Below are 55,129 nucleotides of genomic sequence, written 5' to 3' on the forward strand. Positions count from 1 at the left end.
ACGCCGCGCACGCGCATCGGCGCCTTCAGCGGCAGGTACTGCGCAGCCGCGCGCTCGAACGGCGGCAGCCCGCAACCGGCGCCGCGCGCATGCTCGTAGGCCCAGCGCGCGATCGGCGCTTCGACGAACGCGGCGTGCGGCGCCGGCATCAGACGGTCGTCCGCGTCGGGCAGCACGAGCGCGACGCGCACGCCGAGCAGCGGCGCGATCGTGCCGGTGCAGATCGACGCGATCTGTTCGGTTCCGATCGCCGCCGACAGGTCGTGCGCGACACGCGCGAGCGCGGCCGAGCGCTTCTCGTTCGCGCGCGCGGCCCGCGCCTCCGCGCGCAGGCGTGCCGCGAGCTGGCCGATCGCGAGCGCGACGGCGAGCATCAGTGCGAACGTGAACACGTACTGCGTATCGGACACCGCGAACGACAGCCTCGGCTCGACGAAGAAGAAGTCGAAGCAGCCGACGCAGACGAACGCGGCCCACGCACCGGCCAGCCGGCCGAGCCGCAGCGCGATCAGCACGACGGTCATCAGGAACAGCATCACGACGTTCGACAGGTCGAACACGCGCAGCAGCGCGCTCGCCGCCAGCGTCGCGAGCGCGCACACGAGCGTGGCGAGCAGCAGCGGCACCGCGTACTGCGACACCCACACGTGCGTGCGCGGGTGCGCCTCGCGCACGGCCAGCGCCGGCCGCGTATCGGGCCCCGCGCCCGCGATGCGGTCGGCCAGCGCCGCACACGCGCGCAGCACGGCCCGCCAGCGGTCGCGGCGCGCGCCGGCCCCGCTGCGGCGGGCAGCAGTGTCCCGCCGCCCCGTTGCCCGTCGATTCGCATCCTTCACGTTCACATTCACATCCATGATCGCTTCCGGCAATTGAAACGCCGAACGGCCCCGCGCACGCCGCGAAGGCGTGAACGGGGCCGCGACGGCGCGTTCGGTCAGATAAACGGCGTCAACAGCATGTCGATCAGCTTGATGCCGATGAACGGCGCGACGATTCCGCCCACGCCGTAGATCAGCAGGTTGCGCCCCAGCAGCTTCCCGGCCGGTTCCGCGCGATACTTCACGCCCTTCAGCGCGAGCGGGATCAGCGCGACGATGATCAGCGCATTGAAGATCACCGCCGACAGGATCGCCGACGTCGGGCTGTGCAGGCCCATCACGTTCAGCGCGCCGAGCGCCGGATAGGTCGCGACGAACGCGGCCGGGATGATCGCGAAATACTTCGCGAGATCGTTGGCGACGCTGAACGTGGTCAGCGCGCCGCGCGTCATGATCATCTGCTTGCCGACCTCGACCACCTGCATCAGCTTCGTCGGGTTGCTGTCGAGGTCGACCATGTTGGCCGCCTCCTTCGCCGCCTGCGTGCCGCTGTGCATCGCGACGGCCACGTCGGCCTGCGCGAGTGCCGGCGCGTCGTTGGTGCCGTCGCCCGTCATCGCGACGAGATGGCCCTTCGCCTGGTGCTCGCGGATCAGCCGCAGCTTGTCCTCGGGCGTCGCTTCGGCCAGGTAGTCGTCGACGCCGGCTTCCGCCGCGATCGCCGCCGCGGTGAGGCGGTTGTCGCCGGTGATCATCACGGTCTTCACGCCGACCTTGCGCAGTTCGGCGAAGCGCGCGGCGATCCCGTGCTTGACGATGTCCTTCAGCTCGATCGCGCCGAGCACGCGGGCGCCGTCGGCGACGACGAGCGGCGTGCCGCCGCGCCGCGCGATTTCGTTGACGGCCGTCTCGACCGCCTGCGGAAACGCGCCGCCGAGCGCATCGACGTGCGCGCGGATCGCCGACGCCGCGCCCTTGCGCACCTGCCGCCCGCCGATATCGAGGCCGCTCATCCGCGTGCGCGCGCTGAACGGCACGGCAAAACCGCCGTCGATCGTCTTGCCTTCCAGCGAGAACCGCTGTTTCGCGAGCGCGACGATCGAACGCCCCTCGGGCGTCTCGTCGGCAAGCGACGACAGCTGCGCGGCCTCGGCCAGCGCACGCTCGTCCACGCCCGGCGCCGGCCGGAACTGCACGGCCTCGCGGTTGCCGAGCGTGATCGTGCCGGTCTTGTCGAGCAGCAGCACGTCGACGTCACCAGCCGCCTCGATCGCGCGGCCCGACGTCGCGAGCACGTTCGCGCGCATCATGCGGCTCATCCCCGCGATGCCGATCGCCGACAGCAGCGCGCCGATCGTCGTCGGGATCAGGCAGACGAGCAGCGCGATCAGCACGGTCAGGCTCACCGCCGAACCCGACGCGTTCAGCAGCACGCTGAACTGCGAGAACGGCAGCAGCGTCGCGCACACGAGCAGGAAGATGATCGTCAGCGCGACGAGCAGGATCGTCAGCGCGACTTCGTTCGGCGTCTTGCCGCGCTTCGCGCCCTCGACCATCGCGATCATCCGGTCGAGAAAGGCCTCGCCCGGCTGCGCGGTGATCTTCACGACGATCCAGTCGGACAGCACGCGGGTGCCGCCCGTCACCGACGAGAAATCGCCGCCCGACTCGCGGATCACGGGCGCGGATTCGCCGGTGATTGCCGATTCGTCGACCGACGCGACGCCGTCGATCACTTCGCCGTCGGCGGGAATCGTGTCGCCGGCCTCGACGAGCACGATGCTGCCGGCCGCGAGTTCGTCGCTCGGCACGCGATGGCTGGTGCTGCCGTACCGCTTCGGCTCGTCGAGCACCTTCGCGTACACGCGCTTGCGCGCCGCGCGCAGCGCGTCGGCCTGCGCCTTGCCGCGCCCTTCGGCCAGCGCCTCGGCCGCGTTCGCGAACAGCACGGTGAACCACAGCCAGCACGCGACCGCGAAGATGAAGCCGGCCGGCGCATCGCCGGTGCCGGTCAGCGCCTGCAGCCACAGCACGGTCGTGACGATGCTGCCGAGATAGACGACGAACATCACGGGATTCTTCAACTGCACGCGCGGCGCGAGCTTGCGGAAGGCCTCGCGCAGCACGGCCGTCCGGCGCATCGGCGGCACGGCGCCGACCGGGATCGCCGCCGGATTGATCGGGGTTTCGATATGGGACATGAGTGACTCCGTGGTTCCTGCCATTACTTCGCGCCGGCCGCCTGGCCGAATGCGCGATCCAGCGCGAGGTTCAGGTCGAGCACGCGCACGCGCGGTTCGCCGAGCACGCCGAGCTGGCGCGGCGATGCGATGCGTTCGACCAGTGCCGCGACCTGCCCGGCGTCGACGCCGCGTGCCTGCGCGACGCGTGCCGCCTGCAGCCGCGCGTTCGCCACCGAGATCTCGGGATCGAGCCCCGATGCCGACGCGGTCACGGCGTCCGCCGGTACCGGCGTGCCGGCGGCGAGCGCGTTCTCCTGCCGGTATGCGCGTACCCGCTGCGCGATATCCGCGAGCAGCTTCCTGCTGGTTGCCCCCTGGTTGCTGGCGCCGCTGCCGGCCGCGTTGTACGGCTGGTCGACCGTCTTCGACGGATCGGCCGGATCGGCGCCGGTCGTCGCGCTCGGCCGCCCGTGGAAGTAGCCGGCGCGCGTGAAGTACTGCCCGATCACCGTCGAACCGATCGTCGTGCCGTTGCGCTCCACGAGACTGCCGCGCGCCTGCGACGGGAACAGCACGTTCGCGACGCCCGTGGTGAGCAGCGGATACGCGATGCCCGTGACGAGCATGAACAGCACCGACGATGCGATCACGGGCCGCACGAGGCCGCGCGTCGCCGCGCCGAACGAAGAACCGGGTGCCGGCGCGGCCGCGGCCGCTGCCTGGCGATTGCCTTGCATCATGATGTTTTCCTCAGAACAGTTGGCCGCCCGACATCAGCAGGTGCTCGACGACCGGGCCGAGCGCGAGCGCGGGCAGGAACGTGAGGCCGCCGACGACCAGGATCACGAAGACCAGCAGGCCGGCGAACAGGCCCGTCGACGTCGACAGCGTGCCCGCGCTTTCCGGCACGCTCTTCTTCGCGGCGAGGCTGCCCGCGACCGCGAGCATCGGCAGCAGCGTCAGGTAGCGGCCGATCAGCATCGCGAAGCCGATCGTCGTGTTGAAGAACGGCGTGTTCGCGTTCAGGCCCGCGAACGCGGAACCGTTGTTGGCGGTGCCCGACGTGTACGCGTACAGCACCTCGCTGAAGCCGTGCGGGCCGAGGTTCGCAAGGCTGTCCATCGTCGAGTGCAGCATCGCGGCCAGCGCGGTGAAGCCGAGGATGCTGAACGGATGCGCGAGCACCGCGAGCATCACGAGCTTCATCTCGCGCGCCTCGATCTTCTTGCCGAGGAACTCCGGCGTGCGGCCGATCATCATCCCGACCAGGAACACCGTGAGGATCGCGAACGTGAACAGGTTGATCAGCCCGACGCCGTCGCCGCCGAACACGTTGTTCAGCATCATCTGCGCGATCGGCACGAGGCCGCCGAGCGGCGTCAGCGAGTCGTGCATCGCGTCGACCGAGCCGGTGGTCGCGGCGGTCGTGACGGTGGCGAACAGGCTCGTCTGCGCGATGCCGAAGCGCATCTCCTTGCCTTCCATGTTGCCGCCCGGCTGCGCGGCGCTCATCTGCTGGTCGACGCCGAGCCCGGCCACGAGCGGATTGCCGTGCTGCTCGGCCGAATAGATCACGGCCAGGAAGCCGACGAACATCACGACGAACGCACCGAGGATCACCCAGCCCTGGCGGCGCCGGCCGATCATCGTGCCGAGCGTGTATGTCAGCGCGGACGGAATCAGCAGCATCGACAGCATGTGCAGCGTGTTGGTGAGCGGCGTCGGGTTCTCGAACGGATGCGCGGCGTTCATGCTGAAGAAGCCGCCGCCGTTCGTGCCGATGTGCTTGATCGATTCGAGGCTGGCAACGGGCCCCGTCACGATCTGCTGGCGCGCGCCTTCGAGCGTGGTCGCCCACGCATCGGACGCGAGCGTCTGCGGCATGCCCTGCCACACGTACACGAGCGCCATCGCGAAGCTGAGCGGCAGCAGCACGCGATAGGTCACGCGCGTGAAGTCGACCCAGTAGTTGCCGATGTCCGCCGCGCTCTTGCGGCTCAGGCCGCGGATGAAGCCGCCCGCGGCCGCGACGCCGGTCGCCGCGCTGGCCACCATCAGGAACGTGATGACGGCCATCTGCGAGAAGTTCGACAGGCTGCTCTCGCCCGCATACGCCTGCCAGTTCGTGTTCGTGATGAACGACGCGGCGGTGTTGAACGCGAGGTCGGGGCTTTGCGCGGCGCGCTGCAGCGCATCGAACGGCAGCGTGTCCTGGATGCGCAGCAGCAGATAACCGAGCAGCATCATCCCGGCATTGCTGAGCAGCAGCACCATGCCGTAGCGCTGCCACGACATCGCTTCGTCGGGATTCACGCCGAGCAGCGCATAGGTACGGCGTTCGACCCACGCGTGGCGCGGGCTCGTAAAGGCGTGCGCGAGCCATTTCCCGACGACGGGCACCAGCGCCAGCATGATCGCGAGAACGATCGCGAATTGAATGAGATTGTTGAACATGTCGACGCTCGCTCAGATCCGGTCAAGGCCGGTGATGAAACCGGCCGTCAAGGCAAAGAACGCGAGCGTGAACAGAATGAAAAGCAGATCGCTCATGACATTCACCGATATTTTTCGAATTCCTGTTGAATCGCGCCGATCAATACCGCTCGGGTTTGATCAAGGCATGAAACAGATAGATAAAGAGCGCGAGCGACAGCGCGCCGGTGATCCACAACATGGCTTTCCCCTTTTTTCGTATGCGCGGCGACACCGCGCGATCGTCGGCGTGGCGGGCCTTGCCTTGCCGGCACAGGCCCGTGTGACGCCCCCATGCTCGTCTGGCGAATGGGATGCGACAGTGTAGAAATCCGCGTATCAAAGCGGTGTTCAATTTCTTTACAAGGAATAAAAAAGCTGTAAAGACGAAAGCCGGCCGACCGGGCATTTTTATGCGTTCTTTTCAGGGCCCGCGCGAGTCTATACACCGTATCGTCACCGCGATTCCTAGAATGGGCGGCATGTCCAAGACGAGATCTCCGCGGTGCGGAGCACGATGCGACCGGGGTGCCAGCATGAAACCGACCAGAACCGAAACCGCCGCTTCACGCGATCTGCCGCCCGTTCGTTCGCGGCGCCGGTACCCCGCCGACGAACGCGTGCTGCTGTCGATCCGCGTCGAATCCGACAACCTCGCCGTCGTGCGGCGCCTGCTGCACCAGGCGGTCGGCGCCGCGCTCAATTTCTACACGGCCGCGATCGACAAGCGCACCGGGCGCGCCTGCATCGAGCTCGAGGTCGCACGGTCGCAGGCATCGCCGGCCATCCTGTCGATCCTCCGCCTGCTGCCGGCCGCCGAGTTCGGCACGATCCGCCTGTTGCAGCACTAGCGGCGTTCGCCGCGGCGGCGCGTGACACGCGTCACGCGCCGCCTCCCCTTTTCAACGATTCAACGATTCAACGATTCATCGATTCGAACGCGTGTTCCGGCGCGAACGCGCGACGAATCGTCGTTCCCGTCGCGACGGGCCTTTCCAGGAAGCACTCACAATGAAAAAAGCAGTCGTCGGTACCCTTTCCCTCGTGTTCTTCGGCGCCGCCGCGCACGCGCAAAGCAGCGTCACGCTCTACGGGATGCTGGATGCGGGCATCGCCTATACGAACAACCAGTCGGGCAAAAGCGCGTGGCAGCAAGGCAGCGGCCTGCTGTCGAATACGGTCTTCGGCCTGAGCGGCAACGAGGATCTCGGCGGCGGCCTGCATGCGCTGTTCCGCCTCGAGAACGGCTTCAACCTGAACAACGGCACGCAGTCCTACCGGAACACGATGTTCGGCCGCCGCGCGTACGTCGGCCTGCAGAGCGACCGGTACGGCGCGCTGACGCTCGGCCGCCAATACGATGCCGTGGTCGACTACCTCGGCCCGCTCGCGATGGCGAACAACGGCGACGGCAACAATCTCGCGTCGCATCCGTTCGACAACGACAACATCGACGATTCGTTCTACATCGACAACGCGGTGAAATACACGAGCCCGACGCTCGCCGGCTGGCAGTTCGGCGGCCTGTACGGGTTCAGCAACGCGGCCGGCGGCTTCGCGAACAACCGCGCGTACAGCGCGGGCGTGTCGTATGCGAACGGGCCGGTCAGCCTCGGCGCCGCGTACCTGCAGCTCAACCGCGGCGGGCTGACGGCCGGCGGCGCGCTGTCGACGAACGACGGCCCGAACTTCCCGGCCGTGCGCCAGCGCGTGATGGGCGCGGGCGGCAGCTACGCCTTCGACCGGCTGACGGTCGGCGCGCTGTGGACGCACTCGATGTTCGACGAAACGGCCGCGTCGTCGCTGCCCGGCGCGCTGAACGCGCTGCGCTTCGACAACTTCGAGGTCAACGCGCGCTACACGCTGACGCCGGCCGTCTCGTTCGCGGGCGCCTATACGTTCACCGACGGCCGCTACGACGACGCCACCGGCAGCCACCGGCCGAAATGGCACCAGGTGACGCTGATGGCCGACTACGCGCTGAGCAAACGCACCGACGTGTATGCGGAGACGGTCTACCAGCACCAGTTCGGCGTGCCGTCGGGCGCGACGCTCGGCTTCGCGAACGTGACGGGGCTCGCGGCTTCGTCGACCAACACGCAGGTGGTCGCGACGGCCGGCATCCGGCATCGGTTCTGACCGCGCGCGGACTGCCGCGGGCCGGCCGCTCTGTGCAATCCCGCATGGACGCGCGCCGGCCGAACAGGGATCATTCGGGAAATCCGGGCCCGCACGCCCGCGAAACCGGTACACTCGGCGCCGGGCGCGCGCCGGATCGGCATTCGGCGGCGGGCCGCCGCCGACTCTGGAACCGTGATCCCATGACCACACCGATCTATCAGGAAATCAAGGACTTCATCCTCGCGCGCATTCATGCCGGCGAATGGGCGGAAGGCGACCAGGTGCCGTCGGAAAACGAACTCGCGCGCGAATTCAACGTCGCGCGGATGACCGTGAACCGCGCACTCCGCGAACTGACCGCCGAGCAGGTGCTCACGCGCACGCGCGGCTCCGGCACGTACGTCGCGTCGCCGAAGTACGAATCGACGCTCGTCGCGATCCGCAGCATCTCGGACGAAGTCGCCGCGCGCGGCCACGGCTATCGCGCACAGGTGCTGCTGGTCGGCGCGGCCGTTGCCGACGCGAAGCTCGCCGACGAACTGCAAATCGACACGGGCAGCGCGATCTTCCATTCGCGCGTGCTGCACTTCGAGAACGACACGCCCGTGCAGCTCGAGGAACGCTGGGTCAATCCGGCCTGCGCGCCCGAATACGCGTTGCAGGACTTCACGACGACGACGCCGAACCAGTACCTGACGCGCGTCGCGCCGCTGCAGCGCGTCGAATACCGGATCGAGGCCGCGATGCCCGACGCCGAAACACGCCGCCACCTGACGATGGACGACCGCGAGCCGTGCCTGCTGCTGCATCGGCGCACGTGGTCGCAAGGGATGGTCGCGTCGGTCGCCAACCTGTGGCACCCGGGCAGCCGCTATCGCTTCACCGGGCATTTCTGACGTCGACGCGCGGGCTCACCGCGCGCCCGGCCGTCCCCAGCGCTCGATCGCACTGACGGCCAGCGTCAGGCCTTCGTCCTGCGCGATGCGCGCGCCGAGTTCCGTTGCGCGCGCCTTCGTATCGCCGCGCTCCGCGAACGCAATAGCCTGCACAAGCGCGGCGGCGTCCACGCGCCGCCCCGCGACCGGCGCATCCGCGACGCCGAGCCGCTGCAGCCGGTCCGCCCAGAAGAACTGATCGCCCGCGAACGGCACGACGACGGACGGAATGCCGGCCCGCGCAGCCGAATGCGTGGTGCCCGACCCGCCATGATGGATCGCCATCGACACACGCGGGAACAGCCGGTCATGCGGCGTATCGCCGATCACATGAACGTGCGCGGGCAGCATCGACGCGTCGATGCCGCTCCAGCCAGGATGGAACAGCGCACGCCGGCCGCCGAGCGCGCGCACGAGCGCATCGGCCATTCCGGCGCGATCGAAACCGGCCATGCTGCCGAAACCGATGTACACGGGGGGATCGCCCGCGTCGAGAAACGCCGCGAGATCAGGCGGCGGTTCCCATTCACGTGCATCGATTCGCCACTGGCCGCAAGCCAGCGCCTGCGACGGCCAGTCGGCCGGGCCCGACAGCAGTGCAGGCGACACGCCGTACAGCATCGGGTGATCGGTCCACACCCGCCTGCGCGGCGGCAACGCGCACACGCTCGCGCGCGCCGCGTTCGTCGACTGCCTGAACGCCTGCCACAACAGCGCGTTCACGAACCGGTGGCTCGCGCGGTTCAGCCAGCGCGGCACCTTCTGCGGCGGCAGGAACGGCGATGCGAATGCCACGGTGGGCGTAATCGGGATCATGCCGGCGCCGATCGCCGGCACGCCGCGATACTCGGCAACCGACAAGCCGACGAACGATACGAGCCCCGACACGAGGATCGCATCGCACCCGGCCGACGCATCCGCGACCTGCCGCATCCACGCGGCCGTGTTCGCGTTGGCGATCGCCGCGAGCGCCTTCGACGTGTCGTTGAAGCCGCCGCGCCCGCGCACTGCATCGGCCAATGCGCCCTCAGGCGCAATCGCGCGGCGGATATCGCCGGACAACGCCGCCGACGGCACGCCGAGCATGGCGGCCGAGCCGAGCGTTGCCGCGTCGGCCAGCAGCCGGACGTCATGGCCGGCATCGATCAGCGCACGACCGAGCGCCGCGAGCGGGCGCGTGTCGCCTTCGGTGCCGTAGGTGGCGATGACGAGTTTCATGCGTGACTCCTTGCGCCTGACGGAGGCAGGTGGATTCATAAAAGTGCACGTCGTATACTAATGCAATTCGTACACTTTTATCCGATCCCTCGCCATGCCGACTCCGACCGACGATCCGGGCCGCCGCGCGCGCAAGCGCATCCAGATGCTCGCGCACCTCGCCGCCACCGGCGCACGCCTGTTCGACGCGCACGGTTACGATGCCGTCACGATGGAGCAGATCGCCGCGCAGGCCGATGTCGCGAAGCGCACGCTGTACAACCACTTTGCGACGAAGGAAGCCGTGCTCGCGCACTGGCTCGAAGGTGAACTCGCGCGCGATCTCGCCCATCTGCAGCGCGATGTCGCGCGGCGCAAGACGTTCGTGTCGCGCATCGGCTGCGTGCTCGATGCATCGGCCGCGTGGTGCGAGCAGCATCCCGCGTACCTGCTCGCGTATCTGCGCCATCGCTTCCTGAGCATTGGCGCGGCCGAACCGGAAAGCGGCAACGAGAACGGCAGCGATATCGCGTTCGTGTGGCAGCAACTGATCGCGGCCGGGCAGCAATCCGGAGAACTGAACGGCACGCTGCGGGCCGACCAGCTCGCGACGTGGTTCCATCACCTGTATCTCGCGGCGATGCTGCGCTGGCTGACCGTGCCGGGCCTGTCGCTGAAACGGGAGTTCCAGGCGGTCGCGAAGCTGTTTGTCGAAGGCGCGGAAGCGAAACGCTGAACGGCACCGGTAAAGCATCGAGCGACGCAGAACCGGCCAGCGCAGCGCCTCCGGTGAATACGGTGCGATAGCCGCGTCGCGCGGCGCATACGCATTTTTACGACGAACGCATGCATCGCATGCCAAATTTCCCGCGCGGCAGTATGCTGGGGACGTACGGCTGCGCACGACGCTTCGGGTAATCCCTGTATCGGCACATCGTCGCGCGGCCGTCGCGACCGCAATCATGCGTTGCAAGGAGGGATTCGTGATGGCAACCACGCATCAGCACTTCCACCTCGAACTACGGCACGCCACCGCGCCGACCTATTTCATCAGCTACCTGTTTCCCGCCTTGCTGTTCGTCTACGAGCTGCTGCGCGTCGGCCAATGGATCCGCGATCACGGGATGCAGTTCGGCGCGTTCAAGCAGATGGGTTACGAGTATCTGCTGATGCTGCTGTTCGTCGGGCTGCAGATCTTCGTCGAGGCGATCTTCCTGCTCGGCGCCGCGATGCGCCGCGACAATCGCGACTTCGAGCACCGGCTGCCGAACGTGATCCTCGGGATCGGTCTCTCGATTGCGCTGCTGGCGATCGATCTCGCGATCCAGCTCGCCTTCTGACGGCCGGCGGGCGCGCGCCCGCCGACGGCAGCCGCGCTCAGGCGAGCGCGTCGCGCAGGAACGTCGCGATGGCGGCCAGCACGTCGTCGGTCCGCTCGCGGTGCGGCATGTGCCCGCATCGGCCGAGCAACAGATACGACGACGGCCCCGCGACGCGCGCGGCGATCCGCTTCGGATGCACGTCGGACCCGTATTCGTCGTCTTCGCCGTGAATCGCGAGCGTCGCGCATTGCACGCGCGGCAGTTCGTCGTCGAGACTCCAGTGGCGAAACGCCGGCGACAGCCACGTGTCGACCCACGCGCGCAGCACCCATTCGGCCTTGTCGCCGTGATAACGCGCGAGCCGGTCGAGCTGGCCCGGCTCGTCGAACTGCTGCCCCGCGTCGCGAATGCCGGCCAGCGTGCGATCCTCGACGAATGCCTGCGCGGCGATCGTCACGAGCGCACGGCAACGCGCCGGATAAGCGGCGGCACACCCGACCGCCATCCCGCCGCCGACGCTGTGCCCCAACGCGACGAACGCGTCGACATCGAGTTGGTCGAGCAACGCGGCGAACGCATGATCGGCCTCGTCGCGCACGAACGTCGTGCCGAGTTTCCCCGGGTGCCGATCCGAACGGCCGAAACCGAGGCGGTCGTAGGCGATCACGTCGCGCCGGGTGGCGCTCGCGAGCTGCGCGGGGAAGTCGCGCCACAGGTCGACGCAGCCGAGCGAATCGTGCAGCAGCACGATCGGTGCGGCCGGCATAGGCGCGGCCGGCTCAGGTGCGGCCGGCTCGGAGGTGACCGGCTCGGGCGCACCCGCTGCCCGTTGCGCCGGGCCGCCGCGCCAGCGTTTCGCAAAGAGGCGCCCTTGCGGCGTCTCGACGGTTGTCTCCTCGATCGGAATGTCGGTCATGTGCCTGTCGTCTGCATGAAAGCGGCCGCGCCTCGGCGGCCTTGCCGGATCCGGCGATGTTGGCCCGCGCCCGCGCACGGCGTCAAGCAAGCCCCCACCGCCCGCGCGTTCATTCGGGCTGCGGCGGCAGATACTCCATCTGCGCCTCGTCGTACAGCCGGTAGATCAGCGCCTGCATCGCGCGGATGTCCTCCGATTCGTCGAGCATCCGCATGCTCATGATGATCGGCGACACGAGGTTCGGATCGTCGAGCGGCTTGTAGCTGATGTCGTCGCGCTTCAGCCCGTACACGCTGTGCGGCACCACCGACACGCCCTCGCCCATCGCGACGAGACCGAGCGCGATCTGCAGTTCGCGCGTCTCGTAGATCTTGCGCGGCTGCAGCGCGCGATCGTGAAAGGCCGCGAGCACCTGGTCCGCATAACTCGGGCGCGGCGCCTTCGGAAAGATGATCAGCGTGTCGTTCACGAGATCGTGCAGCGACAGCACGGGCTTCGCGCTGTCGAGCACATGGCCGACCGGCAGCGCGACGATCATCCGCTCCTCGCGCAGCACGACGCGCCGCACGCTCGGGTCCTCGTGGCGGATGCGCCCGAACCCGACGTCGATGCGCCCTTCCTTCAGCGCCTTGATCTGGTCCATCGTCGACATCTCGTGCAGGCTCAGCTCGACGGCCGGATACTCGCTGCGAAAGCGCCGGATGATCTTCGGCAGCATCCCGTACAGCGTCGAGCCGACGAAGCCGACCGACATGCTGCGTTCGATCTTGCCGACCCGCTTCGTCATCGATTCGAGCTCGGTCGTCTGTGCGAGCAGCTGCACCGCGTGCGAATAGAAGAAGCGCCCCGCGTCGGTCAGCTTCAGCGGCCGTGCGTTGCGCTCGAACAGCGGCACGCCGAGCGCTTCCTCGAGCTGCTGGATCTGCCGGCTCAGCGGCGGCTGCGCGATATGCAGCCGTTCGGCCGCCCGCGTGAAATTCCGCTCTTCGGCAACCGCGACGAAGTAGCGGAGGTGTCTCAACTCCATGTTCGATGTCTCCCGGACAGCGATCCGGCGGTCAACCCTGGCCGGACGATGTCGTCACGATACCGCAGGCGGCGCAATCCGCCACGCACGGCCCCGGCCCGGCGCCGCCCAAAGCAAAACGGGAAGCCCGCGAGCTTCCCGTTGCCTGATCGACGCCGCGGCACGGCGGCGTCACGCGCCGTCCGTCACACCTCGGTCGCGTAGAGCGCGTCGCGCTGCGCGTCGCTCAGCGAGTCGAGCGGCACGTCCGGCAGCTGGTAGCAGATCATCGTGCCGTACAGTTCCGCGAGGCAATTGCTGCCGGCGTCGAGCGCGTAGCCGTCCTCGCCGTCAGGCGCCGGCGGGTACACTTCGCGCCACGCGTTGATCGCGGCTTCGATTCGCACGATGGAAACGGGTCCGGCCTTCCGCTCGGCGGGTGATGCGCTCATGGATTCCTCTGGGTTGCGCGCTCCGCGGGCCGTATCGGCCCGGATGGAACGATGAAAACGCCGGGCATCTCGCCGGCCGCCGCACCGCGCGCGCGCCGGATGCCGATCCGCGCTGCGCGCTCCGCGCCGGCCGGGCCGTGGCCCGGTAGGGTCGGGCAATATAACCGGCTTTGACCCCGTGCAGGCAAAAGCCGGGCAAAAAAAACGGGAAGCGCGCGGCTTCCCGTTTCATCGCATGCCGCGCGGCCGTGTGCCGCGCCCGCGTCAGCCCGCGGTTTCGCGGTTCGCCACCGGCTGCCGCTGCGCGCCGCGGCTCGCGGCGAGCCACGGCGCGATTTCCATGTCCTCGTAGCGCACGAAACGGCTTTTCTTCAGGAACCGGAAGCCGAGCCACACGACGAGGAACAGCGGAATGCCGACATAGGTCGCGGCCACGCCGGCCCAGTCGATCCGGTTCGCGAGGAACGCCTGATAGTCCTGCCCGAGCGCGATCACGAGGCACAGCACGAACGCGAACAGCGGGCCGAACGGGAACCACTTCGACTGGTACGGCAGCTGGTCGAGCGCGTAGCCCTGCTTCACGTAGCCCTTGCGGAACCGGTAGTGGCTGACCGCGATGCCGAGCCATGCGATGAAGCCCGTCATCCCCGACGTGTTCAGCAGCCACAGGTACACGGTCTTGTCGCCGTACAGCGACGTGAAGAAGCACAGCGCGCCGACGGCCGTCGTCGCATACAGCGCGTTGCGCGGCACGCCGCCGCGTGACAGCTTCGCGAAGATCCTCGGCGCACGGCCCTCGGTCGCGAGGTTGTAGAGCATCCGCGTGGACGCGTACATGCCCGAGTTGCCGGCCGACAGCACGGCCGTCAGGATCACCGCGTTCATCACGCCGGCCGCGAATGCGAGGCCCGCGTGGCGGAACACGAGCGTGAACGGGCTCACGCCGATGTCGGTCACGTCCGTCTTCAGCAGGTTCGGGTCGGTATAGGGAATCAGCACGCCGATCACGAAGATCGCGAACACGTAGAACAGCAGGATCCGCCAGAACACCTGGCGCACCGCGCGCGGGATCGTCGTGCGCGGGTTTTCCGATTCGCCGGCCGCGACGCCGATCAGCTCGGTGCCCTGGAACGAGAAGCCGGCGATCATCGCGACGCCCATCAACGCCGGCAGGCCGCCCGCGAACGGCGCGTCGCCGATCGTCAGGTTGCCCCAGCCATTGCTCGGCGCGCCCTTCAGAATGCCGAAGATCATCAGCAGGCCGACGCCGATGAACGCGACCACCGTGACGACCTTGATCAGCGCGAACCAGTATTCGGCCTCCCCGAAGCCGCGCACGGTCAGCGCGTTGAGCAGGAACATCACGCCGAGGAACGCCGCGCTCCACCACACGCCGGGCACGTCCGGAAACCAGTAATGCATCACGAGCTGCGCGGCGACGAGCTCCACCGCGATCGTCACGGCCCAGTTGTACCAGTAGTTCCAGCCGAGCGCGAAACCGAAGCCCTCGTCCACGTATTTCGCGCCGTAGGTCGCGAACGAGCCCGACACCGGCATGAACGCGGCCATTTCGCCGAGGCTCGTCATCAGGAAGTAGACCATCAGGCCGATCAGCATGTACGCGACCATCGCGCCGCCGGGGCCGGCCTGCGAGATCGACGCGCCGGACGCGACGAACAGGCCCGTGCCGATCGAGCCGCCGATGGCGATCATCGTCAGGTGGCGCGCCTTCAGCGCGCGATGAAGCTTGGGTGGGTTCGCGGACGAACCGGGTTGGTCGGATTTCGGAAGTGCGGACATAAACGAGACGAACGTTGAGCGGGCCGGCATCCGTAGCCGGCGCATGCGGAATCGGAGCGCGGGGCGCGTCCTGCGATGCATTCGATGCGGCCCCGATACGCGTTGCGCGGCGGGCGCCTGCGGCGAAGCGCGGATTCTACCTGATTCGTCACGGGGGCAGCTCAGGTGCCGCCGCCCGCGGCCGCTCGGGAGATTTCGCAGAATCAAGGGGTTGGCCGCGTCGCGACCGGGCCGGCCGGGCCGTCGCCGCGCGCCGGTGCAAAAAACCATGCGCATCGGGTGGTCATCCGGTTTTCCGCTGCCACGGTGTTTCTCCGCTGCCTTGTCGCAATCCGCCAGCTACCGCGGCGGCACACATAATCGCCGGGTAATCACGGGATTATTCAGACAAAATGACCGATATCGGCAATTGATTCAAATCAAATCACCCGCACCTAAAGCGGTAATGATGCGTAACCGTTTCGAATCGCCGCCCGGGCATGCATCTTTTGCATGCGCACACGAATGCCGCGAATTCGCGAGATAATGCGGCCCGATTCGAAATCAACAGCGAGCGGAATCGCCAACGACGCGATATCCGCCGCCCGCCGCCCTCGAGGATGAAGTCATTCACGCTGCCCGCCACGCTGCGCCGCCATACGGCGTCGATCGTGGCACGCATTCTGTCGCCCCGCGGCGTGCTCGTTGCGGGGATTTTGCTGCTGATGTTCAGCTGGGGGCTTTCCACGGCGCTTTTAATCGAGGCGCGGCGCGATGCATATGACCATGCGGTCGAAAATGCACGCAACCTGATGCTGCTGATCGAACGCGATATCGCGCGCAATATCGAGCTCTACGATTTGTCGCTGCAGAACGTCCTCGACGGCGTCGCCGATCCGGAACTGACCACATTACCGCCCCGCCAGCGCCATCGGCTGCTGTTCGACCGCGCCGCCACCGGCGAATATCTCGGGTCGCTGTTCGTGATGGATGCGCACGGCAATATCGTGATCGATTCGAGCGCATCGCCCGCGCGGCAAGGCAACTTTGCGGATCGCGACTATTTCGCCGTGCACCGCAACGATGTCGCGCAGGGCCTCTATATCAGCCGGCCGTACGCATCCCGGCTGCGCGGCGGCGCGCTGACGATCGCGCTCAGCCGCCGGATCACGCTGCCCGACGGCTCGTTCGGCGGCATCGTCGTCGGCACGCTCAGCATCGACTACTTCCGCGCGCTGCTCGACGGCCTCGCGGTCGGCAAGCACGGGAGCGCGGCCATCGCCGAGCTCAACGGCACGCTCGTGAGCCGCCTGCCCTACGACGCGCGCGTGGTCGGCATCGACCTGCGCGGGTCGCCGCTGTTCATCGAGGCGCTGCGCAGGCAGGAAGGCGTGCTGTCGGGCGTCGGCAGCATCGATGGCGTGCGGCGCGTCTATGTTTACAAGCATCTTGCCGGCCTGCCGCTGATCGTCGACGTCGCGCCCGCCGAGGTCGACATCTACGCGTCGTGGCACCACCGCGCGATCTGGACCGTCGTGCTGATGTGCCTGTTCACCGGGTTCATCGCGTGGGGGTCGCTGGCGCTGTCACGCGAACTGAAGCGCCGGCAGGTCGCCGAATCGAAGCTGTACCGGCTCGCGCACACCGATGCGCTGACGGGCCTCGACAACCGCGGCACGTTCGACACGGTGCTCACGAAGGAGGCGCAGCGTGCGTCACGCAGCGGCCGCCCGCTGTCGGTGCTGTTCGTCGACGTCGATCACTTCAAGGCGTTCAACGACTACTACGGCCATCCGGCCGGCGACGACGTGCTGCGGCGCGTCGCGCAAACCGCGTCGCGCTGCCTGCGTCGCGACAGCGATCACGTCGCGCGCTACGGCGGCGAGGAATTCGTCGTCACGCTGCCCGACACCGATGCGCAAGGCGCGGTGACCGTCGCCGAAGGTATCCGGCGCGCGATCGCGGAGCTCGGCATCGAGCACGTGAAAAGCCCGTACGGACGTGTCACGGCGAGCATCGGCGCGGCGACCGCCGCCGACGGCCGCCTGAATGCCGCGACGCTGCTGCAGCGTGCCGACGAGGCGCTGTACCGCGCGAAGTCCGGCGGACGCAACCGCGTGCTGGAAGCGCTGCCGGGCACCGCGGACGCATGACAGCACGCTGACGCGCCGCGAAGCCGCGCGGCGGCCGGCCCCGCCGGACGACCGCGCCCGTGGACAGCCCTGCCGCGTTCGGCTAGCGTTACGTCTGCTGCGCACGCGGCGCGGCGCCGGCCCGCGCAGGCCGCGATGCGCGTTCCGGCCACTCCAGCTCCGCCATGACCACCCCGTTCCCTGCCCGGCTGCCGCCGCTCCTGCGCAACGCGCTCCGCCCGCTGCTCGACCCGTACCGCCGCTACCGGCACGCGAAGCTGATCCATGCGGCGCGCGTCGCGCTCGCGATTCTCGTGTCGATCGCGCTGTCCACCGGCCTGAACGTGCCGCACGGCGAATGGTCGACGATTACCGTGCTGATCGTCGTCGGCGGGCTGCAGCATCACGGCAACATCCGCAAGAAGGCGGCCGAGCGCGCGCTCGGCACGTCGATCGGCGCGCTCGCGGGGCTCGGGCTGATCCTGCTGTATTCCGCCGCGCACGCGCCGATCGCGATCTACCTGCTGATGGCGCTCGCGTGCGGTGTCTGCGCGTATCACGCGATCGGCAAGGCCGGCTATATCGCGCTGCTGTCGGCGATCACGATGGTGATCGTGGCCGGGCACGGCGACAACGAGATCGTCGACGGCCTGTGGCGCGCGGTGAACGTGCTGATCGGCATCGCGATCGCGCTGGCGTTCTCGTTCGCGCTGCCGCTCTATGCCACCTATTCGTGGCGCTACAAGCTCGCCGACGCGCTGCGCGCGTGCGCGGCCGTGCATGCGCGGCTCGCGGGCGACCGCCAGGTGAGCGACGACGCGCACCTGAAGGAAATGGCCGCGCTGAGCGCGCTGCTCGTGCAGTTGCGCTCGCTGATGCCGTCGGTGTCGAAGGAATGCGAGACGTCGATGACGCAGCTCGAGGCGATCCAGCGCAGCCTGCGCCTGTGCATCGGCTATCTGGAGATCCTGTCGAGCGCGGTACCGGCCCGCGACGACCTCGCGGCCCGCGAATACATGCGCGTCGACATGAAGGCCGTGAACCGGCGCATCCGCGATACGCTGGTGGGCGCGAGCCGCGCGCTCAAGTTCGGCACGCCAAGCCGGCTCGCGCCGCGCCGCCGGCCGGCCGAGCCTGCGCACGACGCACCGCCGCCGCAGCTGTCCGGCTACGTGTCGATCACGGCCAAGCTGGCCGGCGAAGTCGACCAGTTGCGCGAGAAGCTGCTCGATACCGCCCAGTCGTGGAATATCTGACGCTCGCGGGCATCCGGGCTTCACGCCGGTGCCTTTCATATTCCTTTCGGCGCAGCGCACCGGCATCCTGACCGCGGCAGCCCCGTGATTCGGTCGATCCGGCCCCGCAAACACGGCCGGCGTCCGGGCTCATCGGCGCCTGATTTGCCGTGATTTCGCGCCGTCCCGGGCGGCGTTCTCCACCCGGTTAACCGCCCGTCAGGCCCGCCGCGACAGGCCCGGCGACGGTTCCGGACGAAAATCAACCCTTGCCCCAACCTCCCGGACAGCCGATACTCGCATATTCCGCGAAATACGATCCCACCGGCTTCAATCCACGGTAATTCCTATGAGCACGATTCTCGAAAGCCTCCCGACCGGCCAGAAGGTCGGTATCGCCTTCTCCGGCGGCCTGGACACCAGCGCAGCGCTGCACTGGATGAAACTCAAGGGCGCCGTCCCGTACGCATACACGGCGAACCTCGGCCAGCCCGACGAAGACGATTACGACGCGATCCCGAAACGCGCGATCGAATACGGCGCAGCCGGCGCCCGCCTGATCGACTGCCGCGCGCAGCTCGTCGCAGAAGGCATCGCGGCGCTGCAAAGCGGCGCGTTCCACATCACGACGGCCGGCGTCACGTACTTCAACACCACGCCGATCGGCCGCGCCGTGACGGGCACGATGCTCGTCGCCGCGATGAAGGAAGACGGCGTCAACATCTGGGGCGACGGCAGCACGTACAAGGGCAACGACATCGAGCGCTTCTACCGCTACGGCCTGCTCGTGAACCCGGATCTGAAGATCTACAAGCCGTGGCTCGACCAGACGTTCATCGACGAGCTCGGCGGCCGTGCCGAAATGTCCGAGTTCATGAACCAGGCCGGTTTCGCGTACAAGATGTCGGCCGAGAAGGCCTACTCGACCGATTCGAACCTGCTCGGTGCGACGCACGAAGCGAAGGATCTCGAAAGCCTCGAGAGCGGCATCAAGATCGTGAACCCGATCATGGGCGTCGCGTTCTGGCGCGACGACGTGAAGATCGCCGCGGAAGAAGTGACGGTGCGCTTCGAAGCCGGCCAGCCGGTCGCGCTGAACGGCGTCGAGTTCACCGACCCGGTCGAGCTGCTGCTGGAAGCGAACCGCATCGGCGGCCGTCACGGCCTCGGCATGAGCGACCAGATCGAAAACCGGATCATCGAGGCGAAGAGCCGCGGCATCTACGAAGCCCCGGGCCTCGCGCTGCTGTACATCGCATACGAGCGTCTCGTCACCGGCATCCACAACGAAGACACGATCGAGCAGTACCGCGAGAACGGCCGCCGTCTCGGCCGCCTGCTGTACCAGGGCCGCTGGTTCGACCCGCAGGCGATCATGCTGCGTGAAACGGCCCAGCGCTGGGTCGCGCGCGCGATCACCGGCGAAGTGAAGATCGAACTGCGCCGCGGCAACGACTACTCGATCCTGAGCACGAAGTCGCCGAACCTCACGTACCAGCCGGAACGCCTGTCGATGGAGAAGGTGGCATCGACGTTCTCGCCGCGCGACCGGATCGGCCAGCTGACGATGCGCAACCTCGACATCACCGATACGCGCGACAAGCTGCGCGTGTATTCGCAAGTCGGGCTGCTGACGCCGGGCGAAGCATCGGCGCTGCCGCAGATCAAGGGCGACGACAAGTAAGTCACCTGACGCCGCTCGCGGGCCGGTCGATTTCCGACACACCCGTGAGCGGCCGGCTTGGTCACCGGTCAGACGCTCTGCCCCGGGTTCGGCTGTACCCGTTTGACCGGCAACGACGCGAGAACATCCCACGCCCAAGGGATTGCGCTCTCCAGATACCATCGCCAATACGATCGGCGATTTGCATCACCTCCCTTCTCCTCCCACACGGCACTGCCGGAAAGCGCCAGCGCCCCGTAATAGCCGACATCCCAATCGTCCGGAAACACGCTTTTTTCGTTTTCGCCGACCACATCGAAATTCGTGTCGTACAAGATCGTATTGATCGCCGCGAAAACGGTCATGCCGGCATAAACCGGGACAAACGCTGCTTCGCCATGCCCAAACAGATCGATGACCTGGGTGTGGTACACGCCATTGTCTCTTTCCAGACAGACCAGGTCATACTTTCCGGCCAGCGCGTCAGCGCCGTTCGCCAACATGGCCCGCGCTGCCGTCAGCACGCTCGCGTACGGATTCAGCCAGTCGATCGCATCTTCGGCACACAGCATCGCCAACCGCGCGCGGCGCAAGTATCCGGCGTCGACATGTTCGTCAGACGACAATGCCTCGATCAACCGAAGCAGTTCCCTTCGCACAGCTGCCGGCAGCTCCCCGTCGGGCGTAATTGCCGACAGGGCCGCCGACAACGCATCTGTCAACGCTTGCGGAATATTCGTCATCTACTTAGATTCACAATAAGGACAATACGGCGCACATCACTTTCGGCACGCCCGCCTTGAACGACACCCGTGCGAATTCCCGCACGCGGCCCACCCAGCGCGACACGCATCTTACTGACCAAACGCGCGCCGATCCATCGCGATCACCGGCGCCGTTCGGCGCTGCACCGCCGCGCCCGTCATGGCAAGCTGCGAGTCGTTCGATTTCTTCGTTGACCCATGACCACCCTGACCGTCATCCACCTGAACGGCCCGATCAACAGCGGCAAGACGACGATCGGTCTCGCGCTCACCCGCATGCTGCCGGATGCGCGCTTCATCGACGGCGACGATCACGATGCGCCCGAAGACGCACCGTTCGACGTGCAGTGGGCGATCGCGCTCGAGCGTCTCGTCACGCAGATTGCGAACACGCGCGAACGTCATCTGGTCATCGCCTATCCGATCGGCGACACGGAATTCGGGCGGCTGCGCGCCGCCTGCGAGGCGCGCGATGCGCGGTTGTTCGTCGTGACGCTCGCGCCACCCGAAGCGATCGCGTCGTCGAATCGCGGCTCGCGCGCGCTGACGGACTGGGAGCGAAGCCGGATCGCCGAGATGTATCGCGAAGGTTATGCGTCGCGGCCATTCAGCCAGATGGTGCTCGATACGTCGGACGCGACGCCCGACGCCTGTGCGGCGCGTATCGCGCGGCACGTCGCTGCGACGGCGTCGTAGAGCGGTACGACGATCACCGTCACGGCGAACGGCACGACCGGGACCTTCACGATGGATTCGAGCTTCGTCGGCGAGCGCTTCTGTTTCAGGGCCGGCGACGTCGACCGGACGGCTGTGTCCGGCACGCCGCCGACGACGCCCGGCACGGTCGTGAAATTCCATGCGCTGACGCTCACGCACAGCCGATCGTGCCTCTCGGTGCACGAAGCCGGGCGGGCTCGCGATACGCGCCGTCCCGGCGCACCGGCCGCGCCTACGAGTGATGCCGCACGCCCGGCACGGCCGCCTCCTTCTCGCCCTTGCGGCTCAGCATCAGCGTGACGACCGCCGACACCGCGAGCGTGCCCGCCACCACGTAGAGCCCTGCGGCATAACCGCCCGTCACGTGCTTCAGCCAGCCGATCGCGAACGGCCCGACGAACCCGCCGAGGTTGCCGATCGAGTTGATCATCGCGATGCCGGCCGCCGCGCCGGCGCCCGACAGGAACGCGCTCGGCATCGCCCACAGCGGCGCCTTCGCGGCACTGATCCCGATGTTGACGACGACCAGCGCGAGCACGGTGAGCAGCGCGGTGCCCGCCTGCCCCGCAAACACGAAGCCGATGCACGCGAGCACGCACGGAATCACGACGTGCCAGGTGCGCTCGCCGCTGCGATCCGAATGCCGCGCCCAGGCGATCATCGCGACGACCGCGGCGATGCTCGGGATGCCGGTGAGCAGGCCCGTCTGCAGCGCGGTGAAGCCGAACTGCTTGACCATCAACGGCGCCCACAGGCCGAGCGTGTACAGCCCCGCCGACGTGCCGAAATAGATCAGCGCAAGCGCCAGCACGCGCGGATCGCGCAGCGCCTGCCACGCGCCGGCGGTATGCCCGGCATGCGTGTGGCGCGCATCGGCTTCGGCTTTCAGCTTCGCGACCAGCCAGTCGCGCTCGTCCGCCCGCAGCCATGCGGCCTTCGACGGCGAATCGGTCAGGCACCTGAGCACGACGAAGCCGAGCACGACCGCCGGCAGCGCTTCGACGATGTACAGCATCTGCCAGTCGGCGAGCCCGAACATCGGCGGCATCTGCATGATCGCGCCCGACAGCGGCGAACCGATCGCGGTCGAGATCGGCGCGGCCGCCATGAACCACGCGGCGGCCACCGCACGCTGCTTCGCGGGAAACCACAGGCTCAGGTACAGAATGATGCCGGGGAAGAACCCGGCCTCGGCCATGCCGAGCAGGAAGCGCAACACGTAGAAGCTCGTCGGCCCGGACGCGAATGCGGACACGGCCGACACGATCCCCCACGTGACCATCACGCGTGCGATCCAGATGCGCGCGCCGACGCGATGCAGAATCAGGTTGGACGGCACTTCGAACAGGAAGTAGCCGATGAAGAACAGGCCGCCGCCGAACCCGAACGCGGTCGGCGACAGGCCGATCGCCTTGTTCATCGTCATCGCGGCAAAGCCGACGTTGACGCGATCGAGAAAGCTGACGAAATAAAGCAGCATCACGAACGGAATGATGCGCCACATCAGTTTCCGCGCGACGCGGGTTTCCAGATCCGCTTGCATGTGTCTCCTCCTTCGAGGTCGAGCCGTGCTCTGTCCGTGAATGCTCGCCGGCGCCGCCGCGAAACGGGCGCCGGGGCGCCCGGGTGCCCGGCTCGCGTCGGATGCGCGAGTCGCGGGCAGGAAAACGGGGGGACGATGAACGGGAGGCAGCCGGAGACCGGTTGCGCACGCGCGCCGCCGCTACGTCGCGGCCCGCCCGCCCATCGCCGCCCGTGTCATCAGGCGGCGATCGCCGCGTTCGCGACACGCTCGCAGACAGCCGCCGTCACCTGCGCAGTCGTCGCGCTGCCGCCGAGATCGCGCGTGTGCAGCGACGGGTCGGACGTCACCGCCTCGATCGCCTGCATCACGCGCGCGGCGGCTTCCGCTTCGCCGAGGTGGTCGAGCAGCATCACGACCGACCAGAACGTGCCGACCGGATTCGCGAGCCCCTTGCCCATGATGTCGAACGCGGAGCCATGGATCGGCTCGAACATCGACGGATAACGACGCTCGGGATCGATGTTGCCGGTCGGTGCGATGCCGAGGCTGCCGGCGAGCGCGGCCGCGAGATCGCTGAGGATGTCCGCGTGCAGGTTGGTCGCGACGATCGTGTCGAGCGACGCCGGCCGGTTGACCATGCGCGCGGTCGCCGCGTCGACAAGCTCCTTGTCCCACGTCACGTCGGGAAACTCCTGCGCGACCTGCTTCGCGATCTCGTCCCACATCACCATCGCGTGCCGCTGCGCGTTGCTCTTCGTGATCACGGTCAGCAGCTTGCGCGGGCGCGACTGCGCGAGCCGGAACGCGAAGCGCATGATGCGTTCGACGCCGGCGCGCGTGAGGATCGACACGTCGGTCGCGGCCTCGATCGGATGGCCCTGATGCACGCGGCCGCCGACGCCCGCATATTCGCCCTCGGAGTTCTCGCGGACGATCACCCAGTTCAGGTCGCCGGGCCCGCAGCGCTTCAGCGGCGCGTCGATACCGGGCAGGATGCGCGTCGGGCGCACGTTCGCGTACTGGTCGAAGCCCTGGCAGATCTTCAGGCGCAGCCCCCACAGCGTCACGTGGTCGGGCACGTCGGGGGCACCCGCCGAGCCGAACAGGATCGCGTCCTTGCCGCGCAACGCGTCGAGGCCGTCGGCCGGCATCATCGCGCCGTGCTCGCGGTAGTAATCGGCGCCCCAGTCGAAATCCTCGAACTCGAACGCGAAGCGGTCGCTGCCGCGGGCCAGCGCCTCCAGCAACTGCTTGCCGGCCGGCACCACTTCCTTGCCGATCCCGTCGCCGGGAATCGTTGCGATACGGTAAGTCTTCATGCGCACATCCTCGATTGATCGTCAGCGTGGAGGCACTTTACCGAACCAGGAGTGCAGGAACCGGTGCTAGACTCAAAGCATCTTTAACTTCAATTCATGAATCCCGTCATGGCGGATACCGTCCAGCCGGCCGATCTCGGCTTCTTCTCGACGCTCGCCGCCTCCGGCAGCCTCAGCGCGGCCGCGCGCGAACTCGGGCTGACCGCGGCGGCCGTCAGCAAGCGGCTCACGCAGATGGAGCGGCGCGCCGGCGTCACGCTGGTGAACCGCACGACACGGCGGATGATGCTGACGCCGGAAGGCGACGTGTATCTCGACTACGCGCGCCGGATCCTCGACCAGATGGACGAACTCGGCGAGTTGCTCGGCAGCGCGAAGCAGCGCCCGAAGGGGTTGCTGCGCGTGAATGCGACGCTCGGTTTCGGGCGCAGCCACGTCGGCCCGGCGATTTCGCGCTTCGTCGCGCGGTATCCGGAAGTGTCGGTGCAACTGCAGTTGTCGGTGATGCCGCCGCCGCTCACCGACGACGCGTTCGACGTGTGCATCCGCTTCGGCGAGCCGCCCGATTCGCGCGTCGTCGCGCGGCGGCTCGCGCCGAACCGCCGGCTGCTGTGCGCGTCGCCCGCCTATCTCGCGCGGCACGGCACCCCGGGCGCGCCGCACGACCTGACGCGGCACAACTGCATCGGCATCCGCCAGGGCGACGAGGGTTACGGCGTCTGGCGCCTGACGAGCGGGCGCGGCACGGCGCGTAATACGGAAGCCGTGCGGATCAACGGCAACCTGACGACGAACGACGGCGAGATCGCCGTGAAGTGGGCACTCGACGGGCACGGGATCCTGATGCGCGCGGAATGGGATCTGCGCGACTACCTCGCCGACGGGCGCCTGGTCGTCGTGCTGCCCGATCACGAAACGCCGGGCGCCGACATTTATGCGGTGTATGCGCAGCGTCACCAGATGTCCGCGCGGATTCGGGCGTTCGTGGATTTTCTGGCGGAGGAGCTGGGGCGGTTGAGGACGGTGTAGGAATCGGCACGGCACGCCCGGTGTCTCCGCGCACACGGCACGGAAACAGGAACGCCAATATTTTGGCTATTTATTTGATAAATAGCCAAAATATCGGCATTCCGCATAGTAGACCAGCCCACGAGACGCCGATGACCGCACCGATTGTGCTAATATTCTGGCATTTCCGTTAGCAAAACGTTGAAATATTAGCCTCATGGCAAAGAAGACCGCCCCGCTCCTGCCCGTATCGAACCAGCTGCTCGCCGAATTCGGCGAGCGGCTGAAACTTGCGCGCCTGCGCCGGAAACTGACGGCCAAGCAGGTCGCGGAACGCGCCGGCATGTCGCCGATGACGCTCCGTTCACTCGAAGCCGGCGGGTCGGGCGTCACCATGGGCGCGTATCTGTCCGTCATGCAGGTCCTGGGGCTCCAGAACGATCTGGAAAATCTCGCTGCTACGGACGAATTCGGCCGCCAGCTTCAAGACGCGCGGCTCGTCAACCCGCGGCCCGACCGACGAGCCGTGCCGCCGCCGTCTTCTGCCGCATCATCGGAGCCCAATCGGCGCAATCGTGCAACCGCGTCTTCCACCACGAAAGCGACCGACACAGGCAGCGCCGCCTCCGACACCACCGACCACGGCGATGTCCGCGGCACGACGGCGGCCGACCTTGCCGCATTGCTGAAGCCGGCACGAAAGCGGCATGGGGAGCATCGAGGGAAATGACGACGATCGGTATCTACGCAGATTGGGACGGCTTGGCGGAACCGCAAAAGCTCGGACTCCTGCACAGCCGCAAGACGCGGGCGAGCGGTTCGAGTTGCGAATATTTTCGGCTCAAGCTACAGGACGCCGACGAGATCATCGCCGACTTCAGCAGCATCGTCGGCCAGTGGAGAACGCTTGCGACACGGCTCGCGCTCCCTGCAAGGGAACAGGAACGCATGGCCGGCGCGTTCCATCTCGCGAGCGCTTGATCGCTCTACGTCCGTCGCGCCTCCTTCACACCATCGCGGCCTCACTACCCTCGCGATCGTCGACCTCGATCGTTTCCGGCACCGGCCGCCGTACAACGCCCCCCGCAACGACCAGCCCCTCCCCGTTTCGCGACGCTTCCGAGAACCGCTCGACCATCCAGTCGACGAACGCGCGCACGCCGGGCGACACATGCGGGCGCTTCACGTACACGGCCGACACCGCGATCGCACCCGGCCGCCAGCACGGCAGCACTTCCCGCAACCGCCCCGCGTCGATCAGCGGCTGCGCGGCGACGCGCGGCGGCTGGATCAGCCCGAGGCCATGCTCGCCGCACGCCAGGTACGCCCGCTCGTCCTCCACACTGACGATCCCGTCGAGCCGCACCTTGCGCACCGCGCCATCGACGAGGAACTCGAGTTCGGCCGTACGCTGCCCCGGAACCGGCGACGTGCCGACCGCACGATGCACGGCCAGATCGTCGAGCGTGCGCGGCGCGCCGTGGCGGTCGAGATACGCGGGGCTCGCGCATGTCACGCGCTCGAGCGTGCCGAGCCGGCGCGCAACGAGCGACGAATCGGGCAGTTCGCCAAGCTGGACGCTGCAGTCGATCGCGTCGCCGATGCGATCGGCCGGGCGCCCGGATACGCCCAGCGTCAGCGCCAGGTCGGGATGCAGCGCATGGAACTCGCCGAGCGCCGGCAGCACGATCGCGTCCGCGACCGCCGCCGGCAGCTCGACGCGCAGCGGCCCGCTCGGGTGCAGCGCGGCGCCGCGAATGCTGGCCTCGAGCTCGTCGACATCGGCCGTGATGCGCACGCAGCGCCGGTAATACGCGTCGCCTTCGGGCGTCGCCCGCAGCGCGCGCGTCGTACGCACCAGCAACGGCATGCCGAGTGCCGTTTCGAGCTCCTGCACGGTCCGCGTCGCGGTGGCGCGCGAAATGCCGAGCGCCTGCGCCGCGCGCGTAAAGCTGTTCATTTCGACGATGCGCGTGAAGATGCGCATCGCGCGGATCGGATTGTCCACCGGACACCCCTGCATGTTTGCCGCATGCCGCGGCGCACGCTTGCGCGCCCGCCGTGCCTGCGTATCGAGGAACGCCGCGCCGCCGGCGCGGCAGACGGTTCAGCCGTTCGCCGCCGAGGCGCCGCGCGCCGGGTCGTCGAGCAGCCGTTGCGCCAGCGCGAGTGCGTCGTCGCGGGTGGCGGCCGCGTTCAGCGGATAACCCCAGACCTTCTCGAACGCGCCCGAGAACGCGTCGAGCGCCACGCGCCGGGCGGCGTCGGGCTCGATGGCGATCATCGCGGGAATCCATTCGCGCGACTGCGCGCGGTTGGCCTTGCTCCACTTCGCGAGCTGCTTGCGCAACTCGTGATCGTCGGCGCCGCGATCATCGCCGGACGGCGCATCGTCGGTCAGAAGAACGAACGGTTCGCGACGCGCGAGCAACGCGTCGAGCTCGGCGATCAGGCTGGCGGGGTCGGTGTGCGTCGAACCGGTGTAACGCAACCAGACAAACGGGAATTCGGTCGTGGTGATGTGCATGTCGGCCTCCAGATGAGAACGATTCTCATTTTATGGATCGAGGCCCGCGGCGTCATTTATCGTCCCGGCCAACCGCTTGCTCGATCCGGCCAATCGCACCCGGATGACGCGAGTCGCGCGGTTCAGCGTTGCCGGTCGGTCAGGAATTGCGTCGGCGACTTGCCGGTCGCCTTGCGGAACATCGTCACGAAGCTGCTCGCGCTCTCGTAGCCGAGATCGATCGCGATCTGGTGCACGCGGCGGCCGGTCGTCAGCATCCGCAGCGACAGCGCGACGTGCAGCCGCCGGCGCCAGTCGCCGAGGCTCATCCCGAGCTCCTTCGCCGCGAGCCGCGTCAGGCTGCGCTCGCTGATGCCCGCGCGCCGCGCGAGCTCGGCCAGCGGCGACTTGTCGGCCGGATCGGCGAGCAGATGGTCGATCAGCTTGCGCAGCCGGCGATCGGCGGGCATCGGCAGGTACAGGTCCTCGACCGGTGCTGCGACGAGTTCGTCGAGCAGCGTCGCCATCAGCCGCCCCTGCGGCCCGTCGACGTCGTACAGGCTCGGAAAGCTCGCCGCCTTCAGCAGCAGTTCGCGCAGCAGCGGCGACACCGACAGCGTGCAGCAGCGCGCGGGGAGGTCGAGGGCGGCATCCGGTTCGACCAGCACCGCGTAGAACGTCGCGCCGGCCGAGCCGCGCGCCGCGTGCGGGACGTCGCCCGGAATCCATACCGTGCATTGCGGCGGCGCGCTCCACACGCCGCCGTCGATCTCGCAATAGATGACGCCGCTCAGCGTGTAGAGCAACTGCGCCTGCGGATGGCTGTGCCGCTCGAGCCGCCATTCGGGCTCGACGACCGAACCGCCGAACACGACGAGCGGACGCGGCACGTGGAAGACTTCGTCATCCGCTGCGGGATCGGTGGTCGGAGGAAGCTGGCGCATGAAACGGTGGACGATGGAGGAAGCCGGACGCCCTGCCCGCGCGTCCTTTCGTGCTTATACCAGAAAGGCGCCGGCGCGGCCCTGCCGCCCGGGCGGGTGTCCGGGCGGGTGCCCGTGCGGCGTCTGCAGCCGCCTGCCGAAGCGAATACAATGCCCCGATCCCCCGCCGCCGCACCCACCTGCCGGAGCCGTCATGTTCGACCTGACCACGCTGACCACCTTCACGGCCGTCGTCCTGGGCCTGTTCCTGATTCCCGGCCCCGCCGTGCTGCTCGTGCTGAGCCGCACCGTGCAGGGCGGCCGCAAGACCGGCATCCTGACCGGCCTCGGCGTCGCCAGCGGCGACTTCGTGCATACGCTGTTCGCGGCCGTCGGCCTGTCGGCGCTGCTGATGACGTCGGCGCTCGCGTTCAATGTCGTGAAGGTGATCGGCGCCGCGTACCTGATCTATCTCGGCGTGCGCGCGCTGCTGGAGAAGCAGTCCGATCCGTCGCTGCCGAGCGTATCGCCCGTCACCCCGCTCAAGGCGTACCTGCAGGCGATTCCCGCCGAGGTGCTGAATCCGAAGACCGCGCTGTTCTTCCTCGCGTTCATGCCGCAATTCGTGCATCCGGAACGCGGCTCGACGTTCGTGCAGTTCGCGGTGCTCGGGCTGATCTTCGTCGTGCTCAGCTCGCTCTACACGACGCTGATCGCCTGCTCGATTCGTCCGCTCGGCCGCATTGTGAAGCGGCTCACGTGGCTCACGCGCTGGCAGGGGAAGATCATCGGCTCGATCTTCATCGCGCTCGGGCTGCGCGTGGCCGTGCAGCAGCGCTGACACGCACGGCCGCATGACGTCCGCCGCCACGCCCGCCGGCGAAGCCCTCTACACCGACCCGCGCCTCGTCGCGGTCTACGACCTGTTCAACGCGGGCGATCGGGATTTCGCGTTCTACGCGTCCGTGATCGGCACCGCACGCCGACGCATCCTCGACCTCGGCTGCGGCACCGGCACGTTCGCGCGCCGGCTCGCGGCAGCCGGGCACGACGTCGTGGCGATCGATCCCGCGCCGGCGATGATCGAATACGCCCGACGCCAGCCGGGCGCCGACGCGGTCCACTGGCTTGCGTGCGGGCTCGACGGCCTGCCGCCCGACGCGCCGCCGTTCGATGCGGTCGTGATGACCGGGCATGCGTTCCAGTGCCTGCTGACCGACGCGGAAATCGACATGACGCTGCGCGGCGCGCGGCACGTGCTCGCCGACGGCGGACGCTTCCTGTTCGAGACCCGCAATCCGCGCATCGCGCCGTGGCGTGCATGGACGCCGCCACATTCGGCACGCAGCGTCGAATCGCGCGAGTCGGGCATCGTCGACCTGCATCATGCGGTGCGCTCCGTGGACGGCGCGATCGTCACGTTCGACACGCACTACCGCTTCCGCCGCGACGACACGGTGCTGACGAACACGAGCCGCCTGCGCTTCATCACACAACCCGAACTTCGGGAGCGCGTGATCGCGGCCGGATTCCCGTCGGCCGACTGGTACGGCGACTGGCGGCACGTGCCGTTCGACGCTGCGACCAGCGCGGAGATCATCGCGATCTGCCGCGCGTAAGTGCGCATTCCCGGCCGCGTCAGCCCGCCACCGGCAGCGTGTCCACCGCATACACGTGCCGCAGCGTGCGGCCCAGCACCGGATCGTCCAGCTCGACCTCGAACCGCTCGGCCGGCCGGATGCCGCCGATCGCCGCGAGCGTGCCGCACAGCATCGCGGTGCCGTCGACGAAGCGGCCGTCGTGGCGCGCGAACTGCGCGAGCAGGTCGTCCGGTGCGCGCATCGCGCTCACCTTGCCCTCCTGGTACAGCACGCGCTCGCCGTCGATCGTCGCGTAGGCGCGCAGCACGAGCTGATCCCAGTGCCCGGCCACGTCGTCGAACTTCCACAGCGTGTTCGCGCACGGCTTGCCGCACATCTGCTTCGACACCGTGATCCCGTACGTCTCGACCTCGCGGTCGGTGTGATCGGACGCGATGCCGACGAACGTCTCGCCGCCGTCGCGCACCAGCACGAATTCCGCTTCGCCGCTGCTCTGCCCGCCCGACACCTGGATTGCGGGCGACGGATCGAGGCGGTCGGCCGCGACGCGGTAGAACACGGGCGTCGTCGCCGGGCGCTTGACGCCCAGTTCCTCCAGCTCGCGGATGTGCTTCTCCATGGCGGCCGTGTCGCGGCCGGTCCAGCCCGCGATCACGAGCGTGTCGATCGCGATCGCGCGCTCGGTGCGGCCGTCGCGACCGTCGATCGCGAACGTGATGGTTTTCATCGAATGCTCCTCGTAGCGGGCAGCGCACGCGCGATGCGGCGCCGCCCGCGTTGTGTCGTGAATGGCCGGGCTCAGGCCGGGTCGTAGTAGTGGATCTCCAGCAGCACGCAGCCGCCGTTCGACTTGAACGGGCCGTGCCATGCGCCGGGCGGGCGCACCGCATACGTGTAGCCCTTGAACGGCGTGCCGCCGTTGCCGTGTTCGTCGTTGCCGACGGTCAGGTCGCCTTCGACGAGAAACACCTCCTCCCAGTAGTCGTGCTCGAACGGCTTCTTCGTATGCAGCCCGGCCGGCAGGCGCAGCAAGCGCGTACGGCTGCCGCGTTTCCGCTCGGTGTCGAGCGCGCCGGACAGGATCAGTTCCTGCGCGCCGGATGCCGGGTCATAGCCTTCCGGCAGTTGCCAGTCGCGCTGCATGTCCAGCGTATGGAATTCGTCGTGAAGCTTGTTGATGGCCATCTGTCTCTCCTGTGGCGATAGCGGGTGAGTCGAACGCGATGCGGCGCGTCAGGCGGCGTGCGGCGTCGACAGTTCCTGGTTCAGCGAATAGCTGCCGAGCATCGAATCGACGAGATGCGACGCGCGCTGCCAGTCATACGTGCGATACGCATGCCCCTTCGTGACGAACGACGCGCCGGCGTAGAACAGTTCGTACTGGTTGTGGCGCGACGCGAATTCGGAGCCGACCGCATCCCACGCGAGCTTGAAGAACTTCACGCGCTCCTCGGACGAGCACACCGGCGACTTCTGCGTCTTCTCGATGATGCGCAGCAGGTCGGGGTTCTCGAAATCGCGCACGCTGGACGGCAGCATGATCATTCCGCCGCCGGCGAGCTCGCGCAGCGTGTTGAGCACCTTCGAATAGAGCTGCTGCGTGACGACCTGCGAGCCGTACAGCATGTTGCGGTCGGGCACGTAGAAGCCGTTGACGACGGTGCCCTTCGCTTCCATCCCGTAGACCCACGCCTCGACCATCGACGCTTCGGCCGCGAGCTGGCCCAGCGTTTCGCGCACCTGCGGGAACGCATTCGTGCCGTTGACCTCGGAGATCTTCAGGCCGAGCCCGACGAGGAAGCGCAGCTTCGTCATCAGGCGCACCTGGCATTGGTAGTTCTGGTACACGTGCGCGGGCGTCGCGTGGAACTGCTTCGCGCACATCGCCGTGTTGCCGGCAACGAAGATCCGTTCCCACGGCACCTTCACGTCGTCGAAATACAGCACCGCGTCGTTCTCGTCGAAGCGGCTCGACAGCGGGTTGTCGAACACCGATGTCGCGTTCTCCTCGTATGACTTGCGCGACAGGATCTTCATGCCCTTCGCGTTCATCGGCACCGCGAACGACAGCGCATACATCTCGTCGCCTTCGCGCAGCGGCTGGATGCAGCTGCAGAACACCTCGTTCGCCATGATTCCGCTCGTCGCGAGCATCTTCGCGCCGCGCACCGTGATGCCTTCGGCATCCTGATCGACGATGCCGACCGCGAGGTACTTGTCCTCCTGCTCGTGCGCGGCCTTCGACTGGTTCGCTTGCGGATTCACGATCACGTAGGTCAGGAACAGGTCGTTGTCGCGTGCGTAGCGGTAGTAGTCGCGCAGCGCGCCCGCCCGCGCCGGATCGTATTGCTCGAACACGTCGGCGCCCATCACCATGCCGGCAAGACAGGACGCGACGTGATCCGGCGAGCGGCCCATGAAGCCGTAATGCAGCTCCGACCACGCTTCCAGCGCGGCACGGCGTTCGACGAGTTCGTCGTAGGAGGTCGGCAGCTGCCAGATCCGGCTGACGCGGTCGCCCGAGTCGGGCGACACGAACGTCATCTTCTCGACGTTCTCGTCGCGAGCCTGGTAGTCGTACAGGCTCGCGTAGCTGCGGATCGAATTGCGGAATGCCGCATGCGCGGTCACGTCGCCGACCGGCTGGCCGTTCAGGTAGACCTGCCGCCCGTCGCGCAGCGACGCGATGTGCTGGGTCCCGTTCTTGATCATGATGTCCTCCTGGGTGGAATGAAACGTGGATTGCATTCAGGCAGACGGCGCGTGCATGCCGTCGAGCGTGCGATAGCGGCCGCCGAAGAAGATCAGCGGGCGCCCTTCCGAGCGCGCGCAGTGCCGCGTCACGCGGCCGACGAAGATCACGTGATCGCCGCCGTCGTACTGCGCGTAGGGCTCGCATTCGAACGTCGCGAGCGCGTCGGGCAGCAGCACCGCGCCGTCGTCATCGGCCGCGCCGGCACGCCAGCCCCACTTGTCGCCGTTCGCTTTCGCGAAGCAGTTCGACAGGTGCTGTTGCGTCTCGTCGAGCACGTTGACCGCATAGCCGCCCGCGCCGGCCAGGTCGCCGAGGCTCAGGCTGCGACGGTCGACCGAAAACAGGATCAGCGGCGGGTCCAGCGACACCGAATTGAACGACGCGACCGTGATACCGATCGGCGCCCCCTCCTTGCGCGGGGCGGTAATCACCGCGACGCCCGTCGCGAACATCGACAGCGCGGTGCGAAAGTGCCGGTGCGCGTCGGCACCCGCACCGGTTCCGGCATGGTTCTCGCTCATCTCGTCCTCCTAGGGTTGCATCGCCTGATTCCGCTGCGGAATCAGGCCCAACAAAGCACCGTTACTTAGCTTTGTTATTTAGCTTTTATTAAATGTAAACACAAAGGCGGGTTCAAGTTGTCGTAAACCCTGACCTTGAAAGCTTTGTTTGAAAGACAACCATACTGACGGGATGGGTGTTGCGCGGCGCCCGCGAATGTCCACGTACACTGCGGCTACCCTGTTCCGCGGTGCTTTCGCGCACCGCGGGAGACACCGTTTTCCGGAGCCGCATCGATGCAATCCCGCCCGATCTACATGGACTACAGCGCGACGACGCCCGTCGATCCGCGCGTGGTCGACAAAATGGTGCCGTTCCTGCACGAGCAGTTCGGCAACCCGGCTTCACGCAGCCACAGCTACGGCTGGGATGCCGAGCAGGCGGTCGAGGAAGCGCGCGCGCACGTCGCCGCGCTGCTCGGCGCCGATCCGCGCGAAATCGTGTGGACCTCCGGCGCGACCGAGGGCAACAACCTCGCGATCAAGGGCGCCGCGCACTTCTACCAGGGCAAGGGCAGGCATCTCGTCACGGTGAAGACCGAGCACAAGGCCGTGCTCGATACGTGCCGCGAGCTCGAACGCCAGGGCTTCGACGTCACGTACCTCGACGTGCGGGAAGACGGCCTGCTCGATCTCGACACGGTGCGGCAGGCGCTGCGCGCCGACACGATCCTGGTGTCGGCGATGCTCGCGAACAATGAAACGGGCGTGATCCAGCCGGTGACGGAGATCGGCGCGCTGTGCCGCGCGCGCGGCATCGTGTTCCACTGCGACGCCGTGCAGGCGGCCGGCAAGATCCCGGTCGACGTGAATGCGTTGAACGTCGACCTGCTGACGGTGACCGCGCACAAGGTCTACGGCCCGAAGGGGATCGGCGCGCTGTACGTGCGCCGCAAGCCGCGCGTGCGGATCGAAGCGCAGATGCACGGCGGCGGCCATGAGCGCGGGATGCGCTCGGGCACGCTGCCCACGCACCAGATCGTCGGGATGGGCGAGGCGTTCCGACTCGCGAAGGAAGAGATGGCGGAGGAAAGCCGCCGCGTCGGCGCATTGCGCGACCGGTTGCTGGCCGGCCTGTCGACGCTCGACGAGGTTTACGTGAACGGCGATCTCACCCGCCGGATTCCGCACAACCTGAACGTCAGCTTCAATTTCGTCGAAGGCGAATCGCTGATCATGGGAATCAAGGGTGTCGCGGTATCGTCAGGCTCCGCGTGCACGTCGGCATCGCTGGAGCCGTCGTACGTGCTGCGCGCGCTGGGCCGCAGCGACGAGCTCGCGCACAGCTCGATCCGCTTCACGCTCGGCCGCTTCACGACCGAAGCCGAAGTGGACAGCGTGATTGCGCAGGTGCGCGACACGGTCGGCAAGCTGCGCGCGCTGAGCCCGCTGTGGGACATGCATCTCGAAGGGGTCGACCTGAATTCGATCGAGTGGGCCGCGCACTGAGTGCGGTAGAAGCGTCAGGCGGGCCGGCAGCGCGTGCGCGTCAGCCTTTTTCCTGGCGCGCGATCAGGTGCGCGAGATCGAGCGTCGCGCGGTCGCCGTTGGTGACGAGGCGGTCGATCACCGAGCAGAGCGCCTTGAATTCCGTCTTCGTCACGCCCTCGAACAGCACGTTGTTGATGCGCTGCTGCGTATCGGTGAGCGCCTTCAGCAGCTTCGAGCCGGCCGGCGTGACCGTGAGACGCATCTTGCGCTTGTCGTCGGGGTCCGGGCGCTTGTCGATCAGGCCGAGCTTCTTCAGCTTGCCCGTCTCGATCGTGACGAATGCGCCGCTCAGGTGCAGGTGATCGGCGAGGCGGTTGACGGTCACGACGTCGTCGTGCGAAAGATGCGAAACCGATACGAGCAGCGAATACTGGATGCCGGTGAGGCCGATCAGCGAGCCGAAGCCGTCGCGTACCGACAGCAGGCGGGCCGCAAACGGCAGCAGCCCGTTGATCAGGTGGCGAAATTCCGTGTCCGTGCCGTCGATCAGGCAGGCCGGGTTGGTGATGGTCAGAACGGACTCCTCTTGCTGCTTGGCCATGACTTCGACGCTCCGTACGGTCATGCGAATTTAGCTTTGAAACGAAATTATACGGCAAAGGCACATGCGCCCCCGGCCAGGTCCGGACGCTGCGCGTGACCCCATTTCCCGCTACAGGAGGCTCGTCCATGCCCTTCCCGCTTCATCCCGCATCGCTTCGCGCGCTACTCGAATGCTATCTGCGCGCAAAGGACCTGAACCGGCCCGCGCTGATCGCCGACTGCTTCGCGGCCGATGCCGAGCTGGGCTTTTCGCTCGCGAACGACGACATCGATTTTCCGCCGCGCGTGACGGGCGCGGCCGCGATCGCACGCACCCTGGTCGAGGAATTCGGCGAGCGGTTCGAGCGGTGCCGGACCTATTACGTGTGCACGGAACCCGAAGTCGACCCGCATGGCGTCAGCAGGATGTCGTGGCTCGTCGTGATGCGGCAGAAGGACAACGGCGCGTTGCGGATCGGGCACGGCACGTACCGCTGGCAGTTCACACCCGACAGCGAAGGCGGTACGCGGATCGCGGCGCTGCACATTCATGTCGCGCGCATGGATACGATCGACGATCCGAAGTCGACGAAACTCGACGCGCTGCATGCGGCGTTCGGGTATCCGTGGCTGCCGGCGCACGCGTTCGCGCGCGGGCTGGCGGATGTCGCGGCCGCGCAGCCGGAATGGGCATTCCTGGCGCCGTTTCACGAGGCGGCGGCAGCGGCGGCCGGTTGAAACACGGCTGAAGCGCGTCGCCGCTTCACGTGCGGGCAAGGAGCTGACGGACCGTCATCACGCGCGGATCGTCGATCGTCAGAACCTCGCCGTAATGGGCAATCGTTGCCCGGTGGTCGAGCAACAGCGGAATCGAGACGCGCCCGAGCAGCGTCCGCTCGACCGCTTCGCCGAACGTGAATCCGCACAGATGCACACCGTCGACCACGCAATTGGTCGAGAACACCCGGCCCTGCGCATCGACATAAAACTCGGCGTACCCGAGATCGTCTTCGGCGAAGCCGATCATCGTCGTCCCGAGCGCCTGTTCCCACGCGTCGATCTGGTGATCCTTGCGCGCCAGCGCATGAAAGGCGAGCCCCATTCGCGCGCAGGTCTGCCCGCTGGCGGAAGCGCCCACGATCAGCCCGCCGAATTCGCGCAGGATGGCATCCCCCGGATGCTCGCCATCGCCGGACGACACTCGGCAACCGGAATCGCCACGCCACCCCGAATCGGCAAACAGCGCCTTGACCGACGAAGGAATCGCGATCACCACCACCCTCCCGAGTTTGCGTGCACAATACCGCACGCGCTATCCACCATGCGCGACACAGGAAATGCATCGCGCGTGCCCGTCACCTCGACGCATCGAGCGCGCCCTTCACCCCCTCCCAATCCAACCCGAACCGCGCGAGATACTTGCGCAGCCTGTCCGCATCGTTCGGCTGCTTCTTGCTCTGCCGCGACACCGCGAACAGCGTGCGCCCCGCTTCCGACAGGCTTGCCGACACGCGGCACACGTCGAGCACGCGTTCGAGCTGCGCACGGTCGAACAGGTCGAGTTCCGCCGCACGCGCGCCGAACACCGTGTCGACACATGCCTCGGACGATCCCGCGCCACCGGGCTGCGACCACGTGCGCGTCAGCCGTTCGACTTCCTGTTCGGCAAGCGCTTCGGTAATCCGTCCCGCATCGGCCAGCGTCGCCATCCGCGTGACCGACGCGGACAGCTCGCGGAAGTTGCCGGCCCACGCCGCACGCGGCGACGCGGCGAACGCGAGATAGCGCCGCTTCGCCTCGACGTTGAAACGCACCTGCTCGCCCTGCTCGCGGCCGAACCGGTCGAGTTCGAATTCGAGGTTCGGCTCGATGTCCTCGCGGCGCTCGGCCAGCCCCGGCAGTTCGTACGTCCACAGGTTGATCCGCGCATAGAGATCCTCGCGGAACGTGCCGGCTGCCACCATCTGCCGCAGGTCGCGGTGCGTGCCCGCGATCAGTTCGAAATCGCTGGTCGCCTCGACGTCAGCGCCGACCGGCAGGAAACGCTTCTCCTCGATCGCCTTCAGCAGCATCGCCTGTTCGTCGAGCCCGAGTTCGCCGATCTCGTCGAGAAACAGCAGGCCGCCGTCCGCCGCGCGCAGCAGCCCGGCCCGCGCCGACTGCGCGCCCGTGAACGCGCCCTTCACGTGGCCGAACAGCGTCGACATCGCCGCGTCGCCGCGCAGCGTCGCGCAGTTGATCTCGATGAACGGCCCCGCGAGCCGATGCCGGCCGCGCTTCAGCTCGTACACGCGCTTCGCGAGAAACGACTTACCGGCGCCCGTCGGCCCGACCAGCAGCATCGGCGCGCGCGAACGCACGGCCACGCGCTCCAGTTGCTCGATCAGCGCATTGAAGCGCGCGTTGCGCGTCGCGATGCCGGCCTTCAGGAACGACACCGTTTCGTCGCGCTCGCGCGTGAAGCGCTGCGCGATCCGGTTGTAGCGCGACAGGTCGAGATCGATCACCGACATCGTGCCGGGCCCGCTCAACCCCTCGTCGGTCTTCTGCGGCGGTGCCGTCTGGGCAAGACGCGCCGGCAGGTAACGCGCCTCCGCCAGCAGGAACCAGCAGATCTGCGCGACGTGCGTGCCGGTGGTGATGTGGATCAGGTAGTCCTCGCGGTCGAGATCGAACGGGTAGGCGCGCGCGAAATCGTGCAGCGTCGCGTAGACCTCCTCGAAATCCCACGGATCGCGAATCTCCATCGGGACGAGCCGCACGTCGGTGTGCGGCGACACGCGCTCGAGGTCCTGCTTCACGCGGTTCGCGAGACGCGCGTAGTTCGGCGCGTGCAGCAGTTCGAGCCGGTCGACCGGCATGTCGCGCTGCTCGCACAGCGAAATCGTCGGCCGCCAGTTGCGCCAGCGGCGCTGCGAGCCGCCGCCCTGGTCGAGCACGGTACCGAGAAAACCGATCGCGACGGTCTTGCGCATTTTTATCCCACAAGATAAGAGGCGATCCGATTGTATCGAATTTTCCGGATCGAGCCACGGCCGGATTTTCATGCGCCGTCCGTCATAAAAATAATTTCCCCTTCCATTTCAATGAGTTGGGATTTATTTCGTGCATTGCACCGCCCGCTGGCACGCTCCTCGCTAAATAGAAAGCGCCGGATGTCCCGCTGGCCCGCGAGCCAGGGTTCACAAAGCCCTGCTGGTGCGCCGCCGCCGAACCTGGTTCGTCGCGGTCGCGCATGCCGCCATGGGCAGACGAAGGCAAACGGGCGCGTACTGGAACTTCGCCCGGGTTCGAATCCCGGGGCGCCCTCCGTTCGGTAGCTCATTTGGGTAGAGCAGCCGGCGCAAGCCGGTGTGTAGCGGGTTCGAATCCCGCTCGAACGCTGTCCGCAAGGACAGCCTTGTAATGAAAGCAGTACCCGCCGGTGCGGGCCGCAAGGCCCGCCGCGCGTCGGACCGGTTGCGGTTCCGCGCGATCGGCCGGACGGCCGCACGGCCCGCGCAAAGGCGCACGACGACGCGAAGCAGGATGCGTCGCCGCGCACTTCGGCGCCGGGCCTGCGCGCCGCCCGCCCGGTTGCGTCGCCCCGCGATCCGCACGATGCGCGTCACCCGGCGGTCATCGAAGAAAAGGACAAGAATATGTGGATGCGACATGTAGTGAAAAAGAACGAACGCGCGCTGCTGATGAACGAGGGCGATTTCGTGAAGGTGCTCGAACCGGGCGTGTTCAAGGCCTTCGATCCGTTCAAGCGCCTGTCGGTGCAGACCGCGCGTCTCGACGTGCCGCTCGCCGACGCGGCACTGGCCGATTACCTGCGTCACGACGCACCGGACGTGCTCGCCCGGCACTTCGTCGCGATGGATCTCGCCGACGACGAAGCCGGCCTGCGCTACGAAGACGACGTGCTCGTCGAGATCCTGGCGCCGGGCACGCGCCGGCTGTACTGGCGCGGCCTGACCGCGCACCGTCTCGAGCGCGTCGATCTCGCGCAGGACAGCGTGCTGCCGGCCGCGCTCGTGAAGCGCATCGCGCAGCCGGCACTGCGGGCGCGCGGCGTGGCGGGCCTGGCGGGCGTACTGCTGGCGCAGGTGCCGGCGTACCACGTCGGCGTGCTGAAGATCGACGGCAAGATCGAGCGGCTGCTGGACGCGGGCGTCTTGGCGTTCTGGCGCTTCAACCGCGACATCGCGGTCGAACTCGTCGACCTGCGCGTGCAGGCGCTCGAAGTCGGCGGACAGGAAATCCTGACGCGCGACAAGGTCGCGCTGCGGCTGAACCTGTCGGCGACGTGGTGCTATGCGGACGTGCTGCATGCGTTCGGCCAGCTGCAAAAGCCGGTCGAGCACCTGTATCGCGAGCTGCAGTTCGCCCTGCGTTCGGCCGTCGGCACGCGCTCGCTCGACGAACTGCTGGAAGACAAGCAGTCGATCGACGACGTCGTGATCACGCAGGTGCGTGCACGCCTCGGCAACTCGGGCGTGGACGTGCGCAGCGTCGGCGTGAAGGATATCGTGCTGCCGGGCGACATGAAGACGATCCTCGCGCAGGTGGTCGAGGCGGAAAAGTCCGCCCAGGCGAACGTGATTCGCCGCCGCGAGGAAACGGCGGCCACGCGTTCGTTGCTGAACACCGCGAAGGTGATGGAAGAAAACCCGACCGCGCTGCGGCTCAAGGAGCTGGAAACGCTCGAGCGCGTCGCGGAACGGATCGACCGCATCTCGGTGTTCGGCGGTCTCGATCAGGTGCTGAACGGACTCGTCAGCATCAAGGGCGCCTGACGGGCGCAACGGCGCGGCACAAGTGTGCCGCGCCGCATGAATGAAGGAATCAGGTGAAGCAAATGAGTGCAATGGATTACCAGGTGATGGAACTGGCGAACGGCAAGCCGGTGAAGATGTGGACGCAAGGCGTCGCCGTCGAGGACGAAGCGCGCGCGCAGCTGCGCAACACCGCTCAGATGCCGTTCATCTTCAGCCACGTCGCGGTGATGCCGGACGTCCACCTCGGCAAGGGCTCGACGATCGGCAGCGTGATCCCGACGAAGGGCGCGATCATTCCGGCCGCGGTCGGCGTCGACATCGGCTGCGGGATGATGGCCGCGCGCACGACGCTGACGGCGTCCGACCTGCCGGATTCGCTCGCGGGCCTGCGCAGTGCGATCGAACGCGCGGTGCCGCACGGCCGCGCGCCGGGCCGCCGCGATCCGGGCGCGTGGGGCGACCGCACGCCGGCCGCCGTGACCGAATCGTGGAAGTCGCTGCAACCGGGCTTCCAGCGGATCGTCGACAAGTATCCGAAGCTGGAAAAGACGAACCATTACGCGCATCTCGGCACGCTCGGCACCGGCAACCACTTCATCGAAGTGTGCGTCGACGAAGCGGACCACGTGTGGTTCATGCTGCACAGCGGCTCGCGCGGCGTCGGCAATGCGATCGGCAGCCTGTTCATCGAACTCGCGCAGGCCGACATGCGGCAGCACATCGCGAACCTGCCGGATCGCAACCTCGCGTATTTCACCGAGGGCAGCCGCCACTTCGACGACTACGTCGAAGCGGTCGGCTGGGCGCAGGACTACGCGCGGCGCAACCGGCAGGCGATGATGGATGCGGTGATCGGCGCGGCGCGCGGCGTGATCGCGAAGCCGTTCTCGGTCGACGAACACGCAGTGAACTGCCACCACAACTACGTGCAGCGCGAACGCCATTTCGGCGAAGACGTGCTCGTGACGCGCAAGGGTGCGGTGTCCGCGCAGAAGGGGCAGCTCGGGATCATTCCGGGCTCGATGGGTGCAAAGAGCTTCATCGTGCGCGGGCTCGGCAACCCGGAAAGCTTCTGCTCGTGCAGCCACGGCGCGGGCCGGACGATGAGCCGCACCGAAGCGAAGCGCCGCTTCACGGTCGACGACCAGGTGAAGGCGACCCAGGGCGTCGAATGCCGGAAGGACTCGGGCGTCGTCGACGAAATCCCGATGGCCTACAAGGACATCGACGCGGTGATGGCGGCCCAGCGCAGCCTCGTCGAAGTGGTGCATACGCTGCGCCAGGTGGTGTGCGTGAAAGGATAGCGCGGTGCGCGGCCGATGGCCGGCGGCCGCGCGCAACGAGAGAGAAACGACAATCATGAAAACGGAACAACTGACTGCCGTGCGCAGTGCGCACCCGGTCGACCCGGCCGTGCGGGCGCGCGTGATGGCGGAGCTCGCGGAAGTCGAGCGCCGCCATGACGTGAGCGTGCTGTTCGCGTGCGAATCGGGCAGCCGCGGCTGGGGATTCGCCTCGCCGGACAGCGACTACGACGTGCGCTTCGTGTATGCGCACCGGCGCGACTGGTACCTGAGCGTCGAAGCGCAACGCGACGTGATCGAGCGGCCGCTCGACGACGAGCTCGACGTCAGCGGCTGGGAACTGCGCAAGGCGCTGCAACTGCTGCGCCGCTCGAACCCGACGCTGCTCGAATGGCTCGACTCGCCCGTCGTGTATCGCGAAGACGCGCGCTGGGCGCCGCGGCTCAGGTCGCTGGCGTCGGCGTTCTTCTCGCCGGTGCGCGGGCGCCATCACTACCTCGCGATGGCGAAGAAGAACTTTCGCGGCTATCTGCAGGGCGACACGGTGCGCTACAAGAAATACCTGTACGTGCTGCGGCCGCTGCTCGCGGTGCGCTGGATCGACGCGGGGCTCGGGATGCCGCCGATGCGTTTCGCGGCGCTCGTCGACGGCACCGTGCACGAGCCGTCGGTGCGCGCGGAGCTCGACGCGCTGCTCGCGCTGAAGATGAGCGCGAACGAAAGCGAATACGGGCCGCGCCGGCCGGCGATCCACGCGCTCGTCGAGACGATGCTCACCGATGCCGAACACGATCGCGAATACAAGCGGCCGTGGGGCGACGTGGCGATGCTCGATGCGTTCCTGCGCGACGTGGTCGACGCACGATGAAAAGCGGACGGCGCGCTTTGCGGCGGTATACTCGAAAACGTTCCGCAAAGCGCGCCCCTGCATGCGCCGCTGCCTTCGACCGCCCCGCTTGCTGACGATGCGCTTGCAGTCCGACGTCTTGCGCCCGCCCATCCACAGTCGATACGAACCGTCATGTCGCACCGCCTTTCGCTCGCCATCGCCGCCCTCCTCGCCGTTTCCCCGATCGTTGCCCAGGCCCGTCCGCTCACGCGGCCGCCGGTCGAGCGCGACTTCAAGAACTGGTCGGTCGTCTGCGACAACGTCAATCGTTGCATTGCCGAAAGCCATGCCGACGACATCGGCGACTCGCGCATCAGCCTCATCCTGCGCGTGACGCGCGATGCCGGCCCGGACGCGCAAGCCTCGCTCGCTCTCTATGCGTCGGCGCCGCTGGACCTGCGCACCACACGCGCGGACGGCCGCCCGTTCGATGCGATGGCGGCCCAGTGGCATGCGTTCGGCGGCAAACCGGACGACGACGAAGCACACCCGTTCCGGATCCGCACCGACGATCCGGCAACGGTTGCCGCATGGCTCACCGCGGCGCGCAACGCGCAACTGCTGAGCTTCGGCGATCCGGCGTCGGCGCAAACCGCTCGAACGCCGTTGACGGGGTTGAACGCCGCGCTGCTGCTGATCGACGACACGCAAGGCCGGGTCGGCACGACGACGGCGCTGCTGCGCCCCGGCAACCGACCCGCGTCGTCGGTGCCGGCCGCGCCGGCACTGCCGCCCGCCGTCGTGCCGGCGCCGGCCGTCGCGGACCTGCCGGCCGCCGGGAAGCGCCCGCTCGTCGACGCGGTGCTCGCGAAGTTCGGCGACGACATCAAGCAATGCGCAGCCGACGTCGAAGACGAAATGTCGGCCGGCGATCGCCGGAAGGCGTCGCGCGCCGTGGCGATCTCCGCCGACGAGGCGCTCGTCGCGATACCGTGCCAGACCAGCAGCATGTATAACCGCACCGACCTGTGGTATCGCGTGCGAAGGGCGGCACCGTTCACGCCGACGGCGATGAATTTCGGCGAGAACGCGAACGCGGGGCTCGACTCGGCGTCGTTCGCGAACGAACTGACGGAGGCCGGCTACGACCGTACCCGCGCGACGCTGTCGAGCAAGGTCAGGCTGCGCAGCGCCGGCGATTGCGGCTCGACCGCGTCGTGGATCTTCGACGGCCGGCGCTTCCTGCTCAGCGACATCGCCACGCACGGCACGTGCAACGGCCTGTTCGACGATCAATGGCCACGCCTGTATCGACGCGCCGATGCGCCAGGAAACCGCTGACGCGTGCATCGCACCGAAACACGCCGGCAGTCACACCCATAACAAACCGAGGGGCCGACCCATGCATCTCCCGTTCATCGACGCGTCGCGCAACGCGACCGCGACGCGGCGCACGCGCGGTTGGCGCGACGCAATTGCGTTCGCACTGCTCGCCGTCACCGCGTTCGCCTTTTCGCCAATGAGTGCGGCAAGCGCGGCAAGCGCCGACGATACGGTCGAGATCCCGTTCTGGTCGCGCGACTGGGTCGGCACGATCGGCAACCGGCATGTCGAAGTCTCGCTGTCGCGCGTGGCCGGCACGGTATCGGGCTCGTACTGCTACGCGCCCTGCACGTCCGACAAACGTTACAGGCTCGCACTGAAGGGGACGCTCGATGCGCACGGCGCCACGCTGTCGGAACGCGACAGCGGCGCGAAAGCCGACGCCGATCGCGTAACGGGCACGTGGCGCGTTGCATCGCTCGACAATGCGGTGGCCGGCACGTGGGCGTCGCCGGACGGCAAACGCACGCTGCCCGTCTCGCTCGCAACGAAACAGGACGGCAGGCCGTTCCCTTACGACATCCGCCTCGTCGCGGACAAACTGCCGGACGACGACGGTTCGTGCAACGACCCGCCGCACGTCGCCGCGATCCGCCTGTACGATCGCGGCCGCCTCGTGCAGACGCTGCAGACCGATTCACGCGGCACCTGCGGCCTGTTCACGCCCGATTTCGCCGACGTGAATTTCGACGGCTGGCCCGACCTGATGCTCGCGCAATCGATGGGCGCGAGCCCGAACATGCCATACCAGACGTGGATCTTCGACCCGAAGACGCGGCGCTTCGTCGACGCGCCGCAGGGGCTGCAGGGCATCACGTCGCCGGAGTTCGATGCCGTGCACCGGATCATCTGGACGAGCTGGCGCGCGAGCTGCTGCGAGCACGGCGTGACGACCTACCGCTGGCAGGGCAACGACGTGAAGGAGGCCGACTCCGCCAGCAGCTACCTGCTGCCGGTGCTCGACGGGAACACGCGCCGCTATTGCTACGTCACGCCCGGCTACGGCGACGGCTACATCGAGTTTCCGCAGCGCATCGAGCAGACCGGCACGGGGCTGCGCTCGACGCTGGGCGCGCTGAAAGACTGCGAGGCGGACGCGTCACCGTGGATGGCGCGCGTGTACATCGGCATCTGGAAGCCGGGCGCGCCCGGCCACGCGCCGACGCTCGTCCGCACCGAAAAAGTCGCGTGGAAGCGCACGCCGACCCGTGCCGGCATGAAGTTCTGCCCCGACGTGCCGTTCTACGACAACGGCCGCATCCGCCGCATCGTGCTGCGCGACGATCCCGACCAGTGCAACGACAGGAATCCCGACCAGAACTAGTGCGCGAGTCGACCGCACGCGCGTGCCGCCCTCACGTCACGCGCCGACGATCGAGATCGAGAACCCGTCCCAGCCCTTCTGCCCGACCGTCTGCACGGCCGTCGTGGTGACGTGCGGCGCGGCCGCGAGACGCGCGAACCCGTCGCGCACACCGGCCACGTCGGGCTCCTGATTGTCGGGATCGGCCACGCGCCCGCCACGCACGACGTTGTCGACGACGATCACCGTGCCGGGCCGCGACAGCTTCAGCGCCGCGTCGAGATAGACCGGGTTGTTGTCCTTGTCGGCATCGATGAAGATGAAATCGAACGGCGCTTCGCCCGCGTCGACGAGCCGCGCGAGGCTGTCCGTCGCGCTGCCGACCACCACCGTCACGACTTCCGCGAACCCGGCACGCGCGATGTTCCGCGTCGCGACCTTCGCATGTTCGGGGTTCAGCTCGAGCGTCACGAGCGTGCCGCCCGGCGGCAATGCGCGCGCGAGCCAGATCGTGCTGTAACCGCCGAGCGTGCCGACCTCGAGGATCCGCCGCGCGCCGCAGATCGTCGCGAGCAGTTGCAGCAGCTTGCCCTGGTTCGGCGCGACGTTGATCGCGGGCAGCCCGGCCGCGTCGCTCGCCGCCAGCGCGGCGTCGAGCGCGTCGTCGGACGGCACGAGCGTCGCGGAGAAATACGCATCCACCTGGTTCCAGTGCTCCTGATTCATCGCGCACCCCTTGTTTGCGGAAAGGGCATTCTATGCGCCGCGCCGCCATAAGCAACAAACCATTCGTTCTAAGGGCCGCCGCGCACGTGCTCCTATAATCGCTCGACCACCACAACAACAGACGGAGCACCCATGACCGATCAGGCCTCTTCGAACTGGCGCCTCGAAACCATCGCCGTGCACGGCGGTTATCGTCCCGACCCGACCACGCGCGCGGTCGCCGTACCGATCTACCAGACCGTTGCGTACGCATTCGACGACACGCAGCACGGCGCCGACCTGTTCGACCTGAAGGTGCAGGGCAACATCTACACGCGGATCATGAACCCGACGACGGACGTACTCGAGCAGCGTATCGCCGCGCTCGAGGGCGGCGTCGGCGCGCTCGCGCTCGCATCGGGACAATCGGCCGTCACGTACGCGATCCAGACGATCGCCGAGGCCGGCGACAACATCGTGTCCGCGAGTTCGCTGTACGGCGGCACCTACAACCTGTTCGCGCATACGCTGCCGCAATACGGGATCACGACGCGCTTCGCCGATCCGCGCGACCCCGCGTCGTTCGAGCCGCTGATCGACGCGCGCACGAAGGCGATCTTCGCGGAATCGGTCGGCAACCCGCTCGGCAACGTCACCGACATCGCCGCGCTCGCGGAAGTCGCGCATCGCCACGGCATCCCGCTGATCGTCGACAACACGGTGCCGTCGCCGTATCTGCTGCGCCCGTTCGAGCACGGCGCGGACATCGTCGTGCATTCGCTGACGAAGTATCTCGGCGGGCACGGCACGAGCCTGGGCGGCGCGATCGTCGATTCGGGCAAGTTCCCGTGGGCCGAGCATGCGGATCGCTTCAAGCGGCTGAACGAGCCCGACGTCAGCTATCACGGCGTCGTCTACACGGAAGCGTTCGGGCCGGCCGCCTATATCGGCCGCGCGCGCGTGGTGCCGCTGCGCAACATGGGCGCAGCCATCTCGCCGTTCAATGCCTTCCAGATCCTGCAGGGCATCGAAACGCTGGCGCTGCGTGTCGAGCGGATCAGCGACAACGCGCTGAAGATCGCGCAGCATCTCGCGCGTCACGAGCAGGTCGAATGGGTGAACTATGCGGGCCTGCCCGACCACCCCGACCATCCGCTCGTCGCGCGCTACCTGTCGGGCCGTGCGCCGGGCATCCTGACGTTCGGCGTGAAGGGCGGCCGCGACGGTGGAGCGAAGTTCCAGGACGCGCTGAAGCTGTTCACGCGGCTCGTCAACATCGGCGACACGAAATCGCTCGCAACGCACCCGGCATCGACGACGCACCGGCAACTGTCGCCGGCCGAACTCGCGAAGGCCGGCGTGAAGGAAGAAACGGTGCGGCTGTCGATCGGCATCGAACATATCGACGACCTGCTCGCCGATCTCGACCAGGCGCTCGCGCAGGTGTGACCGGCACGGGCGCGCCGGCTTGCCGGTGTGCCCTGCATCGAATGTGTTGACCTTGAAGCGGCTTCAGGGTGTTCAATCCCCGGTTGATGCCGGGGCAACGCCCGGCGTGCATGAACCATACCCTGCGGCCGGGCAGCCGGACGCCGAGCCCGCTGCGGTACGCCAACCGTTCGAGAGGCCTCATGACACCGACCGCGAAGCTTGCGCTACTGACGTTACCGCCCGTGCTGGCGGCCTGTTTCGGCGCACTCGCCGCCGCGTGGCGCGCTCCCGGCCCGACCACGTCGAGCGTCATCCAGCATTTCACCGGCGGCATCGTGTTCGCGGCCGCGGCGCTCGAACTGCTGCCGCAAGATCGCGCGCATGCGCTGTTTCCGGTCGTCGTCGGCTTCGTGCTCGGCATCGCGCTGATGCTCGCGATCCGTGCGTTGTCCGGCGCGATCGAGACGCGCTTCGAGGACGCGCGGCTACCCGTGAGCCTCGTCATCGTCACCGCGATCGACCTCGTCATCGACGGCCTCGTGCTCGGCATCGCCTTCTCCGCGAGCACCGAAAGCGGCATCATCCTGACCGTCGCGCTGACGCTCGAGGTGCTGTTCCTCGCGCTGTCGGTCAGCGCCGCGCTCGCGGCCGCCGGCATCGGCCGCATGCTGTCGATCGTCGTGCCGGTCGGGCTCGCGGCACTGCTGAGCATCGCGGCCGTTGCCGGCAACGCGGCGTTCGCAGGGCTTCCCGCCAATATCTACGCGGCGCTGCTCGGGCTCGGCACCGTCGCGCTGCTGTACCTCGTCACCGAGGAACTGCTGGTCGAAGCGCATGAGGTGCCCGAAACGCCGTTTGCGACGGCCGCGTTCTTCATCGGCTTCATCGTGTTCTTCCTGATCGAAGGATCGGTGAAGGCCGGATAAGCCGGGCGCGGCCGCGCGCCGCTTACCACGTCGTCGCGCCCGTCGGATACGTATCGACGATGCGCGTGCCGTTGACCGGCGTCACGCCTTCGTCGCGCAGCGCGGCCCACAGATCGATCGCGTGTTCGCGCGACTTGCGGCTGCCGTCGTCGGTCAGCACGTTCAGTGCGATCACCTCGTCGCGGGTCGTCAGTTGCAGTTGCTCCTTCAGCTTGCGTGACTGATGCGACGCGGTGCGGATGTCGCCGAGCAGGATCCGCTTCTCCGCGACATCCTGCCCGCCGCCTGCATCGGCCGGCACGAACGTCAGCCGTCCGTTTCCGACTTCGCATTGCCCGCGCGTGAACGTCGCGCTCCATTCGCCGGCCGGCACGGTCGCGAGCTCGCAGCGCATCCGCTCGTTCGCGCGGCGGCCGACCTCGTGCGCCGACGCATGCGACAGCGCGCGTTCCGGCCAGCCGGCCGCCATCGCAGCCGTCGACATCAGGCACGCCGCAAGCACGATTCCTTTCGCGAAATGGCGCATGGCACTCTCCTTTTCGTGTGGGGTGCGGCCGGCGGGCACCGTGCCGGCCGGCCGCGCATGAACGATCAACGAACCGCAAGACGGTTGTCGTGCGCATCGACCAGCGGCGCCGCCTCGCCGCGATGTACCGTCGCACGATGGATTTCCTGGTTGCGCGCGACGGTGGCCGGGCTCGCCGGGTAGTCGTGGTTCGGGCTCGGGATCACGCCGTCGTGGCGGGCACGCACCAGTTCCTGACGGACTTCCTGACGGGTCTTCTGCTGCGCGGCCGCGGCCTGCGAGATGGCCGCAATCGACAGGACGGCGGCGGCGACGACGACCATCGGTCGCGGAATGTTCATGTGGCTCGCTCCTTGCGGGAAAGATGTGACAGGCGCCTTCACTTTGATCCGGCGGCGGTGCGCAATCGTGATCGCAGCATGACGGTTTCGTCACTGCCCCGGCCTCTCCTGTATCGCACTCCCAATGAAAACGGGTCGCAAGTTTCCAGGCCGATGACGCGGCGATGACATTTTTCTCATTTGTCCCTCACCTTCACGATCCGAACGCTTTCCAGAATCGGCAGCGCGATTGCGACATTCCGCGCCTGCCGCACCAACGCGCGGCGCCGGAATCGACCGATGCACGGATCGATCCTCTTGAACCTCAGGGACACACCATGAAAACTCCAGTTCGGCTCGCGATGATGTCGGGTGCGATGCTCACGGCCGCCCACGCGGCACACGCGTCGGAAGTCACGCTGTACGGCCTGTTCGATACGTCGTTGACCTACGTGTGGAATGCCGACGCGAACGGCAGGAATCTCGTCGGCCTCGGCAACGGCAACCTGCTCGGCAACCGCTTCGGCGTGAAGGGCGCGGAAGATCTCGGCGGCGGGCTGAAAGCCGTCTTCACCCTGGAAAACGGCTTCAACCCGAACACCGGCGCGCTCGGGCAAGGCAATCGCATGTTCGGCCGGCAGGCTTTCGTCGGCCTAGAAAGCGCGCGCTGGGGCACGCTGACGCTCGGCCGCCAGTACGACGCGCTCGCGGATGTCGCGTGGCCGGTTACCGGCGACTTCTACTTCGGCAGCGTCTATGCGACACCCGGCGACGTCGACAACTACGACACGTCGTCGCGCACCGACAACGCGGTGAAATACACGTCTCCGGTGATCAACGGATTCCAGTTCGTCGGCATGTACGCGCTCGGCGGCGTGGCCGGCAAGAGCGGCGCCGGGCAAACCTGGTCGGCCGGCCTGTCGTACAGCAACGGCCCGGTCGACGTGGCCGGCGGCTACTACTACGCCGCCAATCGTTCATCGCTCGCCAACGGCATCCGCACCGGCTGGAACGGTACCTCCGACGGCACGTTCGACGGGTCGCTGGTCAACGGCGGCTACCTCTCCGCGAAATCGATCGGCATCGCGCGCGGCGCGTTGCGCTACAGCTTCGCGCCGTTCGCGGTCGGCATCGACTACAGCAACGCGCAGTACAAGGCCGATGCGATGTCCGCATTTCGGAGCACGCAGAAGTACGACACCGCGCGCGGCTTCTTCAACTACCAGGCGACACCCAGCCTGCTCGTCGGCGTCGGCTACAGCTACACGCGCGCCCGCGGCGATACGGGCGCGACCTATCATCAGGTGTCCGCCGGCGCCGATTACGTGCTGTCGAAGCGCACCGATCTCTACGCGGTCGGTGCGTGGCAGCGCGCGAACGGCGAACAGCGCACGCTCGACGGCGGCACGCAAACGGCGCAGGCGTCGATCGGTTCCTATGGTTATGACGGAACGCGCACGCAGGGCATCGTCAATCTCGGATTGCGCCACCGGTTCTGATCGCGGCGGCAATACGCGCGCCGCGTGACGAAAATTTCATGTTCCGATCAGGTTCGCGAAGCGTCGCTTCGCTACGATCGGAAACGTGACGGGCAGCGCCCGTTCCAGACCACGCAAGCGGGTCGCTGCCGCACGGCACGTCACGCGTTAGGCCCGGACTCGTCGAGTGCCGGGCTTCTTTTTGTTCGTCGCGAATCGACACCCTGTGTGTTCGGCGACGAACCCTCGACCGACCGCGCGCTGTCCCGGACGACTCCCGCCGCATCCCCGGCAATCCGAGACCGCGCAATCGCGTGCAGTGCGATCGAGGTCAACGCGTGCCGCTGCGCTGCGGGAACAGGCACACGTGCGTCTTGACGTGCAGGTTCGGATTGCCGCAGCGATGCCCCGCATAGTCGATCTGCTCACCGGGCATGAGGTCGGCCGGCAGCGGCTTGCGCGCGGCGGCCGGCGTGGTCGATGTGGCCGATACGTTGGGTGTTGGGCCGGAGCGCGTCGATGTGCAACCCGCGAACAACGGGACGATCAGGACTGCGATCAAGGCGAAGCGAACGGCGGGACGATGCAATTTTCGGTCCGGGGTGAAAGTCGGAAAGGGCCGCCCGCATTCCATGCTGCTGTCGCGGACGGCGCGAATGCCGTCGGCCAGGTCGACCATCGGCAGGCTTCATGTTCCGCTTCCCGCTCATCGCGCCCATGACGCGAACATGACGATTGCTTCATGTCGGCCGCAGCCGAACGGCACATCCCGGCATCACGCAATCTGACGCATTTTTCATCTCGCGATCACGATCACGCACGGCTGCTTTCGCATACTGGGTCCATGGTTCGCCACCCGGCGGCCCTGATCAAGGAGAGCACTCAATGAAAACCGCACAACTCGCAGCACTGTTCGTCACCGCCACGCTGTCGCTCGGCATGGCCACACAGGCCGCGTCCGCGCAGACGCAAACGCAGGGCAAGACCCGCACGCAGGTCGTCAATGAACTGAAGCAGGCGCAGCACGACGGCGTCGTGCCGACGAGCAAGACGCAGTACCCGCCGAGCAGCGAGCTCATCGCGCGCAACAAGGAGCTTCACGGGATTTCGGTGCATGGCGGCGAGAAGAAGCCGCAGACCGACAACCACGACGAACTGACCGCGCGGCAATGACGCCCGGCCGCACGATCGCGGGCAGCGCGCCACGCGCGGCCGCCTCATGGCGAACGCGCGGGCGTGCCCGCCCGCGGTGTCAGGCGCTGGCGGCCGCCAGCCGCTTCGGTTCGGCCGGCTGGTGCGGAAAGCGCAGCCAGAACGTCGTGCGCCGGCCCGGATCGCTGTCGACGCCGCATTCGCCGCCGTGATTGTCCATGATCGACCGGACGATCGCGAGGCCGAGCCCGGTACCCGACGCCGAATTGTGCCGCGACGGATCGACGCGATAGAAGCGCTCGAAAATCCGCCCGACATGCTCGGCGGCAATGCCGGGCCCCGTGTCCGACACGGCGATCGTCGTCGCACCGCCCTGCTCCGCGCAGTCGATCGTCACGACGCTGCCGCGCGGCGCGTACCGCAGCGCATTGGACAGCAGGTTGCTCAGCGCGCGCTGGTACAGCGTCAGGTCCGCATCGACCCACGCGTGACCGTCGACCTTCACCTGCACGCCCGCATCCTCCGCGAGCGCCTCGTAATAGCCGGCCACGCGCCCGGCCTCCTCCGCCGCATTCAATCGCCGCACGTCGATCGACGTGCCGGCCTGTTCCGAGCGCGCGAGAAACAGCATGTCCTCGATCATCCGCGACAGCCGCTGGTATTCGTCGATGCTCGACTCGATCACGTTCCGGTATTCATCCGCGCTGCGCGGCTGCGACAGCACGACCTGTGCGGCCGCCTGCAGGTTCGTGAGCGGCGTGCGCATGTCGTGCGCGAGATTCGACGAGAACTGGCTCAGCCGCGTGAACGATTCGTTCAGCCGCCCGAGCATCCCGTTGAACGCGTGCTCGAGTTCCTTCAGCTCGCCCGCGGTATCGAGTTCCGGCAGCGGATGGGCGAGCCGGCTCGTCGACATCTGCTCGGCGCGCGCCGCGAACCGCCGCAGCGGGCTCAAGCCCAGCGCCGCGATGCCGTACGCAATCGCGGCCGCGAGCACCACGCCGAACACCTCGATCACGACGATCGTATAAGCGTGCGTGCGCAGCAGCAGCACGTCGGCGCTGCGGTCGTACTGCACCGCGACGCGTACCACCGGCGCGCCTGCGCCGGCGAGCGGCACGGTCGTCACGAGATACTGCTGCCGCGCGCCGGGCGACGCGACGCCGACCGGCACGCGCCCCGCGTCGAGCGTCAGCAGCGGTGCAACCAGGCGGAATCCGGGTGTGCCGACGAGGCGCGTGCCCGTCGCGTCGTAGATCGCGAGATCCATGTTCGGATGGCCGTGCAACTGGTCGATCCAGATATCGACGTTGCGCGTGACGTCCGCCGTCGAGCGCGCTTCGGCCAGGTGCGCGCCCAGCGCGGCGGAAATCCCGGCCATCTGCTCGGCGGCCGTCGTTTCGACGCGATTGCTGAGCGCCTCGTAAAGCGCGACACCACTCGACGCGAGGATCACCGACGTCGACAGGATGATCAGCGCGGTCAGGCGTCCGCGCAGCGTACGCGGCAGCAGTCGCGCGATCATGCGGCCGCGCCGCCGCGCGCTTCGAGCACGTAGCCCATCCCGCGCACGGTGTGGATCAGCTTCGGGTCGTACGCGTCGTCGATCTTCGAGCGCAGGCGCCGGATCGCCGAATCGACGACGTTCGTGTCGCTGTTGAAATTCATGTCCCACACCTGCGACGCGATCGTCGCGCGCGGCAGGATTTCGCCTTCGCGGCGCATCAGCAGCCACAGCAGCGCGAATTCCTTCGCGGTCAGCAGGATCGTGTCGCCCTGCCGCGTGGCCTTGCGGCGCGTCAGGTCGAGTTCGAGGTCGGCCACGCGCAGCGTGTTCGAATCGCGCGGCTGGCCGCGCCGCAGGATCGACTTGATGCGCGCGGTCAGCTCGACGAAGTCGAACGGCTTCGCGAGATAGTCGTCGGCGCCGAGCTCGAGTCCCTTCACGCGGTCGCCGACATCGTCGCGCGCGGTCAGGAACAGCACCGGCGTCGACTTGCTGCGCCGCAGGTTCTGCAGCAGCGTCCAGCCGTCCTGCCCGGGCAGCATCACGTCGAGCACGAGCAGGTCGTATTCCTCGGTCTCGGCCTGGTGCTGGCCCGTGATGCCGTCCTCGACCCAGTCGACGACATAACCTGCTTCCGTCAGGCCCTTGCGCAGATATGCGCCCGTCTTCGGTTCATCTTCGACAATCAGAATTCGCATCACGCATTACCCTTGAAGAAACCCAGCCGGCGCAGCACGCCCGACACGAAGCCGCCGCCGAAGCCGCCCGCCAGCGCGGCACGCCACGACACCGCATGGCTGACGCGGTACAGCACGGGCAGCACCAGCAGCGTCAGCGCCGTGGACGACAGGATACCGCCGATCACGACCGTCGCGAGCGGGCGCTGTACCTCGGCGCCCGTGCCGGTCGCGAACGCCATCGGCAGGAAACCGAGCGACGCGACAAGCGCCGTCATCAGCACCGGCCGCAGCCGCGTAAGCGCGCCTTCGCGCACGGCGGCCTCGAGCGGCGTCCCTTCGTCGCGCAGGTTGCGGATGAACGAGATCATCACGAGCCCGTTGAGCACGGCCACGCCCGACAGCGCGATGAAGCCGACCGCCGCCGTGATCGACAGCGGAATCCCGCGCAGCCACAGCGACACGACGCCGCCGCTCAACGCGAACGGAATGCCGGTGAACACGAGCAGCCCGTCCTTCACGTTGTTGAACATCACGAACAGCAGCACGAACACCATGAACAGCGCGAGCGGCACGACGAGCTTCAGGCGCTCGCTCGCACTCTGCAGCTGCTCGAACTGCCCGCCCCACGACACCCAGTAGCCGGCCGGCACGCGCACGTCCTGCTGAAGCTGCTCGCGCGCGTCGGCGACGAACGAGCCGACGTCGCGCCCGCGCACGTTCGCGCTGACGACCACCCGCCGCTTGCCGTCTTCGCGGCTGATCTGGTTCGGGCCCGGTGCGACGTCGATCGTCGCGAGCTCCGCGAGCGGCACGTACGGCGCCGCCGCGAGCGGCGCGCTGGCGCCGGCCGCCGGCGCGGGCAATGCGATCGGCAGCCGCTTGATCGCCTCGATGTCCGAG

55 protein-coding genes and 1 tRNA gene (2 of these 56 cut by a window edge) are annotated in these 55,129 nt (G+C 67.6%); 26 read left to right on the forward strand and 30 right to left on the reverse strand.

All coding sequences use genetic code 11. From position 1 onward, the window contains the following. The 5 genes from PQB87_RS29910 to kdpF all read right to left on the reverse strand — a co-directional run. Window positions 1–854, reverse strand: partial view of a DUF4118 domain-containing protein gene (locus tag PQB87_RS29910; RefSeq protein ID WP_489243121.1) — the 5' portion only. It extends 853 nt beyond the left edge of the window; 854 of the gene's 1,707 nt are visible here — the first part of the coding sequence; it begins with the start codon at window positions 852–854; the stop codon falls past the left edge of the window. Window positions 855–934: 80 nt separating this feature from the next. Then, window positions 935–3,019, reverse strand: a complete 2,085-nt coding sequence (gene kdpB / locus PQB87_RS29915) for a potassium-transporting ATPase subunit KdpB (protein ID WP_373863077.1) — start codon at window positions 3,017–3,019, stop codon at window positions 935–937. Window positions 3,020–3,042: 23 nt separating this feature from the next. Then, entirely contained in the window at window positions 3,043–3,741 is a 699-nt protein-coding gene (gene kdpC / locus PQB87_RS29920) for a potassium-transporting ATPase subunit KdpC (protein ID WP_489243122.1), read from the reverse strand. A gap of 10 nt (window positions 3,742–3,751) precedes the next feature. Continuing rightward, window positions 3,752–5,455 (reverse strand): potassium-transporting ATPase subunit KdpA, encoded by a 1,704-nt coding sequence (gene kdpA / locus PQB87_RS29925; protein WP_021157335.1) that lies wholly within the window; start codon window positions 5,453–5,455, stop codon window positions 3,752–3,754. A 139-nt stretch (window positions 5,456–5,594) separates the two neighbouring features. Then, window positions 5,595–5,882 carry a K(+)-transporting ATPase subunit F gene (gene kdpF, locus PQB87_RS29930; protein ID WP_489243123.1) on the reverse strand — a complete coding sequence of 96 codons (288 nt, stop codon included), beginning with the start codon at window positions 5,880–5,882 and terminating at the stop codon, window positions 5,595–5,597. Between the two features lie 127 nt (window positions 5,883–6,009). Here kdpF and PQB87_RS29935 point away from each other — a divergent pair, with 127 nt between their 5' ends. From PQB87_RS29935 to hutC, 3 genes are all read left to right on the forward strand, one after another. Continuing rightward, window positions 6,010–6,324 (forward strand): hypothetical protein, encoded by a 315-nt coding sequence (locus tag PQB87_RS29935; protein ID WP_081064032.1) that lies wholly within the window; start codon window positions 6,010–6,012, stop codon window positions 6,322–6,324. 160 nt (window positions 6,325–6,484) lie between these two features. Next, entirely contained in the window at window positions 6,485–7,612 is a 1,128-nt protein-coding gene (locus tag PQB87_RS29940) for a porin (RefSeq protein WP_489243124.1), read from the forward strand. Between the two features lie 182 nt (window positions 7,613–7,794). Continuing rightward, window positions 7,795–8,490, forward strand: a complete 696-nt coding sequence (gene hutC, locus PQB87_RS29945) for a histidine utilization transcriptional repressor HutC (protein WP_174413664.1) — start codon at window positions 7,795–7,797, stop codon at window positions 8,488–8,490. A gap of 15 nt (window positions 8,491–8,505) precedes the next feature. Here the strand turns inward: hutC and PQB87_RS29950 are convergent, their stop codons facing one another. Next, window positions 8,506–9,747 (reverse strand): glycosyltransferase, encoded by a 1,242-nt coding sequence (locus tag PQB87_RS29950; protein ID WP_489243125.1) that lies wholly within the window; start codon window positions 9,745–9,747, stop codon window positions 8,506–8,508. 94 nt (window positions 9,748–9,841) lie between these two features. Here PQB87_RS29950 and PQB87_RS29955 point away from each other — a divergent pair, with 94 nt between their 5' ends. Next, the gene (locus PQB87_RS29955; RefSeq protein WP_489243126.1) at window positions 9,842–10,462 is read left to right on the forward strand and encodes a TetR/AcrR family transcriptional regulator; all 621 of its coding nucleotides are present in this window, start codon (window positions 9,842–9,844) and stop codon (window positions 10,460–10,462) included. 250 nt (window positions 10,463–10,712) lie between these two features. After that, on the forward strand, window positions 10,713–11,066 hold the full coding sequence (locus tag PQB87_RS29960; RefSeq protein ID WP_021157344.1) for a hypothetical protein: 354 nt from the start codon (window positions 10,713–10,715) through the stop codon (window positions 11,064–11,066). 37 nt (window positions 11,067–11,103) lie between these two features. Here PQB87_RS29960 and PQB87_RS29965 read toward each other — a convergent pair whose 3' ends face one another. The 4 genes from PQB87_RS29965 to PQB87_RS29980 all read right to left on the reverse strand — a co-directional run bounded on the left by PQB87_RS29965 (window position 11,104) and on the right by PQB87_RS29980 (window position 15,222). Next, window positions 11,104–11,964, reverse strand: coding sequence for an alpha/beta fold hydrolase (locus PQB87_RS29965; RefSeq protein WP_489243127.1), 861 nt, complete (start codon window positions 11,962–11,964; stop codon window positions 11,104–11,106). A 109-nt stretch (window positions 11,965–12,073) separates the two neighbouring features. Beyond that, the gene (locus PQB87_RS29970) at window positions 12,074–12,991 is read right to left on the reverse strand and encodes a LysR family transcriptional regulator (RefSeq protein WP_021157347.1); all 918 of its coding nucleotides are present in this window, start codon (window positions 12,989–12,991) and stop codon (window positions 12,074–12,076) included. Between the two features lie 185 nt (window positions 12,992–13,176). Next, entirely contained in the window at window positions 13,177–13,422 is a 246-nt protein-coding gene (locus PQB87_RS29975) for a DUF3717 domain-containing protein (protein ID WP_042973317.1), read from the reverse strand. 264 nt (window positions 13,423–13,686) lie between these two features. Next, window positions 13,687–15,222, reverse strand: coding sequence for an amino acid permease (locus tag PQB87_RS29980; RefSeq protein WP_059684604.1), 1,536 nt, complete (start codon window positions 15,220–15,222; stop codon window positions 13,687–13,689). Window positions 15,223–15,821: 599 nt separating this feature from the next. Between PQB87_RS29980 and PQB87_RS29985 the strand changes: the two genes are divergently transcribed. The 3 genes from PQB87_RS29985 to argG all read left to right on the forward strand — a co-directional run bounded on the left by PQB87_RS29985 (window position 15,822) and on the right by argG (window position 20,252). Then, window positions 15,822–17,354: a GGDEF domain-containing protein gene (locus PQB87_RS29985; protein WP_042973353.1), complete on the forward strand. Its 1,533-nt coding sequence runs from the start codon at window positions 15,822–15,824 to the stop codon at window positions 17,352–17,354. A gap of 164 nt (window positions 17,355–17,518) precedes the next feature. Next, window positions 17,519–18,589, forward strand: coding sequence for an FUSC family protein (locus PQB87_RS29990; protein WP_489243128.1), 1,071 nt, complete (start codon window positions 17,519–17,521; stop codon window positions 18,587–18,589). 328 nt (window positions 18,590–18,917) lie between these two features. Next, the gene (argG, locus tag PQB87_RS29995) at window positions 18,918–20,252 is read left to right on the forward strand and encodes an argininosuccinate synthase (RefSeq protein WP_021157353.1); all 1,335 of its coding nucleotides are present in this window, start codon (window positions 18,918–18,920) and stop codon (window positions 20,250–20,252) included. Window positions 20,253–20,320: 68 nt separating this feature from the next. Here argG and PQB87_RS30000 read toward each other — a convergent pair whose 3' ends face one another. Further along, a complete protein-coding gene (locus PQB87_RS30000) occupies window positions 20,321–20,974 on the reverse strand; it encodes an Imm5 family immunity protein (RefSeq protein ID WP_489243129.1) in 654 nt (217 codons plus the stop codon). A 219-nt stretch (window positions 20,975–21,193) separates the two neighbouring features. Between PQB87_RS30000 and PQB87_RS30005 the strand changes: the two genes are divergently transcribed. Next, complete coding sequence (locus tag PQB87_RS30005; RefSeq protein WP_059859308.1) at window positions 21,194–21,691, forward strand: nucleoside/nucleotide kinase family protein; 498 nt, start codon at window positions 21,194–21,196, stop codon at window positions 21,689–21,691. Window positions 21,692–21,944: 253 nt separating this feature from the next. Here PQB87_RS30005 and PQB87_RS30010 read toward each other — a convergent pair whose 3' ends face one another. Together PQB87_RS30010 and PQB87_RS30015 are read right to left on the reverse strand one after the other, a co-directional pair. After that, window positions 21,945–23,255, reverse strand: a complete 1,311-nt coding sequence (locus PQB87_RS30010; protein ID WP_489243130.1) for an MFS transporter — start codon at window positions 23,253–23,255, stop codon at window positions 21,945–21,947. 218 nt (window positions 23,256–23,473) lie between these two features. Beyond that, window positions 23,474–24,556, reverse strand: a complete 1,083-nt coding sequence (locus PQB87_RS30015; RefSeq protein ID WP_489243131.1) for a tartrate dehydrogenase — start codon at window positions 24,554–24,556, stop codon at window positions 23,474–23,476. A gap of 108 nt (window positions 24,557–24,664) precedes the next feature. Here PQB87_RS30015 and PQB87_RS30020 point away from each other — a divergent pair, with 108 nt between their 5' ends. From PQB87_RS30020 to PQB87_RS30030, 3 genes are all read left to right on the forward strand, one after another. Continuing rightward, window positions 24,665–25,585 (forward strand): LysR family transcriptional regulator, encoded by a 921-nt coding sequence (locus PQB87_RS30020; RefSeq protein ID WP_059859312.1) that lies wholly within the window; start codon window positions 24,665–24,667, stop codon window positions 25,583–25,585. 196 nt (window positions 25,586–25,781) lie between these two features. Continuing rightward, window positions 25,782–26,294, forward strand: coding sequence for a helix-turn-helix domain-containing protein (locus tag PQB87_RS30025; protein WP_489243132.1), 513 nt, complete (start codon window positions 25,782–25,784; stop codon window positions 26,292–26,294). Next, a complete protein-coding gene (locus PQB87_RS30030) occupies window positions 26,291–26,545 on the forward strand; it encodes a hypothetical protein (protein WP_059622319.1) in 255 nt (84 codons plus the stop codon). The genes PQB87_RS30025 and PQB87_RS30030 overlap by 4 nt, the downstream gene beginning before the upstream one ends. 25 nt (window positions 26,546–26,570) lie before the next feature. On the opposite strand, the gene PQB87_RS30035 is transcribed toward PQB87_RS30030, so the two are convergent. The 3 genes from PQB87_RS30035 to PQB87_RS30045 form a co-directional block, all read right to left on the reverse strand. Further along, window positions 26,571–27,572, reverse strand: a complete 1,002-nt coding sequence (locus PQB87_RS30035) for a LysR family transcriptional regulator (protein WP_489243133.1) — start codon at window positions 27,570–27,572, stop codon at window positions 26,571–26,573. Between the two features lie 99 nt (window positions 27,573–27,671). Next, complete coding sequence (locus tag PQB87_RS30040) at window positions 27,672–28,091, reverse strand: ATP--cob(I)alamin adenosyltransferase (protein WP_048022437.1); 420 nt, start codon at window positions 28,089–28,091, stop codon at window positions 27,672–27,674. 122 nt (window positions 28,092–28,213) lie between these two features. Next, complete coding sequence (locus PQB87_RS30045; protein ID WP_059493656.1) at window positions 28,214–29,014, reverse strand: AraC family transcriptional regulator; 801 nt, start codon at window positions 29,012–29,014, stop codon at window positions 28,214–28,216. Between the two features lie 193 nt (window positions 29,015–29,207). Here PQB87_RS30045 and PQB87_RS30050 point away from each other — a divergent pair, with 193 nt between their 5' ends. After that, a complete protein-coding gene (locus PQB87_RS30050; protein ID WP_021157365.1) occupies window positions 29,208–29,834 on the forward strand; it encodes a LysE family translocator in 627 nt (208 codons plus the stop codon). A 13-nt stretch (window positions 29,835–29,847) separates the two neighbouring features. Further along, complete coding sequence (locus PQB87_RS30055) at window positions 29,848–30,612, forward strand: class I SAM-dependent methyltransferase (RefSeq protein ID WP_489243134.1); 765 nt, start codon at window positions 29,848–29,850, stop codon at window positions 30,610–30,612. A 19-nt stretch (window positions 30,613–30,631) separates the two neighbouring features. Here the strand turns inward: PQB87_RS30055 and PQB87_RS30060 are convergent, their stop codons facing one another. The 4 genes from PQB87_RS30060 to PQB87_RS30075 all read right to left on the reverse strand — a co-directional run bounded on the left by PQB87_RS30060 (window position 30,632) and on the right by PQB87_RS30075 (window position 33,870). Next, window positions 30,632–31,321 carry a DUF2848 domain-containing protein gene (locus PQB87_RS30060; RefSeq protein ID WP_059684624.1) on the reverse strand — a complete coding sequence of 230 codons (690 nt, stop codon included), beginning with the start codon at window positions 31,319–31,321 and terminating at the stop codon, window positions 30,632–30,634. 71 nt (window positions 31,322–31,392) lie between these two features. After that, window positions 31,393–31,779: a cupin domain-containing protein gene (locus PQB87_RS30065; protein WP_489243135.1), complete on the reverse strand. Its 387-nt coding sequence runs from the start codon at window positions 31,777–31,779 to the stop codon at window positions 31,393–31,395. Between the two features lie 48 nt (window positions 31,780–31,827). Beyond that, on the reverse strand, window positions 31,828–33,306 hold the full coding sequence (locus PQB87_RS30070; protein ID WP_059622381.1) for a 4-hydroxyphenylacetate 3-hydroxylase family protein: 1,479 nt from the start codon (window positions 33,304–33,306) through the stop codon (window positions 31,828–31,830). A 36-nt stretch (window positions 33,307–33,342) separates the two neighbouring features. After that, window positions 33,343–33,870: a flavin reductase family protein gene (locus PQB87_RS30075; RefSeq protein ID WP_233342700.1), complete on the reverse strand. Its 528-nt coding sequence runs from the start codon at window positions 33,868–33,870 to the stop codon at window positions 33,343–33,345. 276 nt (window positions 33,871–34,146) lie between these two features. Between PQB87_RS30075 and PQB87_RS30080 the strand changes: the two genes are divergently transcribed. Next, window positions 34,147–35,358: an IscS subfamily cysteine desulfurase gene (locus PQB87_RS30080; RefSeq protein WP_111939125.1), complete on the forward strand. Its 1,212-nt coding sequence runs from the start codon at window positions 34,147–34,149 to the stop codon at window positions 35,356–35,358. A 40-nt stretch (window positions 35,359–35,398) separates the two neighbouring features. Here the strand turns inward: PQB87_RS30080 and PQB87_RS30085 are convergent, their stop codons facing one another. Further along, window positions 35,399–35,941 carry a MarR family winged helix-turn-helix transcriptional regulator gene (locus tag PQB87_RS30085; RefSeq protein ID WP_027790922.1) on the reverse strand — a complete coding sequence of 181 codons (543 nt, stop codon included), beginning with the start codon at window positions 35,939–35,941 and terminating at the stop codon, window positions 35,399–35,401. 128 nt (window positions 35,942–36,069) lie between these two features. Between PQB87_RS30085 and PQB87_RS30090 the strand changes: the two genes are divergently transcribed. Next, a complete protein-coding gene (locus PQB87_RS30090; protein WP_489243136.1) occupies window positions 36,070–36,660 on the forward strand; it encodes a nuclear transport factor 2 family protein in 591 nt (196 codons plus the stop codon). Window positions 36,661–36,685: 25 nt separating this feature from the next. On the opposite strand, the gene PQB87_RS30095 is transcribed toward PQB87_RS30090, so the two are convergent. Both PQB87_RS30095 and rtcR read right to left on the reverse strand, forming a co-directional pair. After that, window positions 36,686–37,201, reverse strand: a complete 516-nt coding sequence (locus tag PQB87_RS30095; protein ID WP_230953561.1) for an SUKH-3 domain-containing protein — start codon at window positions 37,199–37,201, stop codon at window positions 36,686–36,688. 76 nt (window positions 37,202–37,277) lie between these two features. After that, entirely contained in the window at window positions 37,278–38,897 is a 1,620-nt protein-coding gene (rtcR, locus tag PQB87_RS30100) for an RNA repair transcriptional activator RtcR (protein ID WP_489243137.1), read from the reverse strand. 335 nt (window positions 38,898–39,232) lie between these two features. Here rtcR and PQB87_RS30105 point away from each other — a divergent pair. The 6 genes from PQB87_RS30105 to PQB87_RS30130 all read left to right on the forward strand — a co-directional run bounded on the left by PQB87_RS30105 (window position 39,233) and on the right by PQB87_RS30130 (window position 45,525). Further along, window positions 39,233–39,305: transfer RNA gene (locus PQB87_RS30105), tRNA-Cys, on the forward strand. Window positions 39,306–39,563: 258 nt separating this feature from the next. Next, window positions 39,564–40,703 (forward strand): slipin family protein, encoded by a 1,140-nt coding sequence (locus PQB87_RS30110; protein ID WP_489243138.1) that lies wholly within the window; start codon window positions 39,564–39,566, stop codon window positions 40,701–40,703. 62 nt (window positions 40,704–40,765) lie between these two features. Then, window positions 40,766–41,989, forward strand: a complete 1,224-nt coding sequence (locus tag PQB87_RS30115; protein ID WP_027790917.1) for an RtcB family protein — start codon at window positions 40,766–40,768, stop codon at window positions 41,987–41,989. A gap of 55 nt (window positions 41,990–42,044) precedes the next feature. Then, window positions 42,045–42,857 carry a nucleotidyltransferase domain-containing protein gene (locus PQB87_RS30120; RefSeq protein ID WP_489243139.1) on the forward strand — a complete coding sequence of 271 codons (813 nt, stop codon included), beginning with the start codon at window positions 42,045–42,047 and terminating at the stop codon, window positions 42,855–42,857. Between the two features lie 153 nt (window positions 42,858–43,010). Further along, window positions 43,011–44,159, forward strand: coding sequence for a DUF1176 domain-containing protein (locus PQB87_RS30125; protein ID WP_489243140.1), 1,149 nt, complete (start codon window positions 43,011–43,013; stop codon window positions 44,157–44,159). A gap of 61 nt (window positions 44,160–44,220) precedes the next feature. Continuing rightward, window positions 44,221–45,525 (forward strand): XAC2610-related protein, encoded by a 1,305-nt coding sequence (locus tag PQB87_RS30130; protein ID WP_489243141.1) that lies wholly within the window; start codon window positions 44,221–44,223, stop codon window positions 45,523–45,525. Between the two features lie 36 nt (window positions 45,526–45,561). On the opposite strand, the gene PQB87_RS30135 is transcribed toward PQB87_RS30130, so the two are convergent. After that, the gene (locus PQB87_RS30135) at window positions 45,562–46,230 is read right to left on the reverse strand and encodes an O-methyltransferase (RefSeq protein WP_489243142.1); all 669 of its coding nucleotides are present in this window, start codon (window positions 46,228–46,230) and stop codon (window positions 45,562–45,564) included. A 132-nt stretch (window positions 46,231–46,362) separates the two neighbouring features. Between PQB87_RS30135 and PQB87_RS30140 the strand changes: the two genes are divergently transcribed. Then, the gene (locus tag PQB87_RS30140; RefSeq protein WP_489243143.1) at window positions 46,363–47,658 is read left to right on the forward strand and encodes an O-acetylhomoserine aminocarboxypropyltransferase/cysteine synthase family protein; all 1,296 of its coding nucleotides are present in this window, start codon (window positions 46,363–46,365) and stop codon (window positions 47,656–47,658) included. A gap of 182 nt (window positions 47,659–47,840) precedes the next feature. Further along, a complete protein-coding gene (locus tag PQB87_RS30145) occupies window positions 47,841–48,566 on the forward strand; it encodes a ZIP family metal transporter (protein WP_059684648.1) in 726 nt (241 codons plus the stop codon). 22 nt (window positions 48,567–48,588) lie between these two features. Here PQB87_RS30145 and PQB87_RS30150 read toward each other — a convergent pair whose 3' ends face one another. Both PQB87_RS30150 and PQB87_RS30155 read right to left on the reverse strand, forming a co-directional pair. Further along, complete coding sequence (locus PQB87_RS30150) at window positions 48,589–49,092, reverse strand: hypothetical protein (RefSeq protein WP_431208475.1); 504 nt, start codon at window positions 49,090–49,092, stop codon at window positions 48,589–48,591. A gap of 65 nt (window positions 49,093–49,157) precedes the next feature. Further along, entirely contained in the window at window positions 49,158–49,433 is a 276-nt protein-coding gene (locus PQB87_RS30155; RefSeq protein WP_489243144.1) for a DUF4148 domain-containing protein, read from the reverse strand. Window positions 49,434–49,750: 317 nt separating this feature from the next. On the opposite strand from PQB87_RS30155, the gene PQB87_RS30160 reads away from it, so the two are divergent. Further along, complete coding sequence (locus PQB87_RS30160; protein ID WP_489243145.1) at window positions 49,751–50,911, forward strand: porin; 1,161 nt, start codon at window positions 49,751–49,753, stop codon at window positions 50,909–50,911. A gap of 310 nt (window positions 50,912–51,221) precedes the next feature. Here the strand turns inward: PQB87_RS30160 and PQB87_RS30165 are convergent, their stop codons facing one another. Further along, complete coding sequence (locus PQB87_RS30165; protein WP_489243146.1) at window positions 51,222–51,569, reverse strand: hypothetical protein; 348 nt, start codon at window positions 51,567–51,569, stop codon at window positions 51,222–51,224. Window positions 51,570–51,775: 206 nt separating this feature from the next. Between PQB87_RS30165 and PQB87_RS30170 the strand changes: the two genes are divergently transcribed. Then, entirely contained in the window at window positions 51,776–52,063 is a 288-nt protein-coding gene (locus PQB87_RS30170) for a DUF4148 domain-containing protein (RefSeq protein WP_059684655.1), read from the forward strand. Between the two features lie 79 nt (window positions 52,064–52,142). Here PQB87_RS30170 and PQB87_RS30175 read toward each other — a convergent pair whose 3' ends face one another. The 3 genes in view from PQB87_RS30175 to PQB87_RS30185 are tightly spaced (each overlapping or abutting the next) and all read right to left on the reverse strand, a layout consistent with a single transcriptional unit that may run on beyond the window. Further along, on the reverse strand, window positions 52,143–53,567 hold the full coding sequence (locus tag PQB87_RS30175) for a heavy metal sensor histidine kinase (RefSeq protein WP_060065162.1): 1,425 nt from the start codon (window positions 53,565–53,567) through the stop codon (window positions 52,143–52,145). After that, window positions 53,564–54,247 (reverse strand): heavy metal response regulator transcription factor IrlR, encoded by a 684-nt coding sequence (irlR, locus tag PQB87_RS30180; protein ID WP_021157388.1) that lies wholly within the window; start codon window positions 54,245–54,247, stop codon window positions 53,564–53,566. The genes PQB87_RS30175 and irlR overlap by 4 nt, the downstream gene beginning before the upstream one ends. Beyond that, window positions 54,247–55,129: the 3' portion of an efflux RND transporter permease subunit gene (locus tag PQB87_RS30185; RefSeq protein ID WP_489243147.1), read on the reverse strand. 2,342 nt of this gene lie beyond the right edge of the window; only the last 883 of its 3,225 coding nucleotides appear in the window; its start codon lies beyond the right edge, outside the window; its stop codon occupies window positions 54,247–54,249. Before PQB87_RS30185 ends, irlR begins: the two co-directional genes overlap by 1 nt.

The sequence above is a fragment of the Burkholderia sp. KL41 genome (assembly GCF_057005415.2).

What these genes read in the sequence shown, in the direction of transcription:
- kdpB (WP_373863077.1), bottom strand. Translation starts at nt 3,019, where the DNA reads ATGTCCCATATCGAAACCCCGATCAATCCGGCGGCGATCCCGGTCGGC.
- kdpC (WP_489243122.1), bottom strand. Translation starts at nt 3,741, where the DNA reads ATGATGCAAGGCAATCGCCAGGCAGCGGCCGCGGCCGCGCCGGCACCC.
- kdpA (WP_021157335.1), bottom strand. Translation starts at nt 5,455, where the DNA reads ATGTTCAACAATCTCATTCAATTCGCGATCGTTCTCGCGATCATGCTG.
- kdpF (WP_489243123.1), bottom strand. Translation starts at nt 5,882, where the DNA reads ATGCCCGGTCGGCCGGCTTTCGTCTTTACAGCTTTTTTATTCCTTGTA.
- PQB87_RS29935 (WP_081064032.1), top strand. Translation starts at nt 6,010, where the DNA reads ATGAAACCGACCAGAACCGAAACCGCCGCTTCACGCGATCTGCCGCCC.
- PQB87_RS29940 (WP_489243124.1), top strand. Translation starts at nt 6,485, where the DNA reads ATGAAAAAAGCAGTCGTCGGTACCCTTTCCCTCGTGTTCTTCGGCGCC.
- hutC (WP_174413664.1), top strand. Translation starts at nt 7,795, where the DNA reads ATGACCACACCGATCTATCAGGAAATCAAGGACTTCATCCTCGCGCGC.
- PQB87_RS29950 (WP_489243125.1), bottom strand. Translation starts at nt 9,747, where the DNA reads ATGAAACTCGTCATCGCCACCTACGGCACCGAAGGCGACACGCGCCCG.
- PQB87_RS29955 (WP_489243126.1), top strand. Translation starts at nt 9,842, where the DNA reads ATGCCGACTCCGACCGACGATCCGGGCCGCCGCGCGCGCAAGCGCATC.
- PQB87_RS29960 (WP_021157344.1), top strand. Translation starts at nt 10,713, where the DNA reads ATGGCAACCACGCATCAGCACTTCCACCTCGAACTACGGCACGCCACC.
- PQB87_RS29965 (WP_489243127.1), bottom strand. Translation starts at nt 11,964, where the DNA reads ATGACCGACATTCCGATCGAGGAGACAACCGTCGAGACGCCGCAAGGG.
- PQB87_RS29970 (WP_021157347.1), bottom strand. Translation starts at nt 12,991, where the DNA reads ATGGAGTTGAGACACCTCCGCTACTTCGTCGCGGTTGCCGAAGAGCGG.
- PQB87_RS29975 (WP_042973317.1), bottom strand. Translation starts at nt 13,422, where the DNA reads ATGAGCGCATCACCCGCCGAGCGGAAGGCCGGACCCGTTTCCATCGTG.
- PQB87_RS29980 (WP_059684604.1), bottom strand. Translation starts at nt 15,222, where the DNA reads ATGTCCGCACTTCCGAAATCCGACCAACCCGGTTCGTCCGCGAACCCA.
- PQB87_RS29985 (WP_042973353.1), top strand. Translation starts at nt 15,822, where the DNA reads ATGAAGTCATTCACGCTGCCCGCCACGCTGCGCCGCCATACGGCGTCG.
- PQB87_RS29990 (WP_489243128.1), top strand. Translation starts at nt 17,519, where the DNA reads ATGACCACCCCGTTCCCTGCCCGGCTGCCGCCGCTCCTGCGCAACGCG.
- argG (WP_021157353.1), top strand. Translation starts at nt 18,918, where the DNA reads ATGAGCACGATTCTCGAAAGCCTCCCGACCGGCCAGAAGGTCGGTATC.
- PQB87_RS30000 (WP_489243129.1), bottom strand. Translation starts at nt 20,974, where the DNA reads ATGACGAATATTCCGCAAGCGTTGACAGATGCGTTGTCGGCGGCCCTG.
- PQB87_RS30005 (WP_059859308.1), top strand. Translation starts at nt 21,194, where the DNA reads ATGACCACCCTGACCGTCATCCACCTGAACGGCCCGATCAACAGCGGC.
- PQB87_RS30010 (WP_489243130.1), bottom strand. Translation starts at nt 23,255, where the DNA reads ATGCAAGCGGATCTGGAAACCCGCGTCGCGCGGAAACTGATGTGGCGC.
- PQB87_RS30015 (WP_489243131.1), bottom strand. Translation starts at nt 24,556, where the DNA reads ATGAAGACTTACCGTATCGCAACGATTCCCGGCGACGGGATCGGCAAG.
- PQB87_RS30020 (WP_059859312.1), top strand. Translation starts at nt 24,665, where the DNA reads ATGGCGGATACCGTCCAGCCGGCCGATCTCGGCTTCTTCTCGACGCTC.
- PQB87_RS30025 (WP_489243132.1), top strand. Translation starts at nt 25,782, where the DNA reads ATGGCAAAGAAGACCGCCCCGCTCCTGCCCGTATCGAACCAGCTGCTC.
- PQB87_RS30030 (WP_059622319.1), top strand. Translation starts at nt 26,291, where the DNA reads ATGACGACGATCGGTATCTACGCAGATTGGGACGGCTTGGCGGAACCG.
- PQB87_RS30040 (WP_048022437.1), bottom strand. Translation starts at nt 28,091, where the DNA reads ATGCACATCACCACGACCGAATTCCCGTTTGTCTGGTTGCGTTACACC.
- PQB87_RS30045 (WP_059493656.1), bottom strand. Translation starts at nt 29,014, where the DNA reads ATGCGCCAGCTTCCTCCGACCACCGATCCCGCAGCGGATGACGAAGTC.
- PQB87_RS30050 (WP_021157365.1), top strand. Translation starts at nt 29,208, where the DNA reads ATGTTCGACCTGACCACGCTGACCACCTTCACGGCCGTCGTCCTGGGC.
- PQB87_RS30055 (WP_489243134.1), top strand. Translation starts at nt 29,848, where the DNA reads ATGACGTCCGCCGCCACGCCCGCCGGCGAAGCCCTCTACACCGACCCG.
- PQB87_RS30060 (WP_059684624.1), bottom strand. Translation starts at nt 31,321, where the DNA reads ATGAAAACCATCACGTTCGCGATCGACGGTCGCGACGGCCGCACCGAG.
- PQB87_RS30065 (WP_489243135.1), bottom strand. Translation starts at nt 31,779, where the DNA reads ATGGCCATCAACAAGCTTCACGACGAATTCCATACGCTGGACATGCAG.
- PQB87_RS30070 (WP_059622381.1), bottom strand. Translation starts at nt 33,306, where the DNA reads ATGATCAAGAACGGGACCCAGCACATCGCGTCGCTGCGCGACGGGCGG.
- PQB87_RS30075 (WP_233342700.1), bottom strand. Translation starts at nt 33,870, where the DNA reads ATGAGCGAGAACCATGCCGGAACCGGTGCGGGTGCCGACGCGCACCGG.
- PQB87_RS30080 (WP_111939125.1), top strand. Translation starts at nt 34,147, where the DNA reads ATGCAATCCCGCCCGATCTACATGGACTACAGCGCGACGACGCCCGTC.
- PQB87_RS30085 (WP_027790922.1), bottom strand. Translation starts at nt 35,941, where the DNA reads ATGGCCAAGCAGCAAGAGGAGTCCGTTCTGACCATCACCAACCCGGCC.
- PQB87_RS30090 (WP_489243136.1), top strand. Translation starts at nt 36,070, where the DNA reads ATGCCCTTCCCGCTTCATCCCGCATCGCTTCGCGCGCTACTCGAATGC.
- rtcR (WP_489243137.1), bottom strand. Translation starts at nt 38,897, where the DNA reads ATGCGCAAGACCGTCGCGATCGGTTTTCTCGGTACCGTGCTCGACCAG.
- PQB87_RS30110 (WP_489243138.1), top strand. Translation starts at nt 39,564, where the DNA reads ATGTGGATGCGACATGTAGTGAAAAAGAACGAACGCGCGCTGCTGATG.
- PQB87_RS30115 (WP_027790917.1), top strand. Translation starts at nt 40,766, where the DNA reads ATGAGTGCAATGGATTACCAGGTGATGGAACTGGCGAACGGCAAGCCG.
- PQB87_RS30120 (WP_489243139.1), top strand. Translation starts at nt 42,045, where the DNA reads ATGAAAACGGAACAACTGACTGCCGTGCGCAGTGCGCACCCGGTCGAC.
- PQB87_RS30125 (WP_489243140.1), top strand. Translation starts at nt 43,011, where the DNA reads ATGTCGCACCGCCTTTCGCTCGCCATCGCCGCCCTCCTCGCCGTTTCC.
- PQB87_RS30130 (WP_489243141.1), top strand. Translation starts at nt 44,221, where the DNA reads ATGCATCTCCCGTTCATCGACGCGTCGCGCAACGCGACCGCGACGCGG.
- PQB87_RS30135 (WP_489243142.1), bottom strand. Translation starts at nt 46,230, where the DNA reads ATGAATCAGGAGCACTGGAACCAGGTGGATGCGTATTTCTCCGCGACG.
- PQB87_RS30140 (WP_489243143.1), top strand. Translation starts at nt 46,363, where the DNA reads ATGACCGATCAGGCCTCTTCGAACTGGCGCCTCGAAACCATCGCCGTG.
- PQB87_RS30145 (WP_059684648.1), top strand. Translation starts at nt 47,841, where the DNA reads ATGACACCGACCGCGAAGCTTGCGCTACTGACGTTACCGCCCGTGCTG.
- PQB87_RS30150 (WP_431208475.1), bottom strand. Translation starts at nt 49,092, where the DNA reads ATGCGCCATTTCGCGAAAGGAATCGTGCTTGCGGCGTGCCTGATGTCG.
- PQB87_RS30155 (WP_489243144.1), bottom strand. Translation starts at nt 49,433, where the DNA reads ATGAACATTCCGCGACCGATGGTCGTCGTCGCCGCCGCCGTCCTGTCG.
- PQB87_RS30160 (WP_489243145.1), top strand. Translation starts at nt 49,751, where the DNA reads ATGAAAACTCCAGTTCGGCTCGCGATGATGTCGGGTGCGATGCTCACG.
- PQB87_RS30165 (WP_489243146.1), bottom strand. Translation starts at nt 51,569, where the DNA reads ATGGTCGACCTGGCCGACGGCATTCGCGCCGTCCGCGACAGCAGCATG.
- PQB87_RS30170 (WP_059684655.1), top strand. Translation starts at nt 51,776, where the DNA reads ATGAAAACCGCACAACTCGCAGCACTGTTCGTCACCGCCACGCTGTCG.
- PQB87_RS30175 (WP_060065162.1), bottom strand. Translation starts at nt 53,567, where the DNA reads ATGATCGCGCGACTGCTGCCGCGTACGCTGCGCGGACGCCTGACCGCG.
- irlR (WP_021157388.1), bottom strand. Translation starts at nt 54,247, where the DNA reads ATGCGAATTCTGATTGTCGAAGATGAACCGAAGACGGGCGCATATCTG.